Genomic DNA, 57,671 nt, shown 5'->3' with positions numbered 1-57,671 from the left:
CCTTTGGTAGCATGTTGTTCCAGTTTGAGTTTGTTTTTAACACCATACATTCCGGCGGCTAAACAGGCAGAAAGTGCCAAATATGGATTGGTATCAGATCCTACTATTCGTGTTTCTAAACGTGAAGCTTTTTACTTCCAGGCAATGCGCGCAATGCCGTAGTGCGGTTGTCGATTCCCCAGGTTACGGTGGTTGGTGCCCATGCGCCCTCAACCAAACGTTTATAACTGTTTATGGTAGGGGCAATCATTGGCAAAAGGTGCGGTAGACAATACAGCTGACCAGCGATATAACTTTTCATCGTTTCGCTCATTTTATCCGGATCTTTTTCCTCGTAAAAGAGATTGGTTTTGTTGTTGCTGTCCCATAAGCTTTGATGCACATGTCCGCTGCAACCAGGTAAGTTTTCGCTTATTTTAGCCATAAAAGTGGCCAGGATCCCATGTTTGTAGGCAATTTCCTTTACGGCTGTTTTAAATAAAATTGCTTGATCGGCAGCTTGTAAAGCCGGAGCATATTTGATGGCAGCTTCGTAAACCCCTGGTCCGGTTTCGGTATGCAAGCCTTCAATAGGGATGTCGAATTTATTCAGCAGTTCGAACAGGTCGCTCATAAATGCATTCCGGTAAGTGCTCCTTAAAATGGAATAGCCAAACATGCCCGGACTTAAGGGTTTTAAGTTGGTAAAACCTTTCTCATGGGCGGTTTCTGGCGTTTCCGAAAAATTGAACCATTCAAATTCCTGAGCAAAAAGTGGTGAGAAGCCTTCATTTTTACATTCAGTGATCAGTTTTTTAGCAGCTGCCTCGGGCAAACAAAATTTGGTCGATCCTGGTCATCAATAAAATCTCCCAAAAAGAATGGCACCTCATTTTCCCATGGGATTTTTCGAAAGGTGTTTAGGTCGATTTTCACCTGAGCATCCGGGTAACCGGTATGCCAACCCGTATATTTTCCATTTTCGTAAGCCAGATCACCTGCATCCCAGCCGAAAGTAACATCGCAGAAAGCCAGTCTGCCTTCAACCAGTGAAGTAAACTTTTCAGCAGCGACATATTTCCCTCTGAGAATGCCGTCGATATCAGCAACAGCTAGTTTTACTTTTCCAGAAGGATGATGTTTTACGTAATCCAGAATCTCTTTGCTAGTACTCATTAATCTGCCTTTTTAAAGATTTTATATAGAAGAAATATGCCTAAAACAATGCCCGAATAAATTAAACCCAATTTAAGATTATAAATCAGCATTGCGATAAAAGAAACACAGGAAATGATCAATGCAATGATGGGAAATAATGGATAAACCGGTGTTTTAAAAGGCCTCGCCATTTCCGGACTGTTTTTTCTGAGCACCATTACCGAAATCATCGAAATGATATACAATGTCAATGCGCCAAATACCGAAATGATAATAATCTCGGCAGTTTTACCAGATAAAAGAGCGATGATGCCAATTACCATATTACCGATCAATGCATTCGCCGGCGTTTGAAATTTTGGTGAGATTTTTCCCAATATTGCAGGGATACTTTTTACCCTGCCCATTTCATAAGTAGACCTGCCCGCCGCTAAAACTAAACCATGAAAGGAGGCTACCAGTCCAAATAAACCAACCGTAATCAGTAAGTGGTACATTAAATGATTATCGCCGGTTATTATCGAAAGGGCTAATGGTAGAGGTGAATCGGAAGTCTCGCCCGATTTTCCGTTTTTATATACAATGGCTTCCCAGCCATCAATGCCAATGGTGGAGATAAAAATCAGTACGCATAATACAACCAGGGTAAATATGCCCCAGCCAAAACCTTTACTGATATCGCGCTGTGGGTTCTTGGTTTCCTCGGCTACATTGGCAACACCTTCGATACCGAGGAAAAACCAGATGGCAAAAGGGATTGCTGCGAAAACACCGCTCCAGCCATTAGGAAAGTTATTATGTGCCAGGTTTCCAGGATGAAATTTAGATAAGGTAATGCCTGAAAACAGCAACAGTTCTCCAACTGCCAAAATGGTAATAATGACTTCGAATGAAGCTGCAGCCTTTACACCATAAACATTTAAAGCTGTAAAAATGAAATACACCGCAATTGCACTCGTAAGAATGTGTACCTGCGGGAAAAATGCATTAAAATAAGCACCAATGGCAAATGCAATGGCAGGCGGGGCAAATATAAATTCGACCATTTGGGCAATACCCGCAATAAAACCGAGGTTTTTACCCAGCGCAGTATTGGCATAATCGAAAACACCGCCAGCTTTTGGTATGGCGCAGGCCAGTTCGGCATAACTGAAACTAAAGGTAATATACATCACCATGATGGCAACCGTAGCAATGGCCATACCCAGGGTGCCACCTTTTTCGAGACCCAAATTCCAGCCGAAATACATTCCCGAAATTACATAACCCACGCCAAGCCCCCAGAGCATAAAGGGGGTAAGCGTTTTCCTTAAGCCATCTTTTTTGTTCCATGGGTAGGATTTATAAGATTTAAACAGGTTTATAAAATTTGCTCGAAAATGATAAACTATTAGCCTCGGTATCTGATGTTTAAAGTAGTAATTATTTTCGAATCATTTCACTGTCGCTCGCAATTGCTGCAATAATTTATTGTTAATTTTTTTAAAGCGCTTTTGGGCATTTATCCGTTTTGTTATCTTGCATGACCAAACAATATCTTTATGCACGAAAACGCTCTCCGGCCTTCTGAAAATTTTAAGAAGATGGCAGCCAAGTCTGTACAGGCGATTACCTTATTCATTGCCACCTATATAGTTTTAATAATATTTACATTGGCGCTAACCGCAATTTCCTGTTATTTAGGGATAATGCTCATGGAGTACATCAGCTCTTCTATTACTTTTATTCTGGGCATCGGTTTGATAGGTTTTGGCTTTATGATCCTGTTTTTTCTGGTCAAGTTTATGTTTAAGAGCAATAAGGTGGACAGGTCTCATTTAATGGAAATTACCAGGCCCGATCAGCCTAATATCTTTAAAATGATTGATGAAATTGTTTTAAGCGTACAAACAGATTTCCCGAAAAAAGTATACCTATCGAATGAGGTTAATGCTGCCGTTTTTTACGATTCGAACTTTTGGAGCATGTTTTTCCCCGTGCGCAAAAACCTGATAATCGGATTTGGTCTGATTAATACGACCACTGCTGATGAACTACGTGTAATATTGGCCCATGAGTTTGGCCACTTTTCGCAAAAGAGCATGAAGGTAGGTATTTATGTATATCAATTTAATAAGATTATTTACGATATGCTTTATGAAAATGAAAGTTATGATAAAGTAACGCGGGGCATAGCGAATGCAAGTTCTTATATTGGTGTTTTTGTGCTGATTTCTGATAAGATAATTGGTTTGATGCAACAAATTCTATTGCGTGTATATCAGGTTTTAAGTGAGAGTTACAGCAAACTTTCGCACGAAATGGAATTTCATGCCGATGCAGTTGCGGCAGTAGTTGTAGGTTCTAAACCCCTCGTTGATTCGTTATTGCGCATGCAGCTCGCAAGCCGTTCTGTAGATATTATCTATAATTATTACGAAAGAAAAATCGATGATTGTGTTATTTCGGCAAATATTTTTCCGCAACAGATTTTAGTAATGAATTTTTTGGCTCAAAGGAATAAACTGCCTTTCGAAAATGGATTCCCGCAGGTGAGTATTGATTATTATAACCGCTTTAACAAATCAAAAATATCCTTTTCCAATCAATATAGCTCACATCCTGAAACCGATGAGCGTATTAAAAGATTAAATGACCTTGGAATTCCTGTTGCAAAACCATACCATGATATGGCGAACACACTACTTGTTGATCAGGAAAAAATTGCTGAAAAATTTACAGCACAGATATTCCAGCGCGCAGTTTACCGAGAGCAACCATCGGTACAGCAGTTGAGTGACTTCGAAACTGATTTTTTGAAAGAAAATGATCAAAATTCTTATCCTGATATTTTTAATGGTTATTTCGATTATAGAAATCCCTATCATCAATTTAATATAGATTCATTTGATCTGCCAACTATTCCATCCGAATTGAGCGTTGAAGAGTTTTTTGATGACACCAACTTAAGCGTAATGTATGAGTTGAAGGCATTGGAAGCCGATCTGGCCACGATAGATAATATAGATTCGCAGGTGATTAATGTTAAAACATTTAATTACGATGGCAAAAAGTATTCGCTGGCAGATTGTAGGGCAATGATCGATTATCTGAAGGGTGAAATAAGCAAGAAAAATGGGCAATTGGCCCTGCTCGATGTAAAGGTTTTTGAATATTTCAGATTTTTGGCAAAAGAAAATCAAACTGAAGCAACATTTAAATCGCTTTCGATCAAATATAAGCAGGTTGCTGAAGAATTCACGGTTCAAGAGAATGCTTATTTAGATCTGGCCAATGCAACAAGATTTATGCATACATCAGCATCCAAGGAAATGATCAAAAGAAAGATGGTGGTCGTTAAAAAAGAAGAGCAGAAATTTAAGGATTATTTGATTGCAATCGTTAACGATGATGCGTATGCCAGTTTAATAACCGAAGAGGCAAAAACAGCCCTGGCAGATTACTTAAAACATGATTATAAGTATTTTGGGGCAGATCTTTATTTTGATGAAGAGCTTAAGGACTTATTTTTTGCGATGAGTTTTTTCGGAGGAGTAATTTATGAACGACATTTCCTTACTAAAAGAGAACTTCTGAACTTTGAAGCAAAGTTGATAAATCCGGTATTTAGTTAGCTTAAAAAAGCCAGTAATTAATCTTACTGGCTTTTATGCTTATTCCGAATCACGATTTTTATTTACGATCTGACTATCTCTCGTATTTTTCTGCACCGTAATGGCGCCGAAAAGTGAGAGTAAAAAGGCAAAGGCATAAAACCCTTTTTCACTGGGTAACAAAGTGGCATTCCACAAACCGATTACCAACAAAGTGATGGTGAGCAGTGTAGAAAACCAGCTAAGACCATAATAAATTTCGGTAACGGGAATTCCTTCCAGTTTATCGCGAACAGCTTTTTGTAAAGAGATTACGGCAAAAAGGCCAAACATCAATACCGTAAAATAATATCCTTTTTCGTTGAGAAGCATATCAGAACGCCACAGGCCTACAATAAAGCCGATCATTCCGATGCCTAATGCAATCCAGGCCGCAGCCACGAATGCATTCGATGGTTTTTGATTCATTTGTTTTGAGATTTAATTTAATTCAATAGGAAACGCTAAAGATTGGCAAAAGGTATAACAATTAAAAGCCGCTGCCTTAAATTATTTTTAAATCTGATGCATGAGAGGAAATGAAATGGATGTATGTGGCTATGAAAATCCGTCTTTATCTGTCAACATCTGTAGTTAAAAATGCTTAAATCAATAATGGCAATTGCGTTAATGGATAAAAAAACAAACAAAATTCAATCTTTCGCATTATAGCTTATAATCTTACCTTAGTTATATGCGAACGTTGCTTACTTCTGCCCAAATGCGCAGTGCCGATCAGTTTACCATTGCAAACAAACCCATTGCATCAATCGATCTAATGGAAAAGGCTGCCAGGGCTTTTGTTCAGTGCTTTTTGAGAGATGAGTTTGACGCCACTAAAAGTGTGGCCATTTTTTGTGGAAAGGGAAATAATGGTGGCGATGGATTAGCGATTGCCCATTTGTTAATGGCCAACGGTTATGAAAACATTAAAGTTTACATTGTTAACTTTAGTAAAAAGCAAAGCGACGATTTTACCATCAACCTACAACGGATAGACGAATCGCGCTGCAAAAAAGTAGTAATCAACCAACCTTCCGATCTGAAAAGCTTAAAAGCAGATTTAGTGATCGATGCCATTTTAGGTTCGGGCTTAAATAAAGCGTTGACAGGCGACTATGAAGAACTGGTTCAGTTTATTAATAAACAACATAAAAAGGTTTATGCGGTTGATGTACCTACAGGTTTTTTTCTGAAGGAAAATTACCTGAAGTGTATAACGGCATAAAAGCCTATAAAACGATCTCATTTCAACGTCCAAAGATTAACTTTTTCTTTCCCGAATCTGCCGCTGCAACTGAAAAATTTGAAGTGGTAGAAATTGAGCTCAATGAGCTATTTATCCAAAAACAGGAAGCCGATTTTTATTTAACAGATGAAAGCGATATTCAAAAAAACTACAGCCACGCAAGTTATTCAGTCATAAAGGTACTTATGGCCATGCATTGATTATAGCGGGTAATACCGATACCATGGGGGCGGCTTTACTCTCTTCAATGGCTTGTTTACATACAGGTGCGGGTTTAACTACCGCCTGCATCCCACAAAGTGGATTAATAGCTTTAAATACCAGCTTACCCGAAGTAATGGCACTGCCAAGAGACGAATATACGCGGATCGAAAACCCAAAGAAATACCAGGCTATAGCCATTGGACCGGGTTTGGGAACAAATCCTGAAAATGAAAAGCTATTGGAAAGTTTGATCTTAGCCAATCAACCCTTAGTGATTGATGCTGATGCCTTAAATATTTTGGGCGAAAGACCGGATCTAATTGATAAACTTGTTCCAAATACCATTTTAACCCCTCATGTAAAAGAGTTCGATCGCTTATTCGGTGAGCACGACAGCTGGTGGGACAGGGTACAGTCGGCCAAAGAAAAAGCCAAAAGATTAAAAATCGTTATCGTACTTAAAAACCAATATACCTTTATTTGTTTGCCAACAGGGAAAGTGCTGATCAACCTAACAGGTCATCCGGCAATGGCACAGGGGGATGGGCGACATCTTAACCGGGATTATTGCAGGTTTTGTGGCGCAACGGTATTCTGCAACAGATGCCGCTATTCTGGCTTGCTACATTCATGGAAAAGCAGGCGATTATTTAGCGCAGGAACAATTCGTAGTTACCGCGTCGCATCTTAGCGCAAGGATATCAAAAGAAATTAAAGCGCTCATCTCCATATAGTTTGTGATGTGCTTAGCCAGAATTGTGGAAAAAACTCCACTAACTTACTATGCTTCTAGTTTAGAATTTATAGTTTACAGGAATATTTAAATAACAGATATCTTAAAACGGAAAACAAAATTATTATGGCACAAAAAGAGTATACGCTGAACGAACTCATAAAGGAATCAGCAGAAAACCCGGCAGAAAACGATTTTTTTGAACTGGAAAAACCGGCCATGCTGGAGGTAAACTTAAAAAATCAAAAAATCCTGGCAAAGGCTGGTTCGATGGTGGCTTACATCGGAAACATCGATTTTAAAAGAGAAGGACTATTGAGCAAAGGTTTGGGCGGTTTGTTAAAAAAGCCATATCTGGTGAAGGCACCTCACTGATGCACGCAACAGGAACGGGCAAATTATATCTGGCCGACGAGGGTAAGAAAGTGAAAATCATCAAACTCCAAAACGAGTCAGTTTTTGTTAATGGTAATGATGTTTTGGCATTGGAAGAGAATATTAAAAATGAAATAAAGATGTTAAAAAGCATTGCTGGCATGATGAGTGGTGGTTTATTCCAGGTTAAATTATCGGGCAGCGGTTATATTGCCATAACCACACATGGCGAACCCATTTTATTAAGAGTAACGGGCAACCAACCGGTATACACCGATCCGAATGCTACGGTAGCCTGGTCGGAAAATTTAACGCCAAACATCAAAACCAATTTGACTTTCGGTTCTTTCATCGGAAGAGGAAGTGGCGAATCTTTCCAATTAGAGTTTTTTGGCGAGGGATGGGTATTGGTACAGCCTTACGAAGAGGTGAAGTACGCAGCAAAGTCTTAATATAGTAAAATCGTCATCTCGACCGCAGTGGAGAGATCTTTATGACAAGGTCTCTCTGCATGTGTTAATCAGGTATTGTGCTTCTTTCAGCAGAAATATTTATCCGCTTTTTTGGAAAGCACATGCAGAAGCCTTTAGGCAACGATAGTCCTGCCATTCACTTTACCTCTCTGCGTTCGGTGCTCGCTATTGTCAGGTTTAGGTGGCGCGGCCATTCATTCTATTTTAGGTGCAAGGAGCAAAAACCTTCAGTTTAAACAGTTTTCCTCATAATTTAACAGACCTAATAGGGGATCGGTATATTCTTGTGAAGAAATGAAATATGCAACTAAATCTTAAAATATGATATTCCTTTGCTAGTGGATACACAACTAAGGCGTTAAATCTTAATCGTCATCTCGACTGAAGCGCAGCGGAATGGAGAGATCTATTTAGACAGATTTAGCTTCGCTGAGCACTACGTGATTCTCGACTTCGTTTCACTTCACTCGAAATGACGATTCTTTAGTTAAAAAACAGAAAATCCCGGCATTTTACCAATGTCGGGATTTATTATGTTGATTAAATAATGTCTAATTAAACACCACCCATTACGGTTAATTTGTCCATGGTTGGATTAACACTTCCGCCTTTAGGTTCTAAGGTTACGGCAAACGCCTGTGCTTCCTGAATGGTTTGCATCTTTAACAGTGCCTCATTATTGGTTGAATCTGTTTTCCCAAAAACACCCAGGCTTACCGGTTTGCCATTTACCAAGGCCCATAACTGATATTGATGTTCGGCATCGGTTTTGGGTAAATCCATTGCCACATAGTTAATCAGCACACTTTTATCTTTTTTATTCCAGTAAACCTTCATTTTAGAAGCTGGACTAAATGCCTGCCCTGCCATACGGATGGTTGCCCATTCTTTACTATCGGCCATTTCAGCCATATTATCTAAGCCCTGGTTTTCGAACTCGAGCTTGCTCACTACGCCAGCAAATTTCTGTTTATCCAGGTTTAAGCTGGCAATTTGGTCGTGTGCAGCATTTAACTTATTATACGTAATAAACAATGCTACCGTACTTACTACCAATAAAGCTATACAAGCAACTAAGGCGTAACGTAAAGTTCTCACTTTAGCATCACTTCCATCCAAACGTATAATTCTTGGTTCTTCAGCATAAATTGGTTCGGGTTGAACATTCACATTCTCTTCAATCTCACTTAACCCCAACTTTTCGAATAATCTTGTTTCTACATCTGCAGATGGTTCTACAGCATTTTGCATAGCATATTGTTCCATAGCTTGCTCGATGGCCGCTATTTCATCTCTTACCTCAGGGTTTTGAGATGCCATTTCCTCCACCTGCAACGTTTCTTCAGGTGATAAATCACCTAAAACGTACAGCTCAAGTACTCCAGATTCGATATATGCTTTTAAATTTTCCACGCTCAATTAAAATTCCTTCTCAATTCAATAATAGCCAACCGGATCCGGGTTTTCACCGTACCTAATGGCAGATCTAACTTTTCTGCGGCTTCCACATGTGTGAAACCCTTGTAATAAACTAAATCAAGAACTGCTTGTAAATCCGGTTTAAGGTTTTCTACAAGTTGCTTAACACCAAGAACATCCGGGTTAAACGTAACCTTGTTTTGTTCATCAACGAAACTTACGTTATTTTCTATATCTTGGTTTTTGAGTGAATTCTTAAAATCTTTAGAACGGAGTTTATCGATCGATAAATTGCGGGCAATATTCATCATCCACGTAAACAAACGTCCTTTTGTATGATCATAGTGTGCTGCAGACTGCCAGATTTTTACGAAAGTTTCTTGTAATACATCTTCTGCAAGCTCTGTGTGGGTAATAATGCGTGAAATAACGCCGTAAAGCGCTGACGAATACATGCTGTACAGTGTTTTTAGTACCGCCGGATCTTTCGATTGCAGTGCTTGAACAAGTTCAGGCTCGGTTAGAGTTAATTTTTTTAATGCAGTCACTATTGGTCACTAAGATACAATACACAACACTAAAAGCAAAAAAATGTTTTAAAAATGCATTCCGCTTAAGAGTGCGATTTTTAAAACATTGCTAATCTATTCCTTAAAAAAGAATTATGCTATTCCTTCAATTGGAAAAAGGTGTTTTTCGGCGTGATAAGATGAACGTACCAGAGGACCGCTTTCTACATATTTTAGGCCTTTTGCCAAACCTGCTTCTTTGTACATTGCAAAGGTATCAGGATGGATCCAATCAACCACAGGATGGTGATTACGGGTTGGTTGTAAATATTGACCTAAGGTTAGTATGTGAACGCCATTGGCCACTAAATCGTCCATGGCTTCGAAAATATCTTCTTCAGTTTCGCCCAAACCAAGCATAATACCTGTTTTTGTTCTTAAGCCAAATTCCGAAATTCTTTTTAAAGCTTCTAAACTTCTATCGTACTTAGCCTGGATGCGCACCTGCCTCGTTAAGCGCTTAACGGTTTCCATATTGTGTGAAACCACTTCAGGGCGTTCTTCTAAAACGCGGTATAAATTATCCCACTGACCTTTAAAATCAGGGATTAAAGTTTCTAAGGTAGTAATCGGGCTTTCTCTGCGGATGGCCTGTAAGGTTTCGGCCCAGATGATTGAACCGCCATCTTTTAAATCATCACGATCTACAGAAGTAATTACGCAATGTTTAACGCCCATTAACCTTACCGAATCGGCAATACGGTTTGGTTCGTCAACATCAACAGCGAGTGGTCTGCCTGTAGCAACCGCACAGAAAGAGCAACTGCGGGTACAGATGTTTCCTAAAATCATGAAAGTTGCCGTACCTGCACCCCAGCATTCGCCCATATTAGGGCAGTTTCCACTTTCGCAGATGGTATGGAGCTTATGCGTGTCTACTAAACTGCGAACTTGTGCATATTCTTTACCAACGGGTAATTTTACACGTAACCAATCTGGTTTACGCTTTACTTCAGTCACAGCAGGTACTACCGGTAAATCAATCATGGTACAAAGTTAATGAATAGGATTGAAATGTTACAATGCCTAAATGTTTGAGGGTTGTAATAAAGTTGGGTTAACTGGTGAATTGTTTAACTGTGGGGCCAACTTGCGAAGTCTGGCTGTGCAGAGGCGGAGCTAGACTTCGCAAGTTTAGCAAGGGCCTGTGGTGTCAGATATTTCTATCTGACACTAAAAATTTAATCTAAATCAATTTCAAAAGCAATTTGCTGTTTATTCTCTTTAAAACCAATCCGTTCGTAAAATTGATGACTTTCCGTTCGTTTGGTGTTGCACCTCACCTTTAATTTTTTTACTTGATGCTGTTCTGCCCAAAGTTTTATGCGTTCAATTAACTGTTTTCCGATTTTTAGGTTGCGGTAAGCAGCATCGACAACCAATCCTCCAATTTCGACAAAAGAATCTGACTCAATTCTTAAGGTATAAAAACCGTGGATCCAGCCAACCACCTTATTTTCGAAAATAGCAACATAAGCACAATTCCCGTTACTGTTGTTAATCTGTCTGATCCTAAACAGTGTTTGTTCGATGTTATTCTCGTAACCCAATTGTGTGGACAGCCCTGCCACACTTTCTGCATCTTTTTCGGTTATTGCTCTGATTTTGACCATTTATACTAATGATTTAAGAAGTAAAACTAAAGTTAAAGTTTAAATTCGATTCAACCGTCAGATGGTAACAGCTGACGGCACGGATGTCTAGTGCTGGCCAACTTACGAAGTCGACGGGCCGGCGCTAAGGCCAACTACGATTCAAAATGCACCAGGCCTTGCCACCTAAACCCTATTGAAGCGGCAGCCTGAGCCCCTTCGGGCCGATAAGCACTACAGCACCTTTCCAAATAACAATCTAGCAATACAACAATCTAGCAATGGAAACAATATAAGTTAATCATTCTGCCCGGTAGATAAATGTTAGCTAAAAATCATAAGCTTAACAATCCAATTTTAAACGTTTTAACTTTCTAACTAAATCTTACATTTGCAGTATGGATACTGGCTTACAGCTTTATAATACGCTTTCACGCAAAAAAGAACTTTTTCAACCCTTAAATGCACCCAATGTTGGGATGTATGTTTGCGGTCCTACTGTTTACAGCGATGTTCATTTGGGCAATTGTCGCACTTTTATTTCTTTCGATTTAATTTTCAGGTATCTTAAATATGCTGGTTATAAGGTGCGTTATGTGCGTAACATTACCGATGCAGGCCATTTGGAAGGCGATAGGGATGAGGGTGATGATAAGTTTGCAAAGCGTGCGAAATTGGAACAACTTGAGCCAATGGAAATTGTACAGAAATATACTTTGGGTTTCCATGATGTATTGCGCATGTTCAATACACAGCCGCCAAGTATCGAACCTACTGCTACAGGTCATATTATCGAACAGATTGAAATGATTAAGGTAATTATTGCCAATGGTTATGGTTACGAAGTGGATGGCAATGTATATTTTGATGTAGAAAAATATAGTAAGGAATACAATTATACGATTTTAACCAACCGCAACCTCGAAGACATGCTGAACAATACCCGCGAACTGGGTGGACAGGATGAGAAACGCGGAAGGTTAGATTTTGCGCTCTGGATAAAAGCAAAACCGGAAACTTTAATGCAATGGCAATCGCCATGGGGCATTGGCTTTCCAGGATGGCATATTGAATGTTCGGCCATGAGCGCCAAATATTTGGGTGCAGAGTTTGATATCCATGGGGGTGGAATGGATTTAGCGGCTACGCACCATACCAATGAAATTGCACAATCGGAAGCTTGCAGCCATAAACAGCCTGCGCGCTATTGGATGCATACCAATATGCTTACCGTAAATGGCACACGCATGTCTAAATCTGCAGGTAATGGTTTCCTTCCTTTAGAATTGTTTACTGGTGACCACCCTCTACTGAAAAAAGGTTATAACCCAATGACGGTAAAGTTTTTTATGTTGCAGGCGCATTACCGCAGTACTTTGGATTTCTCTAACGATGCCTTGGATGCTTCGGAAAAAGGATTCCGCCGTTTAATGTCAGCAATTGGTCTGCTGGATAAATTATCGGTTTCTGAACAGAATGATTTCGATATTGATGCATTGAAAGAAAAATGCATTAATGCGATGAATGACGACTTTAACAGTCCGATTTTGGTTGCCGAGTTATTTGAAGCCGTTCGTATTATCAATACCGTTTACGATGGTAAAGGAAAAATTTCTGCCGATGCTTTAGAAAAGTTAAAGCAATTGATTAATGATTTCGTATTCGGTATTTTAGGTTTGAAAGATGAGGATGCTGGTGGAAATGACTTAAATGGCGTTTTAGAGATGGTGATTAACTTACGGACTGAAGCAAAAGCGAATAAAGATTATGCAACATCTGACCGGATCCGCATAGGCTTACAGGAATTGGGTATCCAGCTTAAAGATGGCAAAGAGGGTACAACCTGGAGTAAGGCCTAGTTAGTTCTGAGAATGATCATCTCCTCAAGGGCGATGGATTAATCGCGAAAAAATACATTCTGGGCATTTTGAATTCATCAAGGAGTCTGTCCCCTTTGAAGGGGGCAGGAGGATTAAACATAGATGGAATAAGCTTATGAACAACTATAACCCTAAACTAAAAACTTTTGCCAGAGCTCATCGAAATGATAGTACCAAAGCGGAGATAAGAATGTGGTGCGAATTGTTGAGGAATAAGAAACTGTTGGGATATCCTTTTTTAAGATAGCGGCCGATTGCGAATTATATAGCCGATTTTTTCTCAAAGGATTTAAAGTTGGTCATCGAGGTTGATGGACTTTCGCATGAATGAGAAGGTCAATTTCAAAAGGATCAGATACGAGAAAAGGTTTTTAGGATGTTGGGCTTTAATATCCTACGGTTTACTGATGATGAAGTAATGCAAGATATTGAAAATGTAGATAGGACGATTAAACATTATATTGGAGTGTGGGAGAAGGAGCATCCTCGTACTAAATAAGAAGTCAATGCATCCATCCCCTTGCCCCTTTCCAAGGGGGACGAGCTATCTCGGGAAAATCTGTCCCATTCTTAGGGAACGGGGAAATACAAAACCAGCGCATGCAAAATCGTCGGAATTAAAAAATAGAATATTAGCATGGACAATTACCACTACAATCGTAAACTTTTTGCCAGAGCTCATCGGAATGACATTAGAAATATAGCAACCAATCGGGAAGTGCTTTAGGAGCCATTTAAAGAGAAAATAAGGAATTTAATGTGTAATTGTTAATTACTTTTAAGGTCGTGCATTAAAGAAAATTTTATATTCGCTAAACATATTATCTTAATTAATAATGAAACAATTATTTTCAACTGCAATAGCTTCACTTTTAGCCTTAAGTGCTTTTGCTCAAAAAAGCGACGGAACAACCAAATCTTTAATAAATGCTGAAAAGGATTTTGCTAAGTCAATTGCCAAAAATGGAGATAAAGAAGCCTACATAGACTATTCAACCACAGGTACTTTAGTATTCAGGCCCAATCCTGTTAACGCTAAAACTTTTTATGCGGGTAAGGCAAATGCTGAAAAAGAGATATCATGGACGCCAAATTTGGCAAAGGTATCGCGTAGTGGCGATTTAGGTTTCACTACCGGGCCGTATGAAATCGGAACTTCAGAAAAGAAATACGGTCAATACTTATCGATCTGGAAGCCGGAAAACGGCAGATGGAAATTAGTTGTTGATTTAGGAACGGAAAGCAATAAACCTTTAGCTAAATCTAGCCCACAGTTTATTGAACCTAAAGATCATTTTGCTCCAAAGTTCTTAAATGAAAAAGAAATTAAGGCTGGGAAGGATATTATCTTAACTACCGAAAAAACATTAAATACTTTGTTAAAAACACATGGAATTGCAGCATTTGGCGGCTTTTTAACCAACGATGCACGTTTACTTTTCCCAGGTAACGAAGCCATTGATGGAAAAGGAAAAATTATTGCTTTTTATAATGGAATGATCAGCAAAATTAACCTGAAAACAACAGGGGTAGATAAAGCAATCGGTAGTGATTTGGCTTATACCTATGGTGTTGCTACTATTGATTACAAAGCCGATTTACGTGAAAGTTTTAACTACGTTTTCGTTTACGAAAAAGCAGCCGATGCCAGCTGGAACTTAATTGTACAGGCTTTTGTACCTGCAGAAAGATAAATACAAATGTGAATTAAAGAAGGGCTATCTATAAAAAGAGGCCCTTTTTTCATTTTAGCATTTTACCTTCACCTGTAGTTAGGATCAGATTTAGCTTAATATTATACCCTATTTTGAGCGTTTACAACTTCCATTTATGTTGGTTATTAAAGTTGTCAACTCACTAATAAAATGGCGCATTTTACGTTTAAAGATCATGCATAAAAATTTACTTCTATTCTCCGTTCTCGTTTTATTTTGTTTTAACGTTTCGGCACAAAAGAAAAGGTTCGATTTACAGGGCAAAGCCGGCGCACGTGGCATTATGCCCGAAAACACCATCGAAGGTATGCTAAAAGCATTAGATTTAGGCGTTACCACTTTAGAAATGGACGCCGTGATTTCGAAAGATAAACAGGTGGTACTTTCGCAGGAGCCTTATTTTAACAACGAAATTTCGCTTCAGCCCAATGGGAAAGCCATCACCTTAAAAGACCAGAAGAATTTCAATATCTACAAAATGGACTATGAGCAGGTTAAAAAGTTCGATGTAGGCAGTAAGGTGCACAACCGTTTTCCGGGACAGATGAAATTTAAGGCTTACAAACCCCTGCTCTCTGCAACCATAGATGCTGCAGAGGCTTATGTGAAAGAACACAAACTGGCTAAACCGATGTACAGTATTGAAACAAAAACGATTAAAAACGGCGATAACGAATTCCACCCTGAGCCTGCAGAGTTTGTAGACCTTATTATGGAGGTAATCAATGCCAGGAAATTAAGCAAAAGAGTCATTATCGAATCGTTTGATATGAGAACGCTTCAATATCTGCATGAGAAATACCCTAAAATACAAACTTCATTATTGATTGATGAAAAAGAACCCTTTGAAGATTATATTGATAAATTAGGATTTAAACCGACTATTTATAGTCCCTATTCCGTTCTGGTTGGTAAAGGTCTGGTAGACCGCTGTCATGCGATGGGCATCAAAATTATTCCCTGGACTGTAAATACGGTAAAGGAGCTTAAATATTTTATGGATTTAGGTGTCGATGGTGTGCTTACCGATTACCCTAATATTATGAGACAGTTGAATAACTAACCTAACATTTGGTATCTCACTGACAGAATAAATAGTAACTAAGCTGATTGGTGTGACACCAACCAATAGAGAGGGCGGGATAGATCAAACAAAAAAAGCGCAGATTTTAGCGCTTTTTTTGATCTTTACTAATGCCTAGTGGTGCGATTCAGGAGCTTCCGTGTGGTGTGCTTCAGTTTTCTCATGTGAAGAAGTTTCTTCATCATGGTGGAAAATTGGTCTTGTGAAAGCCACTAGCAGGATTAAAACAATAATCCAAGCCGTTAATGGTAATGCCCAAATGCCTTTAGTTTGCTGAACTGGCGCGTGTGAATCGTGAGCTGACATATCGAATATTTTTGATTTAAGAATTTATGCTTTGTAATTGTGTGGTAAAGATAATAACAAAATTAAAATAAAAAGATAAAATGGCGATTTGTATGTAAAAGCATAAGGGATAAAAGGCCTGGCCTTTTATCCCTGTAAATCGTAAACCATTTTTTTGGTGCTGTTCATTTTGCTTTTGATGCGGTTCTGATGCTCAAGTAAAGCACCATGTTCATCCTGAACGGCATTAAACAGTTCTGCTTTTTTAAATAGTTGGCTGCCTCTGTAAAATTTTGCTGTTGTTCTGCATGCAAACCTAAACTTTCATAAATGTGGGCTTCGCAAACACCTGCAACGCTTAAAGCTTTATCGGCAATCTGTTTAACCAGCTTATGCATTTTTAGCGTAATCACCAGCTTTAAGTAAGGCTCGTAAACCTCAGGAAAATCGGCGTCGAGTTCGGTGCAGCGTTTGTAATAATAACCAGCGGTTTTGTAATCCTTAAAACGTTCATGATAAATATCTCCCAATTGAAAATAACCCCTGGCGTAATCAGGATCAAAGGCAATAAGTTCATTAAAATATTGAAGTGCTTTAGGCAGCTCGCCCCAGTGCAATTCTTCAATAGCCTGTAGATATTTTTCTTCTACAGTGGTATAAATGTCCATAACGGATATAATTAATTTTGTTAAGCGGTATTTTGCTTAACAAATGGATAATAAATGATTTTTAAATTTGGATTTTATTGTGTTGAACAGTAAAACCGAGCTAAGGGTTGGGAAGGAAATTTAAGTCAATACCCAAGCCCTTTATGCCACAAGACGGGCTAAAGCTTAACTGTTGGATATGTAGTTGACGTAGCATTTCTGTAAATTTGATGCAAAGATATTTATTTTCAGTGAATTGCAAATTATTTTTTCGATTGATCAGCTCTTCATCCTGATAAGTGCATTTTTAATCTGCCTCCTATGCCTTAAAATATGAACAATGGCATGCTCTAGCATCTGTTCTACATCGTATTGTTGCCCCCACCTTGTGTTGATCTTTTTTGATTGATCGAACTCTTCCATGGTGATGTCGGGATTTCTGGCGAAAAAGTCCTCGTTATATTTGAGCGCTTCCCGGAGCCTTGAAATATAGGCTGCCACCTGATCAAATTGCAATCGTTCCGGCCTGGTAGTTTCTAATCCGATGGAGTTTTCGATATAAACGGCATAACTGAACATTGAGGCAGTTACATGCGTTAAAATAGTTTGGATGGAAATACAATCTGTATTTGAACTTTCTGGCTCAATGGTTTTCAGTAGTTGCTGTTGGCTGATTAGTTCAATTACTTCAATCAGCTCATCAACTGCTTTTTTATATTCATCCATTAGTGCAGCAATTGCACCGGTAAGGTTATTGGCTTCCATCGTTAAACAAATATAATTGTTTGCAGTGAGTTGATTTAGTAAATAACTCCCTTTAATTCCCGTCATTTGGAGCGGAGAGCAAAGCAGCGGGTAACGAGATGACGACTTTTCTATCCAAATCTGTTTTGAGAAATTTAGCTTAACATCTTTCCTGCAAAGTATGCGCTGATCCCAATATTAAAATCAGGGCGGTTAACGCCACGACTAAAGTTTTACAATAAATCTTTAATAATTTTCTCGATTGATAAACCTTCAGCTTCCGCACGATAGTTACGCACAATACGGTGACGTAAAATAGGCTCTGCTACAGCTTTCACATCTTCAATATCAGGAGAATATTTTCCGGTTACTGCGGCATGGCATTTTGCGCCTAATACTAAAAACTGTGAAGCACGCGGACCTGCACCCCAGCTAATGTATTTATTAACGGCATCGGTAGCAAACTCACTGTTTGGACGGGTTTTAGCAGCCAGCTTAACAGCATATTCCAAAACGTTATCGGTAATGGGAATATCGCGGATCAGTTTCTGGAAATATTGTATATCATCTGCATGGATAACTTTCTGCAGTTGGGTGGTTTTATTACTGGTGGTGTTTTTTACGATGTTCAACTCATCTGCAAAGGCAGGATAATTTAATTGAATGTTGAACATGAAACGATCTAATTGGGCTTCAGGCAGGGGATAAGTTCCTTCTTGTTCAATAGGGTTTTGTGTGGCCAAAACGAAAAATGGTTTTGGTAGAATATGGGTCTGTCCAGCTGCGGTAACCGATTTCTCCTGCATGGCTTCTAACAAAGCTGCCTGGGTTTTCGGTGGTGTACGGTTAATCTCATCAGCAAGGATAATATTGGAAAAAACAGGCCCTTTTATAAATTTAAAGTGCCTGTCTTCTCCTAAAATCTCTGCGCCAATAATATCGCTTGGCATTAGATCGGGTGTAAACTGAATCCGGTTAAAATCGAGGTCTAAAACGGAAGCAACGGTTTGTACAAGTAAAGTTTTAGCCAAGCCTGGTACGCCAACCAACAAACAGTGTCCGTTGCTAAAAATGGCGATTAAAACAGATTTGATGATGTCATCTTGTCCAACTACTACTTTGCTTATTTCGGCTTTTATATTGTTGAAAGATTGATGAAGTGCATCAACAGCTTCTACTTCGTTCTTATACTGCATTGGTATTATTTTGCGGCTGTGGTTTTAGTCCAGATTTTTAATTCATCACAGGTATTAAATTCATCGTCGATTTTAATGTAGGTGCTCTCGCGACGTTTTTCAAACCATTCGCTTAAAGTACGATTAATTTTATCACTTTGTGCGGCATCTCTGATTTTTGGGAAATCTTGAGCTAAGTTTGCTTTGTGTGGTGGAATTTTAGATTTTAAATACAAAATACGGTACCCTTGTTTTCCATCAGCTGCAGTAAATAAATCAGGTTTGGAAATGCCACCAATTTTCATAGTATCGATTACCAAAAATACCGATGGATCTAATTTATCAACAGGAATAAAAGTACTTCTGGCCTGAACATTTTCAGCATTAAGCATCATACCGCCATTGTATTTACTCTCTTTATTGTCTGAATAAAGGTTTGCCGCAGCAGCGAAACTTAATTTTTTACCGATAATGTTATTGTAAATACTATCTGCATGTAATTTTAAGCGTGTTAAACTTTCTGGTGTGGTTTTAGGTGTAATTAAAATATGTCTAACGTGTACCTGCTCACCTCTACGCTCTAAAACCTGTAAAAAGTGGAAACCGTAATCTGTTTCGAATACTGGCGAAATTTCTCCGGCTTTTAATTTAAACGCCCAGGCTGTAAATTCTTTAACCATGGTATTCCTGTCGATAAAACCATAATCACCCCCATCTGAAGCAGAACCTGGATCTTCAGAATAGGTTTTAGCTAAAACGCCCATATCTTCGCCACTTTTAACCCTTAATCGAAGGGCTTCAATTTTATCGCGGAATTTCTGTTTTTCCGCTCTGGTTAACTGTGGATTTAAAATTACTTCACCAACCTCAACCTCGGTATTAAATTCTGGAATACTATCGCCTAAAGATTTGAAATATTTTTCAACCTCCATTGGCGTAACGTTAATGTTTTCGGTAATTTTTTGCTGCATTTTCTGTGCAATCAATTCATCTTTTACTGATGGTCTGATTTCATCCTTGTACTGTAAAACCGATTTGTTCAGGAATTGCTCCAAACGCTCTTGCCCACCTGCACGTTGCATGCTGTAACGCATACGCTTATTTACTTCATCATCAACCGCACCATCCTCAACCATTACCGAATCGATCTCAGCCTGTTGTTTAAGTAACTTTTGGGTTAAGGTTTGTTGTAATATCTTACATTTAATATCATTGTTCGGTTGGTTTCCCTGATAAAGATATTGAGTGTATTGTTGGTTTAAATCTGACAGTAGGATAATATTATTTCCTACAACAGCAGCAACTTTATCTACCGTGTGCTTTTGAGCGAAACTGTTTAAAAACAGGCAAATTAAAGCGGTTGCTACTAAAAAAACTTTCTTCATTCTATTTATTATATTTTGCAAATTTAATACTTATGGTAAAAAGATCAGGTCGGTTATAATTTGGCAAGCTTTTTCAACTCGTTTTCATTAATTTTGATCTGATATTTTTGTTTCAGGCTTTTTAGCCATTTTTCTTCTAAACTAAGTTGGTAATCAGCAATTACCTCTCCTCTAACTTCGTTTATAGGTTTATTATAATTTTGTTGGTTTTTGATGTAAAATTCATTTATCGCCTGCTCGTCTTCCTGTGCCCTGTTCCATATTTTTTGTTCCGAAACATTAAACATTAAAACACCTTCGCGGTATTCATTCAACAAGAAATCATGATCTTTGCTACTGACTCCAGCTTTTTTATGTGTAGCCAATGCATCCTCATAAGTTTTAACTTCTTCCTGGTAACCAGCGTTTTTATCCAATCCCATTTCGCGGGCATCTAAAACCTTAAGCTTAAAATTTATATACAAGTTTAAATAAGCCTGTAAAGTATCATACGCAGCACTAACGTTTCCATTATGGCTTTTTTTGTATGCCCACATAAATTCTTTAGCACTTATTGATTTACCATTTACCACAGCCACGTTTTGTGCAAACGAAATGCTATAAATAAAGCTAAAAACAAATAGGCAGTAAGCTTTCTTCACGCAGAACACTCTATAAATTTTAAGGGATAAAAGTAACAATTAGCGACGCTATTATAAGATATTTAACTAATTTTAACAGAAATTATTATCCGACAAAAATACAAATGGAAAACCAGGTTACCAACAATGCGAATGCTTTACGTTTATTTTTTACTGAAGAAGTTTTTTTGGTAAAGGATGAAAGCATAGAAATTCTGCCTTTACGTGACCCTGAGCCAGTTTTGGCTGTCGAAACGGTTTCTGTTAAGGCGGCAGAAGAAGCTGTTTTAAAGCCAGAAACGACGCAAATTCCTGGGATTAATCCTACAAATCCCCCTAAAGTTTATCCGCAAGGCCCTGAAATTCCGCATATTGTGGCCGAACCAGTGCCTGAAAAAACGTTTAAATTTTTAGGTGGAAATAAAAAATCAGTACTCATTTTAGTCAATGATTGTGAACATGATGTAAGTACCGAACAAGGCAGAGAACTGTTGCGGAAAATTGTTAAAGCTGTAGATTTAGGTACGCCCGATTTTGCCATTCTAAATTATTCGAATTATAAGGGAACAGATTTCGTAGAATTAAAACGGTTTTTTAAACCTGCCATTATGTTGTCTTTCGGAGTAGAGTTTGCCGAATTGCGGCTGAACCTTACCTGGCAGAATGAAATCATCGTCCACGAAACCACCAGAATTATCTTTGCTCCAAACCTCCATCATCTTGATAGTGATTTAACCGCTAAAAAGACACTTTGGGGGCATCTGCAGAAAATTAAATAAGTCGGTAACAAAGACACGGTTAATCTTTCAAACCCTACACCCTACACCCTACACCATTTACCTTTTCCTAAAATGAAAAAACTTGTATTTGCTACCAATAACCAACATAAAACTGAAGAAATACGCGCTGCACTTGAAGATAAATATGAAGTGTTAAATCTGGAAGATATTGGTTGTTTGGTTGATATTCCTGAAACTGCTGATACTTTTGAAGGCAATGCAACTTTAAAAAGCAGTTATGTGGTTGAACATTTTAATTTGGATTGTTTTGCCGACGATAGCGGTTTGGAGGTTGAAGCTTTAAATAACGAACCTGGCGTTTACTCTGCCCGATATTCTGGCAGCCGCGATAGCTTAGAAAATATTCAAATGGTTTTGGCCAGGCTTGAGGGGAATTCCAATAGAAAAGCAAGGTTTAAAACGGTGATCTCCTTAATGCAGGATGGTAAAAATCATATTTTTGAAGGTACAATAGCGGGTACAATCAGAACAGCAGTATCAGGTTCGAAGGGTTTCGGTTATGATCCTGTTTTTCAGCCGGATGGTTACGATATTACCTTTGCTGAGATGGATATGGCAGAAAAGAATAAAATCAGCCACAGGGCTCTCGCACTAAAAAAGATGCTGGATTTTTTGAGGGGATAGAACTATAGACTTTACTGAATATTAAAATATGATGGGTCGTCATTTCGACCGTAGTGGAGAAATCTTTGAACTTTTTATCAAAAGATTTCTCCATTCCGCTGCGCTCCAGTCGAAATGACGATCACACTTATTACATTTTATCAACCACCTTTTTTACCTGAACAGAATCTTTTTTTATCTGAACTGAGTCCTTTTTTGGTAGGATAGGTTTAATGCCAAAATTGGTTGTCGGCCGGTTTAACCTGAAGCGATTTCTTATCTACATTTAAGCTGTCTTTTCCCAAAGTGCTTTTTGGTTTAACAACAGGTGTCGTTATTGATGGTTTACCTGCCGGGCTTGCCGCTTTCGCACCTGCTGCAGTTTTACCCACAACCGTTTTGGCCTTTGCTTTGGGCTTGGGTTTTCCTGATGAGCCTATCGCATCTTTCTTTGATTTCGGACGTTCTGTGGGTTTCCATGAAAACCCTTTTAATACATGATCCTTTGCAATCGTATTTTCGGGATTCAAAGCCCCTTCTATCCCCTTGATATAAACAATTTCCTCAATGGCATTTTCCTTATCCTTAAAGATGAACTTTATCCTGCTGCTTAGGGTTTGGTTCATTTCTTTATAAACTTTTGTGCTATCGTCCTGGGTATAATAAATGCTCTCCGCATTACCATCTACATACAGGTTTTTGAATTTTCCGTTGGAAAAGAAACCCGTCATCAACCTACCTTTTATTTGGTTAAACCTTAACGAATCTTTTGGCGTATTTACTAAAAATGCATTTCTAAATGCCTGTAAATTATTGAGTTTCTTATTCTTGAACTGTACAAATATGGTGTCGCCAACCTGCTGAGAACCTTCCGACCAGATGATCGGGTTGCTGTAGCAACGTAAAGTAGAATCGGCACTGGTGTAGAACAGACTATCGGTTTTGGCCTGTATGTTCGTTTTAAAAATCTTAACGCCATGGTAGGCCTTAATAATACGCGTTTGAATAGTATCGGCTGGGTTAAGTTTGGTCGTATCTGTTTTTAATGCTCCGGCTTTTAAATTTCCCAGAACTTTTGCTAAGCTATCTTTGGCGCCAGATTTTGTTATCTTATTTTGAAGGCTATCGACTTTCGTTTTTGAAATTTCCTTCATAATTGGAGAAGCTTTGCCGGTAATCTTTTTTTGCAAACTATCGATTTTGGTTTTCGATACATTCTTTGTAATCGAATTAGTTTTGTTTACTAGTTTTTCAAGACTATCTGTTTTGAGTTTAGGCAGGTTTTTGATAATAGAATCGGCTTTTCCCTTTAAAAGGTTACTTTTTTGCAAACTATCTGGATTAAGCTTGGGAAGTCCTTTGCTAAGTGAGTCTACTTTCGATTTTAAACTATCGACGTTTTTATCCTTCAGGTTAAGCAGGTCCTCTGCTTCGGCATCGCCTTTGTTCTTCTTCTTTTTGTCAGCCTTGCTATTTCTGGCATTACGTTTATTTTTGTCTTCTTTTTGGGTTGATTCAGCTTCTGGTTTAAATTTTGGCTCACCTTTTCCTTTCTTTTCGCCGGTATCTTCATCGTCTTCGCCAACCTGATTATCGGCTTTGATTGAAATTTTAGGGATTAACTTTAAGGTTTTTTGCAGTACCATTTGCGTTTCCAGTGTATCTGCACCCATCCATAAACTATCAGGCCTTTTTTTATTCTTCACCATGATCGAATCTTCAGTGCCTATTCCCAGGTAGGCATTTCGTGTTACCAATGTGCGTTGATCCAGTTTGTAGTAATAGCCTAAATCACCGAACATTTTCATCTTATCTTTCGTATCAGAGAAAACAATGTTTTTAACCGCTTTACCAACACCTTTCTTACCATAATAGTACAAACTATCTCCTTTTAACGATCTGGTACCCTGTGTATATAGATTTTTCTTTCCGAAAAAAGCATCCTCAGTCATCGTATTATACTGACCATTTTCGGTGTAAAGATTATCGTCTTTTCCCTTGATGTTGGTTGGGCCATAAAAGTAGGTCCATTTATCCTGGGTATTATAGCTCATCGTATCCGATTTTATGACCGATTGAGGCGTAACGACTACCACATCGTATTTAAAGTAGGCTACGTTTCTTTCACTAAAATAATAGCCGTTTTTACTCGTTAACGTTACTTCTTTGTTTACAATTTTGCCGCCACTGGTATAGGTTCCTATTTTGGTGAGGGTATTGTAATCTAAAATATTAGTGGTTAGAGTTGAGGTTAGATCCCTCATTACTACATTTCCGGTTAAATGCGCCTGCTTTTTATTTCCATCGTATTCAAGCTGATCGGAATAGATATCTGTATTTTCTTGATGGATATGAACGCTTCTGTAAGCCTCGAAATAGTTTCTTTCGCTATAAAAAATAGCGCTATCGCAAGTTAAGGTCGCATTGTCTTGTTGGAAAACCGGATTCCGTAAATAGCTGACCTTATTTTTAACATCCCCGGTTATTTTAGAAAACGAAACGATTTTAATCTTCGAAGCAGGTTGCTGGCCGAATAAAAATACTGGACTGATTAGAAAGAGTAAAAAGACAAATAGTTTTTGCACACTACAAAGTTAGTTTTTTGTTCCGAACGTTCGGAATACCAGTTAAAATTAAATATTTTTGAAGGATGTTACCCCTAAGCCAATTTCAGGATTTTATTGAACAGCAAAAATTATTTGATCAGGGTAATCGTATTCTTTTGGCTGTAAGTGGGGGAAGGATTCGGTATTAATGCTGCATTTGTTTAAAGCAATAGGCGTTGATGTTGGTGTGGCTCATTGTAATTTTAATTTACGGGCTAATGAAGCACAACGCGATGAAAGTTTTGTTGCATTATTGGCCAAAAATTTTGGATTACCTTTTTATGTAACGCATTTTGATACCAAAAAATATGCGGCCGAAAATAAAGTTTCTACCCAGATGGCCGCACGCGATCTGCGTTATAACTGGTTTGAAGAAATTAGGCGTACAGAAGGATACGATTACATCGCATTGGCACAACACCAGAACGATGCGGTAGAAACCGTACTCATCAACCTTACCCGTGGCACAGGCATAAGTGGATTGCACGGTATCTTACCTAAACGTGATTTACTGATCAGACCCTTGCTTTTTTAAACCAGCAGCAAATTGATGAGTTGGTAAGGGTTAATAACTTAGATTTTGTAGAGGATAGTTCGAATGCAAGTACAAAATATGTCAGGAATAAAATCAGATTACAGGTAGTACCGCATTTGCAGGAAATCAACCCTAATCTCGAAAAAACATTTTCCGAAAATATTGCGCGCTTTGCGGAATTAGAGACTTTGTTAAATATTCAGGTTCAGAAACTTGCTGTTGAAATTCTAAATAAAAGAAATGATGGCATTTATATTTCCCTGGATGAAATTTCTAAATTAAACCCCCAAAAACTATTGCTTTACGAGTTGCTTAAACCTTTTAATTTTGATGAAAATGTAATACAGGAAATTCTAGACAGCTTAAAGGCTCTGAGTGGTACGCATTTTTTTAGCACTACACATCAGGCGATTATCGACAGAAACGACCTGGTTATTGTTGAAAAGAACACAACGGTTACCGCTAACCAATTTATCCATCCAACAACAGAAAGCATTGCTTTTGCCAATGATGAAGTTTTATTGACGTTTACTGAAGAGGTGAAATTCGAAGTGAATTTGAACAAAGCTTTTGTTAATGCTGATAAATTAATTTTTCCGTTAGTATTGAGAAATTGGCAAAATGGAGATAAATTTATTCCACTGGGTATGCGTAATCTTAAAAAAGTTAGTGATTATTTTATCGACGAGAAGGTTCCGCTACATTTAAAAAGTGTTACCCCGATTCTGGTTAACGGGAACGGTGAAATTGTTTGGATTGCAGGTATGCGTCAGGACAACCGATATAAATTAACTTCAGCAACAAAAAAGTTGCTATATTCGAACTCAAAATTAAATAAGTGGAAAGCAAATACGCCTACATCGAAAAACAATACATCGGCCGTGATTATGTGCGCATTTTTATCAGGTTAATTATGGCTGCTTTCTGTTTTGCCGCCTATGTTTACGAGCGCGATCGTGACAATACCCAAGATCTTTTCCTTGTAGTAGGCTTCGGAATCATAGGTGTTTCAATGCTTTTGCTTTTCCTTATTCAGTATAAAATTGTGGTAGATAATGGTAGCATGATCCTGGATGGCCTTTGGACAACCAAGAGGGTTAAGATTGACCTAAATAGCATTGTTGATGTACGTAAAGCTACTTACAGCCGTTATTTTTTAATAATCCGGTTTACAACCTGCATACAAAAGGTACGATTCGTTTTTATTCATCAGGTAAGGATGCAGTGGTTTTAACCGATAGGGATGGCTTAGAATATTTTATTGGTACCCAGAGGCCAAATGAACTATTCCTTGTTTTAAAAGAAGAAATGCGCGGCCTTAAATAATTTAATTTTTCATTCTCCATCTACTCCATTTTCGATTACTGTTTCTGGTTTTAGCCCTGGCCTGGTAGCTATCTGATGAAGTCGCATTGCGAAGGGAAATTAATAATCGCATGTTATTACATTATTGCAATAAACCGACACGCATTATAGATTAAAATCGGCTACATTTGCGGTAACAACAATACATTTACGATGAAGATAGGAATTGTTTGCTACCCCACTTTTGGCGGTAGTGGAGTAGTTGCAACAGAACTTGGTAAAGCACTTGCTAACGAGGGACACCAGGTGCACTTTATTACTTATAGTCAGCCCGCGAGGCTCGATTTCTTTTCTTCCAATCTGTTTTATCACGAGGTATCAGTAAGGGATTATCCGCTTTTCGATTATGCTCCATACGAATCCGCGCTGGCCAGCAAACTGGTAGATGTTGTTCGATTTGAACAATTGGATGTGTTACACGTTCATTATGCCATTCCCCATGCATCAGCAGCCTTTATGGCAAAGCAGATTTTGGCGAGTTATGGCCTTCATATTCCGGTAGTAACCACTTTGCACGGTACCGATATTACTTTAGTGGGTAAAGATCCAACCTATAAACCTGTTGTTACTTTTTCTATCAACCAAAGCGATGGTGTAACTACGGTGTCAGAAGATTTGAAAGAAGATACCTATAACCATTTCGAGATTACAAAAGAAATTAAGGTAATACCAAATTTTATAGATTTTTCGCGATTCAGTTTACAGGCAAAAGGACACTTTAAAAAAGCGATTGCACCAAATAATGAACGCATTTTAATCCATACCAGTAATTTCAGAAAAGTGAAACGTACGGCTGATGTGATCAGGATTTTCGAAAAAGTACAAACAGTTATTCCATCAAAACTATTAATGGTAGGGGATGGACCTGAACGTGCTTACAATGAGCAGCTTTGCAGATCGTTGAATATTTGTGAAAATGTAAGGTTTTTAGGCAAGCAAGATGCCGTAGAAGAAATTCTATCGGTCTCAGATCTTTTCTTGATGCCTTCAGAATCTGAAAGTTTTGGTTTGGCCGCATTAGAAGCAATGGCTTGTAAAGTACCGGCAATTACCACAAATGCTGGCGGTTTACCCGAACTTAATATTGACGGCTTCTGTGGTTACATGAGCAATGTCGGTGATGTAGAATCGATGGCCGCCCATGCCATTGAAATTTTAAAAGATGATGAAACGCTTAACCGTTTTAAAGAAAATGCGTTTAAAAGAGCACAGGATTTTGACCTGAAAAAGATCCTGCCAATTTATGTTAGCTATTATAAGGAAGTAATCGAAAACTCTTTGCAAGCTAAATATTAACAATATAAGTCTTACGTTATCTTTTAACCACGACCAGTCCCAGTTTCGGAAGATAAAAAGGATGCATAGAAATGATAAATCCTTGTTTATCTGTATGCATCTGTGGTTAAAAAATTTAAGTATTTTATAGAGAATTCCCTGGTTGATGATTAGTGTCAGCAATATTAAACAAATTAAACTTTCTCAAAATCAAATGATTATAAATTGTATCTTTGCAGCTTGAAACGGTTTGGAAGGTAAAAAAACCTAAATCATTTCGACAAAAATAAAAAGAGGTTATCCCAAATGAAGAAAATAGTTGATTACAGAAAGCTTTTGAGTGTAGATAAAAATGCTGAATTAAAAGAGCTTAAATCTGTGTACCGTACATTGATGAAAGATTGTCACCCTGATAAATTTCAGCAGGAAGAAGAGAAATTAGATGCAGAAGCCAGAAGTAAAGAAATTATCGAAGCTTATCATTTTCTGGTAAGTATTGCGCCAGAAACTCGCGAACAGAATATCGAAACGTACACGCAAACTACAACATTATCGAATATTCAGGATTTTGAATACAAACAACAGGTTTTAAATATCCAGTTTTTTGATGGAAGTGCTTACGAATATTTCGATGTGCCAAAAGCAATTTACGTGAAATTGGTTAACGCCGATTCTCCTGGTCGTTTTGCCCGTAGACATATTTTTAATGAATTCCCGTATCGTAATGTGGCCAGGGTTGCAGAACCAGTATAATAAACGATATTTATAATATTTAAGTGGTCCCAATGAAAATCGGGGCCATTTTTGTTTTACGATCTTTGATGCTGAACTTGTTTATCTATCAAGGTATTAAGATCCTGAATCAAATTTGTTAATTATTCAAAATCAAGGTATTCAGACCATTGCAATTCTTTTGGTAGTAGTTGATTGCTAAATTCTAAATGGATTACCCTTCTTTTTTGATTGTTTGTGGTTCTGCTTGAACTGTGCAGAAGCAATGGTTTCATGATCATGATGCCTCCCCGCGATACATTACAGCTAACTTCTTTTTCGATGCTCCAGTCGATTGTTTCTGGACGGTAAATGCCTTTACTGTGCGAATTCGGAATTACTTTTAGCGCGCCATTCTCTTCATTGGTATCATCAAGGTGGATGCGGATGGTAAAGTTACTTTCAAGGATATTTAACGGTGGCTGTACGGCGAACTGATCATGTTTCCTGGTGTAGGGTTCAAATCCTGGAATTTCTATTTTCTGGTCAACAGAAATAGTCAAATCCTGATGATAGGAAACAAACCAATTCGAAGTTTCGGGTTTGTCGAAATAGATTGATTTAACAAGGAAATAATCTCTCCCAAAAATTTCCCGTTTGATGGATTTTAGTTTTTTATTGAAAATTAGGTCTATAGCATCCGGAACTTCTTTTAAAAATCTGCGTATCGCAAAAAGATCGTCTGATTTCCTAAAGGACTCTTTTGTAGTATCTGCCCTGCTAATAGCCAACAAAATATCTTCAATTTCCTGATCGGTAAATACGCTATCAATCACGGAAAATCCTGATTCCTGAATTTCTCTTTCTTTAACCGTTACATCCATTACCTCAATTATTCAACATGGGTTTAAAGCGGTTATCTTTATTTCTTAAGTCTAATCCCCCTTCATAAACCGATTTTAGATTAATGAGGTAAAAACTCCAGCCATTGTGGCAACCCAACCGAATATTTCGCTTTGAATTGTCGTCTGCAGGAATGTTTTTTGAGTCAATTCTACAATGGTATATTCAAATTTTTCATGGAGTTTGATTTCAACCAGGCAATCTCCTGCAAAAGTAAACTGAAAATAATCTGTGCCATTTGCCTCGGTTACCGTTCCGTTTTCGATATCATCATACAGGTACCAGATCCATTTATACCGATCGCCTTTAAGTGCATTCTGCGTTTTATTGAGCAGAACTTTATTCTCGTCAGTAAATAATGCATCACTTAAAAACCATTTTTCAATTTCGCTGGCCTTTGTCCAGGAATTGTAGATGTCTTCAAGTTTTGCTTTAACGGCGATCCTGATGGTGAATTTGGTCCAATCGAAGTTTTCCACTGGCTAAATTTTGGCAGATTAATTAAAAACTAAACAAACCGGAGCACCAACATCGATTCTTTTACCACTATCGGTTAATTTACCCGTTATTTTGTTGCGGTTAAAAATAACAATGTCATTGGTATACTGATGTCCGATCAATAAGAATTTTCCGCTTGGATCAATCGTAAAATTTCTTGGTCCTTTTCCCAGGGTACTTACCGTTTCAATAAATTTCAATTTTCCGTTAGGTAAGATAGAGAATGCAGAAATGCTATTGGCATCACCACGGTTGGTTTCGTATAGGAATTTTCCATCGTCAGAAACGTGGATGTCTGCCCCGTCAACCTTGCCGGTAAAATCTTTTGGGGTTGTGCCGATCTCCTGAATTTTGGTCAAACTTCCATCTGCATAAGCAAAAACAGTTATACCGCCGTTAAATTCGTGTGCTAAATAAGCAAATTTTCCATTCGGACTAAAAGTAATGTGTCTTGGGCCAGTGCCTGCATTGGTTTTAAGCACCGATTTTACCGTTAATATTTTTTCTTTCGAGGTTGGATTATAATTGTAAATATAAGTTTGATCTTCGCCCAGGTCGTTAACAATTAAGTATTTATGGTCTGGTGTAAATTTTGTCATGTGCACATGAGCGCTTTCCTGTCTGCCTTTAGGATCGATGCTTTTTCCGGTATGTTTAATTATCTGTAAGGCTTCTGTTAAAGATCCATCAACTTTTCGTGAAAATACCGCTAAACTGCCACCGCTATAATTGGCTACAATTACGTTTTTAGCATCAACTGTAATAAAGCAGGGATCGGCACCATGACTGTCAACTTTGTTTAAAAAAGTTAAATCGCCTGTTTTGGCATCATATTTAAATGCGCTTACTGTACTGGTAGCTCCGGTTTCGTTAACGGCATAAACAAATTTGTTATCAGGTGAAATGGTTATGTAACTTGGATTAGCGGTGTTTTTTGCAATACTTTTTATGCTTGTAGCTGCTGTTAAGGCATTAAAGTTGTAAGTATAAATCCCTTCACTCTTTCCTGGTGCAGTATAGGTGCCGACAATGAGATTATAGTTGGTTTTTTGAGCGAAACTAAGGGTCGATAATATAGAAAGTATCAGCAATGGACTAAGTTTTTTCATGAAACGATGATATTGATTTTAACAAATATAAAGAAAGTTGGTCACGGAGGCATATAAAACACGGAAGATGTTTCTTAATTATTAGAGACTATTCAATGGATGCCTGCGCTGTGACCTTCGTACTTTTTCTCTGTGTACCTGGTGGTAAAAAACAATAAACAAAAAAGGCAGCCAATCGGCTGCCTTATGTATTATTTTATTAAATGTTTAATCTGAATCAGTTCATGTTCTTCAAGATAGCGCCATCTGCCACGTGGCAGGTCTTTCTTTGTTAAATTGCCATAAACTACACGGTCTAATTTTTCTACATTATAACCTAAGTGTTCGAAAATACGGCGAACAATCCTGTTTTTACCACTGTGGATCTGGATACCGATTTCTTTCTTGGTTCCACCTGCAACGTAAGAAATGTTATCAGGTTTAATCAAACCATCTTCTAACTCTAAACCAAAGGCAATCTTGTTTAAATCGCCTTGTGATAAAGATTTATCCAGTTCGACATTGTAAATTTTAGTGATACCGTTTTTAGGGTGTGATAATTTATCGGCTAAATCACCATCGTTTGTCATTAACAACAAGCCTGTGGTATTGCGATCTAAACGTCCAACCGGGTAAATACGCTCACGACTGGCTTTATCAACCAATTGCATTACCGTACGGCGTTCCTGTGGATCGTCGGTAGTGGTGATGTAATCTTTTGGTTTGTTTAATAAAACGTAAACTTTTTTCTCGCGTTTTAATAATTCGCCGTTATAACGAACCAAATCCTTTGCAGGGTCAACTTTATGTCCCAGTTCGGTAACCGCTTCGCCGTTTACGGTAATAATACCTGCAATAATTAACTCATCGGCTTTACGACGAGAGCAGATGCCTGCATTTGAAATATATCTGTTTAGGCGGATTAAGCCTTTATCTTCGTTTGTTTTACGGCCCTGGGTAATAACAGTGCGCTCCGGGCGGTTAAATTCTGTATCTCTTGGCTGTGCCTCCTCACGTTTTCTAAACGGACGGGTATCACCTTCCTTTGGTTCTCTGGGCTTTACATCTCTTGAACTTCCAGCACTTGGCTTGAAATCATCTGATTTGCCTCTTGATTTGTAATCTTTATAGCCACCCTCTCTTGGTTTGTAATCTCTTGATCCACCATCCCTCGATTTAAAGTCGCGGTCGCCAGTTCTCGGTTTAAAATCTCTCGAATCTCCATCCTTAGATTTGAAATCACGCTCTCCTGTTCTTGGCTTATAATCTCTTGCACCACCTTCTCTTGGTTTAAAATCCCTGTCTCCTGTTCTTGGTTTGTAATCTCTAGATCCACCTTCTCTCGATTTGAAATCGCGGTCGCCGGTTCTTGGCTTGTAATCTCTTGATTTACCTTCTCTTGGTTTAAAACCACGGTCTTCTGCTCCTGAATCTTTAGATTTAAACTCACGATCGCCGAATTTAAAACTCTGTGGCTCCGAATCTTTTGATTTGAAATCACGTCCGCCTGATCTTGATTTGAAATCTTTTTTGTCTCCGAAAGATTTTGATTTGAAATCTTTACCGTCTGCGCTTCTGGGTCTGAAGCCTTCTTTTGAATCGGATGATTTTTTGAATTTGCTGTCTTTGTCGTCTGATCTTTTTCTGTCAGACCCGGCCGAACTACTTCTGCCTTCTGTTCTCCGACTGCCTGGTTTGGACTTGTCATCCCGACTGTTCCTGTTGTTTTTATTTATCATGATACGCTTTTAACGCATTAAAAATGCGGGCTGCAAATTTATGAAAAAATGATGAACATAACAATTTTAGCAGCTGAAAAATTAGATAAAAAAATAGCCTCTAATATAGGGAAATTTGCCTGAAAATCAAAAATTAAAACCCACGTTTAAAGCACTTTAAAGGCTGATTTTTGGGCTTATTCCTGTAACTGTTTGATAATGTGCTTATTATTTTTTACCTTTGCCAACGTTTTTATATAAGTTCACCAAAAAAAGGAGGAAAATGTTAAAGAAACACATCGTACCATTTGCGGTAGTGGCAACACTATTTATCTTGGCAAAAGTGTTCGCTTACCAAATGCCCTTAGCACAAAAAAGTCTTTTAAAAGAAGAAAAATTAAACACTACAATACCCAAATCTGATAGCCTGAAAGTAGAAAACGAGGAAGCCCCTCAATCTTTAATGGCACAGTTGAATTTCGCGGAAGAAACCCTGCCATTAGGCGATAAAAAAGGTAGAACGCAAAATGAAAAAAATTCTTGCAGCACACACTTACGGAAATACCCAAACCAACCGCCTGCACGCAAAAGCAGCAAAATGGTTTCCTGTAATTGAACCCATTCTCGCTGCTTACGGAATCCCGAACGATTTTAAGTATTTGGCATTGGTCGAATCTGGAATGGCGGAAGGGGTTTCTCCAAAAGGTGCAGCCGGAATCTGGCAGTTTATGCCTGGCACAGCCCGTACCTATGGATTAAGAGTAAATGGAAATGTTGATGAGCGCTATAACCTGCGCAAATCGACCATTGCAGCCTGTAAATACATTAAAGAAATGTATAAAGGTTTAGAAAGCTGGACATTGGTAGCTGCGGCTTACAATGTTGGCGACGGACGCTTACGCAAGCAGATCAATAATCAAAATCAGGATAATTACTACAAAATGAGGCTTAACCGCGAAACCGGTGGCTATGTTTATAAAGTAATTTCTATGAAACAGATTATGGAACATCCGAAACGTTACGGTTACGCAAAACCGAGAGTGTTATTGGCCTATAACGGCGGATAATATAATTAAGATAAAGACAAGCATTTGGTAAGGCGTCCCGGTTTTCAATCGGGACGCTTTTTATTTAGGGTGATTTCACAGATCGTTGGATTACACAGGTTTGTTTTGCTGATAGATGTTTTCTTTATCGCAAAGCCACGAGTAGTTTTTCTCACCACGATAACCAATGAACAGTTTACAGTTGGCAATTTGCAATCACAATGAAACGATTGAACAGTTTACAATTGGCAATTACTAATGAACAAATGACTCATGAACTATTGAACAGTTCTTCAGTTGGGAATTTGCAGTTACCAATTAACAAATGACCAATGAACCAATGAACAGTTTTCGGTTGGCAATTTGCAGTTACCAATGAACAAATGACCAATGAACTATTGAACTAATAAACCAATTTCCTTTCTTTGTATCATGTTCAAACTGCGCATTAATAAAATCATCAATCAGCCCGGCGATAATATTACTTTTCAATTTGAAGAGGTAGATCAATACCCAAAATATTTGGCAGGACAGTTTTTATCGTTGGTTTTTCAGGGGAAACATAAAGAGGTGAGAAGATCGTATTCTTTTAATAGTTCTCCAGATGTAAATGAACCTTTGGCTATTACGGTAAAGCGGGTAGAGAATGGAGAAATTTCAAGGTTTTTGCATCATAAAACTTCAGTAAATGATATTCTTTTGGCTCAGGAACCGCAGGGTTTGTTTAGTTATTTGCCTGAAGAAAATTTAGAGCGTGATCTTTTTCTTTTTGCTGCGGGAGTCGGCATTACACCTTTGTTCTCGATTATGAAAACGGCATTGGTACGCGAAAAGAAATCTTTGATCACATTAATATATAGTAACCGGTCGAAAGAAGAAACTTTGTTTTATGATGAACTGATCGAATGGCAACAGCAATACCCCGATAGGTTAAAAATTGTCTGGATTTTTAGCAACAGCAAAAACTTAATGACTGCCAGGCTGAACAAGTTCTATATCGAGAAATTAATCAAAGAACATTTACATTTCGATCGGGATAATGCGCTGTTTTATAGTTGCGGACCAATAATCTACATGGATTTATGCCGGATCACCTTATTGGGTATGGGTTTCGATATCAAACAGATCAAAAGGGAGACTTTTGTGCTGCCGGAAGATGAGGTTGATGAGGACGATAGTTCTGAAAAAATAGTCGATAAAAATACGTATTCGGTTGTTTTAAATTTTAAAGGGGAATCATATAATCTTGAAGTGCCCTGGCCAAAGCGGATTTTAGATGTAGCACTCGAAAATAAAATTAAACTTCCTTACAGTTGCCGTGGCGGCGTATGCAGCACCTGCGTGGCCAATTGTACCAAAGGTGGGGTAAGGATGGATTACAACGAAGTGCTTACCGATGATGAACTGGAAAGAGGAAGAGTGCTGGTTTGTACGGGTCACCCAACTGAAAATGGAACGACGATAGAGTGGTAGGTTAGTTCACTGGTTCAATCGTTCATTGGTCATTCGTTTACAGCTTCATTGCTTAACGTGGCGTTCATCGTTGCATCGTCATCTCGAGCGGAGAGTAACGGAGCCGAGAGATCTTTTGGATGTGCTTAATTATTGAAATCTAACCTAATTCTCCGGTGAGGTGGAAACTAACTGTTGATCTGTAATCTTCGTGATTTTTTAAGTTTTGTATCATTTGATTAGCGATTGTTATTTTCTCTAAAAATACAAAACCGTTGTCTCATTATCAGCGTTTATCTGATATGACGAAAACTTTTTTACGCTTATCATCTGCTTCATCTGTTTACAATCCTTTGCTCAGGATTCAATAGCAATAAAAAGAGAATTTGCCAATAAAGAATATATTCATCTATACAAAGAAAATGCTGATTTAGCCTATACGGCGCCGGGTGGCGAATTGGGCGCACCTTCAAAATATGTAATCAACGGTCGGCTCACCACCACTTATATGCTTTTTGGTAGTTATAAATCGCCCATTGCTTTTGCAATTATCCCTGATTTTACGGTACGGGTGCGGACAGAATTTTCGGCTGCTGTACGAACGCCGAGTTACCGTTTGGGCGGAGCACTTTATGCCAGGTTAAATCCCGATCCCGAACATTATAAATATGCTGAATTGGCTTTTACCCACCATTCAAACGGTCAGGATCAGTCTGCCTTTAATCCTGATGGAACAATTAACACCCGCACCGGAAATTTTAATGCAAATTATTTAACGCTTTCTTATCGCTTTGGAGATTTTACACCTGTTAATACCGATCAAAGCTATTATTCTTTCAATCATCGCGTCGGTTTGCAATGGTATAAGTTTTTCAGGTATGAGCCTGCGCTAAATGAAGGTTTCGGATTTACAAGAGTGCTGTACGGATTCTCCTGGCGCAGGTATGATGAAACCGAAAAAAATGCCCGGAATAAGCAAAAAGTAAAAACCGAAAAAGAAACCTGGCGTTTAAATACCGAGTTATCTTATGCCGTAAATAAAATTCCATCGAAAAATTTTGACAATATTCAGAAGAGGCTTAATGCTGAAATCAATTTTAATTACAGTTTTCCGTTTATGAACAATGTGTTTCTAATGGCGGCGGTAGGCTATTATGGCGAAGATAATTACAATATCTATTTTCAGGATCATTATGGTTATGTGCGCTTTGGCTTATCATCTGGTTTCCTTAGAAATAGAAGCCGACATTATGACAATTAATAGGTAATACAGATTGGTTTTGACTTTCTTTTTGATAAAATTTTTAGCATTTTTGCGGATTAAAATCCGGTCTTTTTAAAGGCCTGGTTTTGGCCCCAACTTTAAATGAAATATGAGCAATAAATCTATCGACCTCGGCGAGCAAAAAGATGTAGAAGTATATGGTGCGAGGGTACATAATTTAAAGAATATAGATGTTAGTTTTCCGCGCAACGAGCTTGTGGTAATCACGGGTTTAAGTGGCAGCGGTAAATCATCATTGGCTTTCGATACCATTTATGCCGAAGGTCAGCGCCGTTATATGGAAACATTTAGCGCTTACAGCCGCCAGTTTATGGGAGGCATGGAGCGCCCGGATGTAGATAAAGTATCAGGATTAAGTCCGGTTATTGCCATTGAGCAGAAAACCACCAGCAAAAATCCGCGCTCAACCGTGGGTACCATTACCGAAATTTACGATTTTATGCGTTTGCTTTATGCGCGTGTTGCCGATGCTTACTCGTACAATACCGGTGAGAAAATGGAGCGTATGAGCGAAGACCAGATCCTGCAGAACATCTTCAATAAATTTGATGGTTTAGCTGTAAATATCCTTGCTCCGGTAGTTAAAGGCAGAAAGGGGCATTACCGTGAACTTTTTGAGCAGATCCGTAAGCAGGGTTATGTAAAAGTGCGTGTAGATGGAGAAATAAAAGATATTACTGCTAAAATGCAGGTAGATCGTTATAAAATCCACGATATTGAAGTGGTGATCGATCGCCTGATCATTGACGTGAAAGATAAAAAACGCCTGCTCGATTCATTGCAGATTGCAATGAAAATGGGTAAAGGAGTAATCAAAATCAGCGATAAAGATAATAACGTAGCGCACTTTAGTAAGTTTTTGATGTGCCCAACCACGGGTATTTCTTATGACGAACCTCAACCCAATAGTTTTTCGTTCAACTCGCCTTATGGCGCCTGCGAACGTTGTGATGGTTTGGGTTATATTTTTGTAGTCGATAAAGATTCGGTTATCCCTAACCCCAAACTCAGTATTTTAAACGGTGGTTTGGCTCCATTGGGCGAATACCGCGACATCTGGATGTTTCAGGTATTAAAAGCGCTGGCCAAAAAATACAGTTTCTCACTTTCTACGCCCATTGAAAAATTAAACGATGAAGTGATCAATATCATTTTAAACGGTTCACCCGATTTGATCAAGGTTGAGGTTGAATACAATAAATGGAACGTTCAGAATTATAACATCACATTTGATGGGATAATTAAAATGCTCGAAGAGCAGAACGAAAAAGAGGAGCGAATCAGCATCCGACGATATGGACGAGTTCAGGAAACTGAAAACCTGTCCGGAATGCCATGGTGCACGCTTGAAAAAGAAAGCCTGCATTTTAAAGTTGATGGCAAAAACATTTTCGAACTTTCATCGATGGATATCAATAATCTTCATCAGTGGTTCGAAAAAGTTGATGAACGTTTGTCTGACCGCCAGAATATTATCGCCAAAGAAATTTTAAAAGAGATTAAAGCCAGGATCGGTTTTTTAACTGATGTAGGTTTAACTTATTTAACCTTAGACCGGACGGCCCGTACACTTTCAGGTGGTGAGGCGCAGCGTATCCGTTTGGCCACACAGATTGGTTCGCAGCTGATGAACGTCATGTACATCCTCGATGAGCCCAGTATCGGTCTGCACCAGCGTGATAATGAACGTTTGATTAATGCACTAAAAAATCTCCGCGACCTGGGAAATACCGTTTTAGTGGTAGAGCACGATAAGGATATGATTTTGGAAGCCGACTGGGTAATTGATGTGGGCCCTGGTGCCGGTATCCATGGAGGTACTGTTGTAGCCGAAGGAACAGCTGCGCAGATCCTGAAATCGAACACCTTAACTGCCGATTATTTGAATGGCAAAAGGCAGATTGAAACACCAAAATTCCGCAGGAAAGGCAACGGACATAAACTATCGCTTATTAAAGCAACCGGACATAACCTGAAAGAGGTTTCAGTAGATTTTCCTTTGGGTAAATTTATTGCCGTAACCGGAGTTTCAGGAAGTGGTAAATCGAGTTTAATTACCGAAACTTTATATCCTATTTTAAACCATCATTTCTTTAGGGCCAAAAAAACGCCTTTGCCTTACGAAAAAATCAATGGCTTAAAAGAAATTGATAAGGTAATCGAGATTGATCAGGCACCGATTGGCAGAACACCACGTTCTAATCCTTCTACCTATACCGGGGTTTTCTCTGATATCAGGAATCTGTTTGTTCAATTGCCTGAAGCGAAAATTCGTGGTTACAAACCCGGCCGTTTCTCTTTCAATGTTAAAGGTGGGCGCTGCGAAACCTGTCAGGGAGCCGGCTTGAAGGTGATCGAAATGAATTTTTTACCTGATGTGCAGGTGCCTTGCGAAGAGTGCGGTGGAAGAAGATACAACAGGGAAACTTTAGAGGTACGTTTCCGTGGAAAATCGATCAGTGATGTATTGGATATGAGTATCGAAGATGCCTGTACTTTCTTTGAAAATATTCCGATCATCTATAGAAAGATCAAAACCTTAAAAGATGTTGGTTTAGGTTATATTACTTTGGGCCAATCGTCGGTTACTTTATCCGGAGGGGAGGCGCAACGTGTAAAACTAGCGACGGAGCTTTCGAAAAAAGATACCGGAAAGACCTTTTATATTTTAGATGAGCCTACAACAGGACTTCACTTTGAAGATATTAACGTGCTTTTGGGCGTATTGCAGGAGCTGGTTGATAAAGGAAATACCATTTTGGTGATCGAACATAATTTAGATGTGGTTAAAGTTGCCGATTGGGTGATTGATTTAGGCGAAGAAGGAGGTGCTGGCGGTGGAAGGATTTTGTTTGAAGGTACACCAGAAGGTTTGATCCAGAACCCGATTAGTTTAACCGGAAAATTTTTGAAAAAGGAAATGGAATGGATGCCGCAGAACGGAAAGTCCGAAGGCGGAAGTCCGGAGTCCAAAGTCAAAGCACCGAAAAAAAGCAAGGCCGAAAAAGAAATAGAACTCCTCTTATGTAAAGTATCAAGAGCAGCAATCCATCTTGATACTTAATTCTAAATACTTGATACTATAACATAACATGCTTTTTACCGATACCCATACCCATTTATATTACGAGCAGGATGCCGAGAAACAGGCGCAGCTAATGGAACGTTGTTTTGAAAGCGATGTAAACCGTTTGTTTTTACCCAATGTTGACGTGAAATCGATCACGATGATTGATGACCTGGTGGCAAAATACCCTGAAAATTGTTTTGCAATGGCCGGCCTGCATCCTTGTGATGTAAAGGAAGATTATCAGGCGCTATTGGATGAAATATATACAAGTATTGCCGGGCGGAAAATTTATGCCATTGGCGAAATCGGGATCGATTTATATTGGGATAAAACTACTCTAACTATCCAGCAAGATGCCTTCCGCAAACAGATTGGCTGGGCAAAAGAGTTAGAGCTGCCGATTGTAATCCATTGCAGAGAAGCTTTTGATGAAGTTTTTGAAGTATTGGAAAGTGAACGTGATGAAAAATTGCGAGGTATATTCCATTGTTTCACCGGTAATTTGGCTCAGGCAAAACAAGCCATTGACCTTAATTTTTATTTAGGCATTGGTGGTGTGGTCACTTATAAAAAAGCGGGTTTGGACCTGGTATTGGCAGATATTCCTTTGACTGATCTGGTTTTAGAAACCGATTCTCCCTACCTGGCACCGGTTCCTTTCCGTGGTAAACCTAACGAGAGCAGTTACCTGGTTTATATCGCACAAAAACTGGCTGATATTTATGGCGTTTCTATTGAAGAAATAGCGGATGTAACTACAGAAAATTCGAAAAAGATTTTTGGAGTCTAGGATTGAGTCCTCAGTCGGGTTTAGGTCGGTCGTCATTTCGACTGGAGCGTAGCGTAATGGAGAAATCTGCTGAGGTATCTCTAATGCAGGATAATGATATTATTTATTTCTTATATTTCAGAATATTGACTATAATTTTATTATTTTGGTAAAAAATTAATGTTTTTTAGCTTTTTTATTGCTAATTTAAAAATATCGCCGAATCATTTATAAATTTTTAGTTTCTTTGCGCTGAGCAACCTTCACTAAACCAAATGACCAAAATACTTATAATTTATACCGGTGGTACCATCGGTATGGTTAACGATCCTACAAACGGGATGTTGATTCCGTTTGATTTCCAGCAGATAAAAGAAAACGTTCCGGAACTGGGCCGTTTAGATTACCAGTTAGATGTACACTCTTTCAATCCGGTTTTAGATTCATCAAACATGGACCCTGAAATATGGAAAACATTGGCCGAACTGGTTTACAATAAATATGATCAGTACGATGGTTTTGTGATTTTGCACGGTTCTGATACCATGGCTTTTACCGCTTCGGCACTGAGTTTCATGCTCGAAAACCTGGATAAACCTGTTGTTTTAACCGGTTCGCAATTGCCTATTGGCGAAATCAGGACTGATGCCAAAGAAAATTTAATTACTGCTTTAGAGATAGCTGCTACCAAAGAAGATGGTAAAGCATTATTTCCGGAGGTTTGCATTTATTTTGATGCACAATTGTTCAGGGGCAACCGTTCTATTAAATACAATAGCGAGAAGTTTGAAGCCTTCCGTTCGCCAAATTACCCGGTACTTGCAGAAGCTGGAATACATTTACAGTTTCACAGAAATTATATTTTAAAAGCTACCGGCGGTGAATTAAAATTGCATACCAGTTTTAATTCGAATATTGGTGTGCTTAAATTATATCCGGGAATTACACCACAAGCCGTTCAGGCCATCACAGATTCTAAGGTTGATGCCATCATTTTAGAAACTTTTGGATCAGGTAATACCTCCACTGCACAATGGTTTTTAGATAGTTTGCGCCAGGCCATTTTAAATGGAAAAATCATTATCGATATCTCTCAGTGTAAAAAAGGATCGGTGCAGCTTGGTCGCTATGAAACCAGTAGGGAATTGTTAAAAATGGGCATTGTAAGCGGTTACGATTTAACTTTTGAAGCTACCGTAACCAAACTGATGTTCGTAATGGGCTTGGGTTTATCAGTTGAAGAAAGCCGGAAATTGATGGATGAATCGTTGCGGGGAGAGCTAACAAAGGAATAATGTTTCCAGCGTTTATAATATTTTTTTTAAGGAAATGAGCAGTTCCGCTCTTTTGGAGGTTTTTAGTCCCGCTCACGTTTCTGCCGATGAAGAATCGGCATCTCGCTTCGATCGGGTTTAGAGACAAAGGATAAGTACAATTGGCTAAACCTAGCAAAGTGCAGTATTTGGCATGATGTAAGGAACAGGCCTTTCGGTTATAAACCTGACAGTAGCGGCAGCTCCCGATTTTTTATCGGGACTAAAGCGAATGGCAGGGCTTCACTGGCCAAGATCAACAAAAACGTTCGTTTTCAAATAAAAAGGATTAAGATTTAGCATTACTAAATTTAATATCTAGATAAGCTGTATCATGCACTACAATAAGTAAAACTTCTGCAATTATGACCAACATCATTTCGGTTATAAGTATTTAGCCCTATTTTTGCTGTGAAAAGGGTGTAAGGCGAAAGGTTTAAGGCGTAAGGTTGTGTCTTGATACTCACTTCTCCATACTTGATACTCAACACCCCGATACTTATTAAACATGAAAATAGAACAGATATATACAGGTTGCCTGGCAGAAGCCGCTTATTACATAGAAAGTGATGGCGAAGCTGCAATTATTGATCCTTTAAGAGAAGTTGCGACGTATTTAAAGAAAGCAGAAAAAGCTGGTGCCACCATTAAATATATTTTCGAAACGCATTTTCATGCCGATTTTGTTTCCGGTCACGTAGATTTGGCAGAAAAATCGGGAGCTGAAATTATCTACGGTCCAACTGCCAAAACTGAATTTAAATCGCATATCGCCAAAGATGGCGAACAATTTAGAATCGGTAAGTTAACCATAACTGCATTACATACCCCTGGGCATACCTTAGAATCGACTACTTATCTCTTAACTGATGAAAATGGTAAAGACCATTGTATTTTTAGTGGTGATACTTTGTTTATCGGTGATGTAGGCCGTCCGGATTTAGCGCAAAAAGGAAATTTAACAATGGATGATTTGGCCGGAATGCTTTACGATTCGTTAAATGAAAAGATAAAACCCTTAGCTGATGATGTAATTGTTTACCCGGCTCACGGCGCTGGTTCGGCCTGTGGTAAGAGCATGAGTAAAGAAACGTTTGACACTTTAGGCCATCAGAAACAGGTTAATTATGCTTTAAAGGCGGAAACGAAAGAACAGTTTATTGCCGAAGTAACGGATGGTATTATGCCACCTCCTCAATATTTTGCTAAAAATGCCGCGATTAATAAAGGTGGGGTTGAAAGCATTGATGATGTTTACGAAAAAGGACTAAATGCCTTAACTCCTCAACAATTTGAAGATCTGGCCAACCAAACTGGTGCAATTATGCTCGATACCCGCGATCCGCAGCTTTTCGCAAAAGGTTTTATCCCAAATTCGATCAATATTGGTTTAAACGGTCAGTTTGCACCATGGGTTGGGGCTTTGATTACCGATTTACAACAACCGATTTTATTAATTGCCGACCAGGGCAAAGAAGAAGAAACGATTACCCGTTTAACCCGTGTAGGGTATGATAGTACCATTGGTTATTTGGATGGCGGTTTCGAAAACTGGACAGCTACCGGCAAAGAAATCGATACCATTGAATCTATTTCGGCAGAAGCTTTTGAGCAGGCGGCATCAAATGATGAAATTACGGCGCTTGATGTGCGTAAACCAGGTGAATATGAATCAGAACATTTAGAATTTACGCTTAGCCGTCCATTGGATTTTATTAACGAATGGACTGGTGAGATTAATCCGAAAGCGACCTATTATATTCATTGTGCAGGTGGTTATCGCTCCATGATTGCGGCTTCTATTTTAAAATCGCGTGGAGTAGAAAATGTAATTGATATAGCTGGGGGTTATGGTGCGATAAAAAATACCGGTTTAAAAAGAACCGATTTCGCCTGCCCAAGTAAAGCAATGAAAGTATAAAATTAAAAGAGATCGTCATTTCGAGCGGAACGCAGTGCAGCCGAGGAATCTATTTAAACGGATCTCTCCATTCCGCGATGCTCCATCCGATAGCTATTGGATCGAGATGACGACCACTCTTAAAAGCGAATTAAAAAATTTGGATGTCAGACAATCAAAATCATTACGACGTATTAATTATAGGTGCCGGCCCGATAGGGATGGCCTGTGCAATTGAAGCCAAAAAAGCAAACCTAAGCTATGTCATTATAGAAAAAGGTGCTTTGGTGAACAGTTTGTTCAACTATCCGGTATTTATGACATTCTTTTCTACTTCGCAAAAGTTAGAAATAGGGGGCGTGCCTTTTGTAACTATCAATCCTAAACCTAACCGTAACGAAGCCGTAGAATATTACCGCCGTGTTGCCGAAAAATTTGATTTAGAGATCAATCTTTTCGAGCGGGTGCAACAGGTGATTAAAAATGATAATAATCTTTTCGAAATCAAGACTTCTAAAACAGATTATACGGCTGGAAATGTAATTGTGGCTACAGGTTTTTATGATGTGCCTTTATTAATGAATGTGCAAGGTGAAGACTTGCCAAAAGTGACCCATTATTATAAAGATCCACATTTATACGCCTTTCAGAATGTAGTGGTGGTTGGTGCCAATAACTCGGGTGTTGATGCCGCTTTAGAAACCTACCGCAAGGGTGCAAAGGTAACCATGGTGGTGAGGAGTGGTGAACTTGGTCCTCATGTTAAATATTGGGTTCTCCCGGATATACAGAACAGGATTAAAGAAGGTGAAGTTACTGCCCTTTTCGATTCTGAACTTGTTGAAATAAGGGAAGGCGAAGTGGATATTAAAACACCAGAAGGGATTAAAACGATTCCAAACGATTTCGTAATTGCGATGACGGGTTACCAGCCAGATTTTTCGATGTTGAGAAAATTCGGAATCGATCTGCCCGAAACACTTTGCCCAGCCTATAACGAAGAAACAATGGAAACCAACGTAAAGGGCTTATACCTCGCCGGAGTGGTTTGCGGTGGATTAGATACCCACAAACTGTTTATCGAAAACTCAAGGGTACATGCCGAAATGATTGTGAAGAATATTTTGGGTTAGTGTCTTACGAAGTTTAGCTAGGGATTAGATTAATATTTAGTAGGCATTGCAGCGTATCGTCCTTTCGAGCGGAGTGCAACGCGGTCGAGAACCCGAAGGCTCTGCGCAGCAAAATCTGTTTAGATAGATCTCTCCATTTCGGCTGCGCTACAGTCGAGATGACGAACCACTCTTTTAGAATTATAAATCATTATCAATAAACAGGAACCTTCAGTCTACTCTCTACAAAACTTTCAATAGCTTTTTCCACTCCTGGCAAATCCTTCGAAGTAATATAAGATCCCATTACATGGTTACCTGCATTGGGTATTGCTACTTTTCTCTTTAAATTATTAGGAGTACCCAATTCATCAAACATTTTCAGCATGGCATCTACCCGTACTACAGGATCCTGTTCCAGCTCATTTTTATAATAATAAAGCAGTAAAACAGGTTGTTTTACCTTTTTAAAGGTTGGTTTGAGCATGCTGCTTTCTATAAATTCTTCCAGTTCTACCAGCGATTCGAGTCGATAATTGGTGTACCAGTATTTTTTGTACTCGTCGGTGCGGTCGTCTACTTTACGTTCATCGCCGCCCACTACTTTACGGGCAATCTGTAATCCCCAGGGATTATTCAGTAGCCAGGCATTTTTATCGTTGATGGCCACATTTGGCGACATTAAAATCAAGCTGTTAATTTCAGGATAGGTTGCCGCTAATTTTAAAGCCACCGTTCCGCCGGTAGAGGTACCCACTAAAATTACTTTTTTGCCCAGTTTTTTACCAATGGCATAAGCCTGTTTACTGGTTTCCCAAAGGCGGTCAGCCGTGAAATATTGCATAGGCGCCAGGGTATCGATACCGTGATCAGCCAGGCGGGCAAGGTATAAATTGGCATGCAGCGCTTTAGCTAAGTTTAGGTGTACCGGGTTGCCTTCTGTTTTTGATGCCGAAAAACCATGTAAATATACAATGGCATATTCTGTCTGCTGGTGGAGGTTATCAGCCCATACAATTTCAGCTTCGTTGCCGGGTTTTATTTTATGCATGGATTCGATACTGGCTACATAGTTGTCCAGGTCTTCCAGATCGGGCACTTTGGTCAGCTCCTCACTAAATACCGGTTTTTTGGGTTTTGGCCCTAACAAATAACCAGCAATAATAAATGCAGAAAGGCCTATAATTACTTTGTAGCGTTTTTTCATGCCATTAAATATTGGTTTAAATGTAAAATTTGAATTTAAATAAAGCTAATTTTAGGGGAATTAATTATCACTTTGAGGGGCCTTTTTACCTGCACTGCCCCATCATGTTAAACCTGATAGCGCCAAATAGCCCACAGCCCGAAGCATGAGGGCGAGGACTATGGGCAATAGCAGGAGCAAAGATGTTAAAGATTGCCGTGCCTTGCTTTTCAAATCCTTAATAATAAGATTTCTGATTACCTTTTTATGGGAAATTAGCTTAAGTTTGCAATCAAAATTTTTCGACTTAATGCCGGGAATCGAACAGATAAAAACACCTATAGCTGCTGATATTAAAGCGTTTGAAAAAACCTTTAAGGAATCTATGCATAGCGACGCACCGTTGCTGGATAGGATTACCCATTATATTGTAAAGCAAAAAGGCAAACAAATGCGACCGATGTTTGTGTTTTTTGCGGCTAAACTGTGCGGCGGAATTACAGAATCAACCCATCGCGGAGCTGCTTTGGTAGAGCTTTTACATACGGCCACTTTGGTACATGATGATGTGGTAGACAATGCTTACGAACGCCGTGGCTTTTTCTCTATCAACGCTTTATGGAAAAATAAAATTGCCGTTTTGGTAGGCGATTACCTGCTGGCAAAAGGATTACTGCTTTCGGTAAACAATAATGAGCACCGTTTGTTACAGATTGTATCGGAAGCGGTAAAACAGATGAGTGAAGGTGAACTGCTGCAGGTAGAAAAGGTACGGAGAATGGACATTTCGGAAGATTTATATTTTGATGTGATCCGCCAGAAAACGGCTTCGTTAATTGCTTCCTGCTGTGCTGCGGGTGCTGCTTCAGCTGGTGCTGATGATGCTACGATAGAAAAAATGCGCCTTTTTGGTGAAAAAGTTGGGATTGCCTTTCAGATTAAAGACGACACCTTCGATTTTGGAACCGATGATGTTGGAAAGCCTTTGGGTATTGATATTAAAGAAAAGAAAGTAACCTTGCCTTTAATTTATGCCTTAAATAAAGCGGAGAAGACAGAGCGTAAAAAAATGATCAACCTGGTCAAAAACCATCAGGACGATCCGGTTAAAATACAACAGATTATTGATTTTGTAAATGCCCACCAAGGTGTGTATTATGCAAATGAGAAAATGTTGGAGTACCAGCAATCAGCATTTAATATTCTGCACAGTTTTGATGCAGGTGAAGCCAGGACAGGTTTAGAACAGCTTGTACTGTATACCACTGAACGTAAAAAATAATGGGTAACGAATTACTTTTTAGCTTAGGTTTTCTTCTTTTTATTGTACTGATTCTTGCTTTGGATCTTGGTCTTTTTAGCAGGAAAGAGCATATAGTGAGTTTAAAACAAGCCGGGATAATGAGCTTGATTATGGTGGCCCTGGCCATCGGCTTTTATTTTATCTTGTTAACTGAAGGCCACCAGCTACATGGAATTAAGGATTTTGCCCACCTGCAAGAGATTGTAACCAAACACCAGCATCATATTAAACTTATTCCGGGCGATTTTGAAGGGAGTTTGGCGGTTTATAAGCAAAACCTCGGACTGGAGTTTTTAACAGGCTACGTAATTGAGTATGCACTTTCGGTAGATAATATCTTTGTTATCGTACTTATTTTTTCTGCATTTGCAGTTGAAGAAAAATATTATCACCGGGTATTGTTCTGGGGCATATTGGGTGCGATCATTATGCGTTTCATCTTCATTTTTGTGGGGGCTGCATTAATTACCAAATTTGCCTGGATACTTTATGTCTTTGGTGCTTTCCTGGTATTTACTGGCGTGAAGATGTTTTTCAGCAAGGAGGAAGATGATAAAATTGACCCGGAAAACCATCCGGTGGTAAAATGGGCTTCGAAAATATTTTCCATCCACCCAAAATACGAGGGTAAAAACTTCTTTGTAAAAATAGACCATAAAAGAATGGTTACACCATTGTTTTTGGTACTGTTGATTGTAGAGTTTACCGATCTGTTATTTGCAGTTGATTCTATTCCGGCTATTTTTGCGGTAACGAAAGATCCTTATATTGTATTTTTTTCTAATATTTTTGCTATCATGGGCTTGAGGTCTATGTTCTTTTTACTGGTAAATATTATTCACAAATTCCATTATTTAAAAACCGGATTAGCATTTTTACTGGCTTTTATTGGTGTAAAAATGTTAGGGCATACTTACCTGGAAAAATGGGGATTTACCACTGAGCATTCACTGATTGTGATTTTAAGCATCCTGGTGATTAGCATTGTGGCTTCATTGGTTTTTCCGAAGAAAAAGGTACATGTAAAGCATTAGTTTAAGTTTTGTCATTCTGAGCGCAGCGAAGAATCTTTGACTGCAATCGGAAGGTGTTTCGTAGGTTGCAGATGCTTCGTGCCGACAGTAAACAGAATCATTAGCACGATCGTCATTCTCGCGTAGGCGGGAATCTTAAAGCGGTTGCATTACGATTATTCATAAGTTTCCCTTATTTCAAAGGCATTCATGAGCACTCCGTGGTTCCCAATCGAGTTGGGAATGACGATTTCTCTCAGCCATTACCTGTTTAAAAAAACTGTATTGAATTTTATATCATAAATTTTCTCCAGCATAGTTATAGGTTATCCAAAAGCAAAATAAACGTTACAGCTGGCAATCTCTACCGAAAATTTGTATTTTCAGCAGATATAACTAAACCTAATGAAATACCTTTTCTCTACAGCCCTTCTCTGTACCACTTTATTTGCCAATGCACAGGATAAATTTGGTGATGTTTTTGCCAAAATCAATACGGATGTACAGCAAAACTCAAAGGCTTACAAAACTCTTAAATACGAAACCGAAACCATCGGTCACCGTTTAACAGGCTCTGCAAATGGAGCAAAGGCAGAGCAATTTGCTTTCGATTTATTAAAATCTTATGGCTGCGAGGTAAAATTTCAACCTTTTGAGGTGGAAAGCTGGGCCAGAAAAACGATCAATGTAGAAATTGGGGCTGATAAAAATAGCCTTGTTAAAATGAAAGCCGTTACGTTGGCGCATTCGCCAGTAAGTGCGGATATTACAGGTGAAATTGTTGACGCTGGTAATGGATTGGAAGCAAATTATCAGGCCAGTCCTGAAAAGTTTAAAGGTAAAATTGCTTTGATTTATCTTGGGGTATTACCAGGCTCTAAGGCCGGAACAAAATCATTACACCGTTCAGAAAAAACTGCTATTGCCACAAAATATGGTGCCATTGGTGTAATTATCATCAATACGGTAAAGGATGGTGTGCTTTTAACAGGAACGGCATCGGTAACGGGAAAATTAATTCCAATCCCTGCGGTTTGTATTGGTTTGGAGGATGGTATGACTTTGAAAGATCAAGTTAAATCGCAGCCACAAAAAGCGCACATTGCCATGACGAATTTCTCTGGTATGATTAAAGCCCGAAACGTAGTGGCTACTTTTAAAGGAACAGAATTACCAAAAGATAAAATTGTTGTCGGCGGACATTTAGACAGCTGGGATTTAGCCACGGGCGCTATTGACAACGGAATCGGTTCTTTCGCCATTATGGATATGGCACGGACGTTTAAAAAACTGAATTTAAAAACCAAACGTACAGTAGAATTTGTCTTATTTATGGGTGAGGAGCAAGGTTTGTTGGGCTCTAAAGCTTATATCGACCAGGCTAAAAAAGACGGAACCTTAAACAAGGTGAAATTTATGCTGAACTACGATATGACCAACGATCCGAAAGGTTTCTCTACTTCACGTGCTGAAATGAAAGACCTTTTTACATCTTGGGGAGCTGATATTGTAAAGATTGATACAGGCTTTAAAAACCTGTTTAATGCAGGAGCAGGTTTGCATAGCGATCATCAGCCGTTTATGTTGGAAGGTATTCCTACAGGAGGTGGTTTCGGAGGTAAATTGCCAAATAATTCCGGACCATTTTACCATTCTGATGGCGATAGCTTTAAACTGGTTGATGAGCAGGAACTTAAAAATACGGTACGCTACAGTGCCATGTTAACTTATGCATTAGCCAATACACCGAAAATCCCGGTAGGTGTTCAGGGCGAAGAAGAGTTGAGGGCTTTCTTAGAATCGCAGAACTTGAAAGAACCTTTAAGCATTGCGGGCGAGTGGAGATGGAAGTAATGATTTGGCAGATTCGCTTCGCGGGTGATTACACAGAATAAGAGATTGCACAGATTTAAGATCAATCCGTCGTTCGGCGGGTCGTCATTTAGACCGTAGCGGAGAAATCTATTTGATTTAGTTCTGTTAGCTAAGGCTAATCTAATGTTAATAAACAAACCTTTTTTATGAACAAGAACCCAAATGCCAACAAAATAAATTAAATAGCTAATTAATAGGAGCGTGCATGGAACAACAATTACCCGCTAATATAACTTTCCAATTGCGAAATGGTCTGTTTTTGATCCGCAATGATAAATTTTACCACATCGCCGATGGATACCATACCTTTTACCTCACCGCTTTCTACGATTGGTAAATGGCGGATGTGTTTATCGGTCATCAATTCCATACAATGATCAATACTGTCGCTAAACTTGATGGTAATGGGTTTAGCGGTCATGGCTTCTTTAATCAGGGTATCTTTTGATGATTTGCCTTGCAGGATGATTTTTCGGGCATAATCGCGTTCAGTAAAAATGCCACGAAGTTGTTCATCTTCCATGACTAATACGGCGCTGATATTTTTTTCTGTCATCACTTTTAAGGCGTCCAGAACGGAAATGTTTTCTGATACGGAGATAATGACGGCCTGTTTGGTATCGAGTAAGTGTTTTACGCTTTTCATAAGTTTAATTTGGTTATAACAATTTAAGAAATAATTAGCTGGATATCAAAGTTTTGTTTTGATGTTTGGAGATTTTAAAAGAAGTCAGGTTTTTAATAGGCACCTTGCCATGTCAAACTTGACTTCTTTAGGAGCGAAAACCGTAGGACCTGATTAATCTAAACCTGACAGGAATGGCAGCCTCCGATTCTCCATCGGAGCTATAATGTATGGCAGGCCTCAAGCTGAGCTAAGAACTACCATACTTGTTTTCCAAAAAAATAAGATAAGACATGAAGTTTTCGAACTTAGGTATAAAAAATCGCAGCACTATTTTACAATCCTCCAACTCACCCACCCTTTAATTATTTGGCTTTCACAAAGGGATGCCGTAACTTTGCATCACATTTAAAAACAAATAATTATGTCATCAGTAGAGACAACTTATATTCCTTACAAAGTTAAGGACATTTCACTGGCAGAATGGGGCCGTAAAGAAATCGAATTAGCCGAAGCAGAGATGCCAGGTTTAATGAGTTTACGTAAAGAATTCGGTCCAACACAACCGTTAAAAGGTGCGCGTATTGCAGGCTGTCTGCACATGACCATCCAAACGGCTGTATTAATCGAAACATTAGTGGCCCTTGGTGCTGAAGTTACCTGGTCATCTTGCAATATTTTCTCTACACAAGATCACGCTGCGGCTGCAATCGCCGCTGCAGGTATTCAGGTTTATGCCTGGAAAGGTTTAAACGAAGAAGAATTCGACTGGTGTATTGAGCAAACTTTACACTTCGGTCCGGATCAACAGCCATTAAACATGATTTTGGATGATGGTGGCGATTTAACCAATATGGTTTTCGACCGTTTCCCTGAACTGATCGCGAATATTAAAGGTTTATCAGAAGAAACTACAACCGGTGTTCACCGTTTGTACGAAAGAATGAAAAACGGAACATTGCACTTACCTGCAATTAACGTTAACGATTCGGTTACCAAATCTAAATTCGATAACAAATACGGATGTCGTGAGTCATTGGTTGATGCGATCCGTCGTGCTACTGATGTAATGATGGCTGGTAAAGTGGCTGTTGTTTGTGGTTATGGCGATGTGGGTAAAGGTTCTGCAGAATCTTTAAGCTCACAGGGTGTACGTGTTATTGTAACTGAAATTGATCCAATCTGTGCATTACAAGCTGCAATGGAAGGTTACGAAGTTAAAAAATTAGCTACTGCTATTAAAGAAGCTGATATCGTGGTAACCACGACTGGTAACTGTGATATCGTTCGCGAGCAACATTTCAGGGCATTAAAAGATAAAGCGATTGTTTGTAACATCGGTCACTTCGATAACGAAATCGATATGGCTTGGTTAAACGGTGCTTATGGCGATACCAAAGTGGAGATTAAACCTCAGGTTGATAAATATACCATCGATGGTAAAGACGTAATCGTTCTTGCTGAAGGTCGTTTGGTTAATTTAGGTTGCGCAACTGGTCACCCAAGTTTTGTAATGAGTAACTCATTTACCAATCAAACTTTAGCTCAATTAGAGCTTTGGACCAATACTGGTGCTTACGAAAACAAAGTATATACTTTACCTAAGCATTTAGATGAAAAAGTTGCCCGTTTACACTTAGAAAAAATCGGTGTAGAATTAGATGTTTTGGATCAACACCAGGCTGATTATATCGGCGTACCGGTTGAAGGTCCTTTTAAAGCAGATACATACAGATACTAGTTCAGTTTACAGTTTTTAGTTAGCAGTTAACTAAATGCCATAATATCTAAGGGATATGCAATATGCATGTCCCTTTTTTATTCCCCTCTTCTAGAGGGTGCCTGTAAGGCGGGGTGTCTTTAGGTGTTTTTTGAAAAAGTACGTTCAGTGCTTTTCGGAGGCATCAGTCCTGCTATTCATTCCAATCTTTTTGTTGTTCTTCGATTACGCTCAGAATGACAACAAAAAGGATTTCCATTTCTATCAGGTTTATTTTACAAAGTGTGTGGTTCTTTTAACGCTGAAATCCTAAATTTGATAAAAACTCAAATAATGAAAAAAATAATATTCGCCCTTGTACTTGGTGTGTTTTCAGTTGCTGTAAATGCCCAAACCAGTCCTCAAAAACTTGCAACTGCAAAAGTAGTAACCAAACAGGTGGTCGATATTGCCTGTGGCGAATGTCAGTTTAAAATGAAAGGTAAAGATTGTGAGTTAGCAGTTAAAATTGACGGTAAACCTTATTTTGTCGATGGCAAAGGCATTGATGACTTTGGCGATGCCCACGGTAAACATGGTTTTTGCAATGCGGTAAGTAAAGCAGAAGTTACCGGCGAAATCGTAAACAACCGCTTTAAAGCAAAAGAAATAAAGTTATTACCGGTTAAGAAGTAGTTTTACCGCAAAGGAAGCAAAGCTTTTCGCAAAGAGCCGCTAAGTCTGATTTAAAAACGGTCTGAACCCAACTTTGTGATCTTTGTGCCTTTGTGGTAAATTTATTGTGCGATCTTTGTGAACTCTGCGCCTTTCTTAGCGTCCTCTGCGGTTAAAAACGCGATAAATTATTCAAATTCTTTCTCTAAACCCTCTCTTAAATCGAAAAGCAACCATTGTTTGTTTTTCACATCAGCTTGTTTCGTTTTTAGCAACTGGATAAAATCTTTCACCCCAATTTCTTCGTTCCCGTTACCATGAATCAGCACAATGCTGCCCGCGTTAGGTTGCTGTCCTTTGGCTAACCAGGCATCGCTTCCAACAGGGATTAATCCGTAAGCTTCAATTTTTTCAACAATCGCCTCATCCGATACCAATCCTGGAAACCGGAAAAATACCGATGGGATTAAACCGTTTTTTAACATCATTTTTTCATTTTCTAATACCTCTACGTCTAAGTTGGTTCCCGGAGCCAGCAGGAAATTTTCAGCCAATGGCAGTTTATTGACTTCATGGTTATAAGTATGGTTTACCCAGGTAATATTCAATTTCTTTTTCTCTACCAAACCTTTCAACCAATTCAGATCATCCTGGTGTTTTAACATCCATTTACCTGAAACGGAAACCGCAAGTGGGGCGGGCTGCTCTGTCTTTTTAAATTCGTCGAAAACTGATTGGAAAATAATCCGGTCTAAAGCCTTGTGCGAAGGACAAAGATCGATCGTTAAAGTAATGCCCTTTTCATTCGGAATGGCGTGATCAATCCCTGCGTTTTGCAGCTGCAGATCTTTAGCAGTTGCGGCTTCTATTGATTTTATATAAGCCGTGTTTTTAAAAATCGCCAATACATTTTGGAACTGTAAGCTGCTTGTGGCATAATTACTGGACAAATCTACCCTGGTATCTAATGTTTCAGGATTTACCAGCAATAAATATTTTTGGTTATTTGCCGAAAAACTTCTGACCGCAATCAACTTCTCATTAGCACCACTTGCGAGGGCAAAACTTACCTTATAGCGTTTAATATCTTCAAAATTTTGTGCAAAAATTTCAGCGCAGAATAAGCAGGTGAAAAACATGCTGAGCAGTATGGATTTAGATAATTTCATATTTCCTTATTTAAAATCTTTCTAATTTAATGCAAATCCGTTACCTTTACAAACATCGCCATGAACAAAGAAAAAGCAAAATTATGGTTTAAGCGGGTGGGGCTGGTTGGGTTTTTATTCTTCCTGATTAAAGGATTAATATGGCTTGTTGTGTTCTATTTTATTGGCAAAAACGTTACTTAAATAGTTCATTCGTTCAGTAGTCATTAGCTCATTAGTCCGCGCGAATTGCATAAAATTTTGAACCGACCGTCATCCTGAACTTGTTTCCGGATCTATTTCGAAAGTATTTTACCTAAAAGTAAACAGCATATTCGCCAGAAAATTCCACACAAAAACAATCACAATCGCGAAGAATTTGGCTACATAAAAATTGGTGCCATTTTTCCGCTGGTGAAAAAGATAAATGATGAAGGTGTTTAAACCTAAGCCGATTAAACTCACTACTAAAAATTTGCTGAATTCAGTTGCCCAATGGGTGTTGGTACTTTCAAATGTCCATATCCGATTAATGAGATAATTATTGGTTACGGCTAAAGTAAAACCAATGGCATTAGCAATGTACTTATTGATTTTGATTTTCTCCTTGCACAGCCATGTTGCGCCGAAATCTATCGCCATCCCGAGAAAACCTGTTAATCCAAATTTTAAGATGCGGAAGAATAAATCCATGTTAATGTATTTTAACCAGATAAAAATGTTCTAAAACCTGGGGGCGTGTTTTCACGTTTAAAAATTTACCCGTCAGTTTCGTGGTATGAAAGTATTCAAACGATTTTAGAATTTCAGCATGGTATTCGCTTTTTAGTTTTGCCAATTCCTGTTCTGGAATGTAAATAACTAAGTCTTTTAGATGCTTTGACTTGTCGAGATCACTATAATTATGCAGATATTTTACTTCTCCCGGAGCATAAAAATCAAAAGAAAATGCATCGATATAATTTAATACCGCAGGTTTAGCGGTAGGATAATTTTGCTTTAACCAATTACCTGCCTGCATACCTGATTGATATTTTAAAATAGCCGGGTAGAAAAAACAAATAGAAATATCATTAATCCAACAGATAAAAATGCACTTCTGGCCATGATGGTTTCCAATAAAATGCCTTTAAATAGTAAGAAAGAGATGGCGAGAACAACAAGCATAATCCCAATAATTAAATATGGGTTTTCAAATCCAAAGAAAAAGGCTAAGACAGAAAGTAAGGCAATAACCAGAATGAAAATGATGTTCTGTATAATAAAGAAGGTTTTTAAACCTTTGCTGCTAAGCTTTCTCAGGTACAAGGCTGTGATGATCGAAAACTGGGGAAAGATGATCAGGATGTAGTGCGGTAACTGAAATTTAGAAAGAGAAAAGATCAGAAAAGTAACCGCTGCACTTGCCCAGATCATAATGCTTTCAGGGGCTAAAGCAATTCTATTTTTCTTTTTAAACAGATTTATAACGGCTGTATAAAATAATACAGACCAGGGAAGGAATGCCCAAAGGGTAGTGTGCAGAAAAAACGAAATATCCCCTTTGCCTTTAATTGGCCCATTGTTAAAAAAACGGCCAAACTGACTGTCCCAAAAGAAAAATTTTAGGCCTGAAACGCCAGTTCTTTCAAAAACAATTTTTTCGGGATGCAGATCGAATTGTGTGTAAAGCGAATACAGCTCAGGGGTAATAAAAACAAAAATCAAAAGGATAGCGATATACCATTTCGGTTTTAAAAGCTGATGGTATTGTTTTGTAAGCAACCAGTAGATAATAAAGCCTGCAAATACAGGAATCAATACAAAAATTCCCTTGATCAATATCGCACAGGCCGCAAAAAATGAACCTGCTACAACGTGCCAGAAGGAATTTTGATGTGCCTTATAGTAATGGTAAATAGATGCTAATGTGAACGTTGTAATGTAAATTTCGGCCCTGACATCAAAAGTAGAGGTGATGATATGTAAGGCACTGAGAAAAATTACCGCACTGATTAATCCGGTTTTTTCATCGTATATATCTTTAGCTAATTTGTATAAATACCCTGCGCCCAGTAAACCAAATAGAAATGAGGGTAACTTATAGGCAAAAGACGACATTCCGAAAATTTTAAAAGATGCTGCAGAAATCCAAAAAGTGAGGTGAGGTTTATCCAGCCAGTCGGCCCCACGGCCGTAAAGATTAAACCAATCTTTAAACAGGATAATGTTTTTAGACATGGAAGCATACAATGCGCCATCTGGCTCCATTACGCCGCCAAAAAGTGCTGGTATACTCGCAATTGCAAGTAAAACGATCAGGAATTTATATAGGGTTGTATCTTTTAAGTTCATTTACAGGAAGCAAATATGAGCAAAAAAAGTCAAATTTTTTTAAGGTTTAAGATTAACAGGGGCAAAGCCTTATCTTTGCTTCATGACAAAGTTATCGGTTAATATCAATAAAATTGCTACACTTCGCAACAGTCGCGGAGGTAATAATCCTGATCTGGTTAAGGTTGCATTAGATTGCGAACGTTTCGGTGCACAGGGAATTACAGTGCACCCACGACCTGATGAACGCCATATCCGCTATCAGGATGTATACGATTTAAAGGCTGTTATTGCGACAGAATTTAATATTGAAGGAAATTGCAAAGAAGATAAATTTGTTGATCTGGTTTTGGCCAACAAGCCTGCCCAGGTTACTTTGGTACCCGATGCGGAGGGTCAGATTACTTCGAACCATGGTTGGGATACCATCAAACATAAAGATTACCTGAAAGAAATGGTAGCTGTTTTTCAAAAGGAAGGCATCCGCGTTTCTATTTTTGTTGATCCGGTTGTAGAAATGGTTGAAGGAGCGGTAGAAACCGGAACAGACCGTATCGAATTATATACCGAAGCCTATGCGCATAATTATTTTGCCGATCGCGAAAAGGCAATTGTAAATTATATCGCGGCTGCCCATCATGCCAATACTTTAGGTTTGGGCATCAATGCCGGTCACGATCTGGATCTGCATAACCTGCATTATTTTGCACAAAGCATTCCAGGTTTGCTGGAAGTTTCTATCGGTCATGCTTTAATTAGCGATGCACTTTATTTAGGTTTAGAAACAACCGTTCATAAATATTTACAACAACTGGTTTAGTTTTTTAACCGCAAAGACTGCAAAGAAAAATGACGCAAAGAAACGCG

General features: G+C 38.7%; 52 protein-coding genes and 4 pseudogenes (1 of these 56 cut by a window edge). 31 read left to right on the top strand and 25 right to left on the bottom strand.

The features are described 5' to 3' along the window. From ACQ86H_RS25140 to eat, 3 genes and pseudogenes are all read right to left on the bottom strand, one after another. Window positions 1–814: pseudogene (locus ACQ86H_RS25140) on the bottom strand (glutamine synthetase family protein); it reaches 115 nt to the left of the window's first position. Beyond that, window positions 787–1,155: a hypothetical protein gene (locus ACQ86H_RS25135; protein ID WP_431292870.1), complete on the bottom strand. Its 369-nt coding sequence runs from the start codon at window positions 1,153–1,155 to the stop codon at window positions 787–789. The pseudogene ACQ86H_RS25140 and the gene ACQ86H_RS25135 overlap by 28 nt, the downstream one beginning before the upstream one ends. Continuing rightward, window positions 1,155–2,426, bottom strand: a complete 1,272-nt coding sequence (gene eat, locus ACQ86H_RS25130) for an ethanolamine permease (RefSeq protein ID WP_431292869.1) — start codon at window positions 2,424–2,426, stop codon at window positions 1,155–1,157. The genes ACQ86H_RS25135 and eat overlap by 1 nt, the downstream gene beginning before the upstream one ends. A 252-nt stretch (window positions 2,427–2,678) precedes the next feature. Here eat and ACQ86H_RS25125 point away from each other — a divergent pair, with 252 nt between their 5' ends. Beyond that, the gene (locus tag ACQ86H_RS25125; protein WP_431292868.1) at window positions 2,679–4,751 is read left to right on the top strand and encodes a M48 family metalloprotease; all 2,073 of its coding nucleotides are present in this window, start codon (window positions 2,679–2,681) and stop codon (window positions 4,749–4,751) included. A gap of 39 nt (window positions 4,752–4,790) precedes the next feature. Here the strand turns inward: ACQ86H_RS25125 and yiaA are convergent, their stop codons facing one another. After that, entirely contained in the window at window positions 4,791–5,198 is a 408-nt protein-coding gene (gene yiaA, locus ACQ86H_RS25120; protein ID WP_113950314.1) for an inner membrane protein YiaA, read from the bottom strand. Window positions 5,199–5,463: 265 nt separating this feature from the next. Here yiaA and ACQ86H_RS25115 point away from each other — a divergent pair, with 265 nt between their 5' ends. From ACQ86H_RS25115 to ACQ86H_RS25100, 4 genes and pseudogenes are all read left to right on the top strand, one after another. Then, entirely contained in the window at window positions 5,464–5,997 is a 534-nt protein-coding gene (locus tag ACQ86H_RS25115; protein ID WP_431292867.1) for an NAD(P)H-hydrate epimerase, read from the top strand. Beyond that, complete coding sequence (locus ACQ86H_RS25110; protein ID WP_431292866.1) at window positions 5,982–6,218, top strand: hypothetical protein; 237 nt, start codon at window positions 5,982–5,984, stop codon at window positions 6,216–6,218. Before ACQ86H_RS25115 ends, ACQ86H_RS25110 begins: the two co-directional genes overlap by 16 nt. Then, a pseudogene (locus ACQ86H_RS25105) lies at window positions 6,215–6,956 on the top strand (NAD(P)H-hydrate dehydratase). The gene ACQ86H_RS25110 and the pseudogene ACQ86H_RS25105 overlap by 4 nt, the downstream one beginning before the upstream one ends. Before the next feature lie 125 nt (window positions 6,957–7,081). Continuing rightward, window positions 7,082–7,782, top strand: a pseudogene (locus ACQ86H_RS25100) (AIM24 family protein). Window positions 7,783–8,358: 576 nt separating this feature from the next. Here the strand turns inward: ACQ86H_RS25100 and ACQ86H_RS25095 are convergent. The 4 genes from ACQ86H_RS25095 to ACQ86H_RS25080 form a co-directional block, all read right to left on the bottom strand. Continuing rightward, window positions 8,359–9,216: an anti-sigma factor gene (locus ACQ86H_RS25095; protein ID WP_138819931.1), complete on the bottom strand. Its 858-nt coding sequence runs from the start codon at window positions 9,214–9,216 to the stop codon at window positions 8,359–8,361. 2 nt (window positions 9,217–9,218) lie between these two features. Next, window positions 9,219–9,770 (bottom strand): RNA polymerase sigma factor, encoded by a 552-nt coding sequence (locus tag ACQ86H_RS25090; RefSeq protein WP_138819933.1) that lies wholly within the window; start codon window positions 9,768–9,770, stop codon window positions 9,219–9,221. Window positions 9,771–9,884: 114 nt separating this feature from the next. Next, window positions 9,885–10,778 (bottom strand): lipoyl synthase, encoded by an 894-nt coding sequence (gene lipA, locus ACQ86H_RS25085; protein WP_025144173.1) that lies wholly within the window; start codon window positions 10,776–10,778, stop codon window positions 9,885–9,887. 194 nt (window positions 10,779–10,972) lie between these two features. Further along, window positions 10,973–11,404 carry a GNAT family N-acetyltransferase gene (locus ACQ86H_RS25080; protein ID WP_431292865.1) on the bottom strand — a complete coding sequence of 144 codons (432 nt, stop codon included), beginning with the start codon at window positions 11,402–11,404 and terminating at the stop codon, window positions 10,973–10,975. Between the two features lie 377 nt (window positions 11,405–11,781). On the opposite strand from ACQ86H_RS25080, the gene cysS reads away from it, so the two are divergent. From cysS to ACQ86H_RS25060, 4 genes and pseudogenes are all read left to right on the top strand, one after another. Beyond that, window positions 11,782–13,242, top strand: a complete 1,461-nt coding sequence (gene cysS, locus ACQ86H_RS25075; RefSeq protein WP_431292864.1) for a cysteine--tRNA ligase — start codon at window positions 11,782–11,784, stop codon at window positions 13,240–13,242. 316 nt (window positions 13,243–13,558) lie between these two features. Further along, a pseudogene (locus ACQ86H_RS25070) lies at window positions 13,559–13,762 on the top strand (endonuclease domain-containing protein). A 337-nt stretch (window positions 13,763–14,099) separates the two neighbouring features. After that, a complete protein-coding gene (locus ACQ86H_RS25065) occupies window positions 14,100–14,957 on the top strand; it encodes a DUF4440 domain-containing protein (RefSeq protein WP_138819939.1) in 858 nt (285 codons plus the stop codon). Between the two features lie 196 nt (window positions 14,958–15,153). Beyond that, a complete protein-coding gene (locus tag ACQ86H_RS25060; RefSeq protein WP_431292863.1) occupies window positions 15,154–16,041 on the top strand; it encodes a glycerophosphodiester phosphodiesterase family protein in 888 nt (295 codons plus the stop codon). A 135-nt stretch (window positions 16,042–16,176) separates the two neighbouring features. Here the strand turns inward: ACQ86H_RS25060 and ACQ86H_RS25055 are convergent, their stop codons facing one another. The 6 genes from ACQ86H_RS25055 to ACQ86H_RS25030 form a co-directional block, all read right to left on the bottom strand. Further along, a complete protein-coding gene (locus tag ACQ86H_RS25055; protein WP_431292862.1) occupies window positions 16,177–16,368 on the bottom strand; it encodes a hypothetical protein in 192 nt (63 codons plus the stop codon). Between the two features lie 164 nt (window positions 16,369–16,532). Continuing rightward, entirely contained in the window at window positions 16,533–17,015 is a 483-nt protein-coding gene (locus ACQ86H_RS25050) for a tetratricopeptide repeat protein (protein ID WP_431292861.1), read from the bottom strand. Between the two features lie 258 nt (window positions 17,016–17,273). Further along, window positions 17,274–17,759 carry a DinB family protein gene (locus ACQ86H_RS25045; protein WP_431292860.1) on the bottom strand — a complete coding sequence of 162 codons (486 nt, stop codon included), beginning with the start codon at window positions 17,757–17,759 and terminating at the stop codon, window positions 17,274–17,276. 212 nt (window positions 17,760–17,971) lie between these two features. Continuing rightward, entirely contained in the window at window positions 17,972–18,934 is a 963-nt protein-coding gene (locus tag ACQ86H_RS25040; RefSeq protein WP_138819943.1) for an AAA family ATPase, read from the bottom strand. Between the two features lie 5 nt (window positions 18,935–18,939). After that, window positions 18,940–20,298, bottom strand: coding sequence for a peptidylprolyl isomerase (locus ACQ86H_RS25035; RefSeq protein ID WP_138819945.1), 1,359 nt, complete (start codon window positions 20,296–20,298; stop codon window positions 18,940–18,942). Window positions 20,299–20,351: 53 nt separating this feature from the next. Then, window positions 20,352–20,939 (bottom strand): hypothetical protein, encoded by a 588-nt coding sequence (locus tag ACQ86H_RS25030; protein WP_246862700.1) that lies wholly within the window; start codon window positions 20,937–20,939, stop codon window positions 20,352–20,354. A 104-nt stretch (window positions 20,940–21,043) separates the two neighbouring features. Here ACQ86H_RS25030 and ACQ86H_RS25025 point away from each other — a divergent pair, with 104 nt between their 5' ends. After that, on the top strand, window positions 21,044–21,697 hold the full coding sequence (locus ACQ86H_RS25025; RefSeq protein WP_431292859.1) for a hypothetical protein: 654 nt from the start codon (window positions 21,044–21,046) through the stop codon (window positions 21,695–21,697). 72 nt (window positions 21,698–21,769) lie between these two features. Beyond that, window positions 21,770–22,342, top strand: a complete 573-nt coding sequence (locus ACQ86H_RS25020; RefSeq protein WP_431292858.1) for a non-canonical purine NTP diphosphatase — start codon at window positions 21,770–21,772, stop codon at window positions 22,340–22,342. 209 nt (window positions 22,343–22,551) lie between these two features. Here the strand turns inward: ACQ86H_RS25020 and ACQ86H_RS25015 are convergent, their stop codons facing one another. Continuing rightward, window positions 22,552–24,906 (bottom strand): OstA-like protein, encoded by a 2,355-nt coding sequence (locus tag ACQ86H_RS25015; RefSeq protein ID WP_431292857.1) that lies wholly within the window; start codon window positions 24,904–24,906, stop codon window positions 22,552–22,554. Between the two features lie 178 nt (window positions 24,907–25,084). Between ACQ86H_RS25015 and tilS (ACQ86H_RS25010) the strand changes: the two genes are divergently transcribed. The 5 genes from tilS (ACQ86H_RS25010) to ACQ86H_RS24990 all read left to right on the top strand — a co-directional run bounded on the left by tilS (ACQ86H_RS25010) (window position 25,085) and on the right by ACQ86H_RS24990 (window position 28,855). Continuing rightward, window positions 25,085–25,462 (top strand): tRNA lysidine(34) synthetase TilS, encoded by a 378-nt coding sequence (gene tilS, locus ACQ86H_RS25010; RefSeq protein WP_431292856.1) that lies wholly within the window; start codon window positions 25,085–25,087, stop codon window positions 25,460–25,462. A 20-nt stretch (window positions 25,463–25,482) separates the two neighbouring features. Further along, the gene (tilS, locus tag ACQ86H_RS25005) at window positions 25,483–26,373 is read left to right on the top strand and encodes a tRNA lysidine(34) synthetase TilS (RefSeq protein WP_431292855.1); all 891 of its coding nucleotides are present in this window, start codon (window positions 25,483–25,485) and stop codon (window positions 26,371–26,373) included. Next, entirely contained in the window at window positions 26,301–26,696 is a 396-nt protein-coding gene (locus tag ACQ86H_RS25000; protein ID WP_431292854.1) for a hypothetical protein, read from the top strand. Before tilS (ACQ86H_RS25005) ends, ACQ86H_RS25000 begins: the two co-directional genes overlap by 73 nt. A 284-nt stretch (window positions 26,697–26,980) precedes the next feature. Beyond that, the gene (gene bshA / locus ACQ86H_RS24995; protein ID WP_138819959.1) at window positions 26,981–28,123 is read left to right on the top strand and encodes an N-acetyl-alpha-D-glucosaminyl L-malate synthase BshA; all 1,143 of its coding nucleotides are present in this window, start codon (window positions 26,981–26,983) and stop codon (window positions 28,121–28,123) included. A 285-nt stretch (window positions 28,124–28,408) separates the two neighbouring features. Further along, complete coding sequence (locus tag ACQ86H_RS24990; RefSeq protein WP_138819961.1) at window positions 28,409–28,855, top strand: KTSC domain-containing protein; 447 nt, start codon at window positions 28,409–28,411, stop codon at window positions 28,853–28,855. A 122-nt stretch (window positions 28,856–28,977) separates the two neighbouring features. Here ACQ86H_RS24990 and ACQ86H_RS24985 read toward each other — a convergent pair whose 3' ends face one another. From ACQ86H_RS24985 to ACQ86H_RS24970, 4 genes are all read right to left on the bottom strand, one after another. Continuing rightward, on the bottom strand, window positions 28,978–29,697 hold the full coding sequence (locus ACQ86H_RS24985) for a phytanoyl-CoA dioxygenase family protein (protein ID WP_431292853.1): 720 nt from the start codon (window positions 29,695–29,697) through the stop codon (window positions 28,978–28,980). Window positions 29,698–29,772: 75 nt separating this feature from the next. Next, window positions 29,773–30,195 carry a hypothetical protein gene (locus tag ACQ86H_RS24980; protein WP_431292852.1) on the bottom strand — a complete coding sequence of 141 codons (423 nt, stop codon included), beginning with the start codon at window positions 30,193–30,195 and terminating at the stop codon, window positions 29,773–29,775. Between the two features lie 18 nt (window positions 30,196–30,213). Continuing rightward, on the bottom strand, window positions 30,214–31,323 hold the full coding sequence (locus ACQ86H_RS24975; protein ID WP_431292851.1) for a lactonase family protein: 1,110 nt from the start codon (window positions 31,321–31,323) through the stop codon (window positions 30,214–30,216). Between the two features lie 191 nt (window positions 31,324–31,514). Then, window positions 31,515–33,041, bottom strand: coding sequence for a pseudouridine synthase (locus ACQ86H_RS24970; protein WP_431292850.1), 1,527 nt, complete (start codon window positions 33,039–33,041; stop codon window positions 31,515–31,517). A 262-nt stretch (window positions 33,042–33,303) separates the two neighbouring features. Between ACQ86H_RS24970 and ACQ86H_RS24965 the strand changes: the two genes are divergently transcribed. The 9 genes from ACQ86H_RS24965 (at window position 33,304) to ACQ86H_RS24925 (ending at window position 44,988) form a co-directional block, all read left to right on the top strand. Further along, a complete protein-coding gene (locus tag ACQ86H_RS24965; protein WP_431292849.1) occupies window positions 33,304–33,636 on the top strand; it encodes a hypothetical protein in 333 nt (110 codons plus the stop codon). Then, a complete protein-coding gene (locus ACQ86H_RS24960; protein ID WP_431292848.1) occupies window positions 33,548–34,087 on the top strand; it encodes a lytic transglycosylase domain-containing protein in 540 nt (179 codons plus the stop codon). The genes ACQ86H_RS24965 and ACQ86H_RS24960 overlap by 89 nt, the downstream gene beginning before the upstream one ends. A 411-nt stretch (window positions 34,088–34,498) precedes the next feature. Next, window positions 34,499–35,539 carry a ferredoxin--NADP reductase gene (locus ACQ86H_RS24955; RefSeq protein ID WP_138819972.1) on the top strand — a complete coding sequence of 347 codons (1,041 nt, stop codon included), beginning with the start codon at window positions 34,499–34,501 and terminating at the stop codon, window positions 35,537–35,539. 487 nt (window positions 35,540–36,026) lie between these two features. After that, a complete protein-coding gene (locus ACQ86H_RS24950) occupies window positions 36,027–36,779 on the top strand; it encodes a hypothetical protein (RefSeq protein ID WP_431292847.1) in 753 nt (250 codons plus the stop codon). 112 nt (window positions 36,780–36,891) lie between these two features. Then, window positions 36,892–39,867: an excinuclease ABC subunit UvrA gene (gene uvrA, locus ACQ86H_RS24945; protein WP_431292846.1), complete on the top strand. Its 2,976-nt coding sequence runs from the start codon at window positions 36,892–36,894 to the stop codon at window positions 39,865–39,867. 28 nt (window positions 39,868–39,895) lie between these two features. Then, a complete protein-coding gene (locus tag ACQ86H_RS24940; RefSeq protein WP_431292845.1) occupies window positions 39,896–40,663 on the top strand; it encodes a TatD family hydrolase in 768 nt (255 codons plus the stop codon). A gap of 254 nt (window positions 40,664–40,917) precedes the next feature. Continuing rightward, on the top strand, window positions 40,918–41,937 hold the full coding sequence (locus ACQ86H_RS24935) for an asparaginase (protein WP_431292844.1): 1,020 nt from the start codon (window positions 40,918–40,920) through the stop codon (window positions 41,935–41,937). Between the two features lie 526 nt (window positions 41,938–42,463). Then, window positions 42,464–43,876, top strand: a complete 1,413-nt coding sequence (locus ACQ86H_RS24930; protein ID WP_431292843.1) for an MBL fold metallo-hydrolase — start codon at window positions 42,464–42,466, stop codon at window positions 43,874–43,876. 143 nt (window positions 43,877–44,019) lie between these two features. After that, window positions 44,020–44,988 (top strand): YpdA family putative bacillithiol disulfide reductase, encoded by a 969-nt coding sequence (locus ACQ86H_RS24925; RefSeq protein WP_431292842.1) that lies wholly within the window; start codon window positions 44,020–44,022, stop codon window positions 44,986–44,988. A gap of 193 nt (window positions 44,989–45,181) precedes the next feature. On the opposite strand, the gene ACQ86H_RS24920 is transcribed toward ACQ86H_RS24925, so the two are convergent. Further along, entirely contained in the window at window positions 45,182–46,174 is a 993-nt protein-coding gene (locus tag ACQ86H_RS24920; RefSeq protein ID WP_138819988.1) for an alpha/beta hydrolase, read from the bottom strand. 289 nt (window positions 46,175–46,463) lie between these two features. On the opposite strand from ACQ86H_RS24920, the gene ACQ86H_RS24915 reads away from it, so the two are divergent. The 3 genes from ACQ86H_RS24915 (at window position 46,464) to ACQ86H_RS24905 (ending at window position 50,323) form a co-directional block, all read left to right on the top strand. Then, a complete protein-coding gene (locus tag ACQ86H_RS24915; protein ID WP_138819990.1) occupies window positions 46,464–47,435 on the top strand; it encodes a polyprenyl synthetase family protein in 972 nt (323 codons plus the stop codon). After that, a complete protein-coding gene (locus ACQ86H_RS24910) occupies window positions 47,435–48,490 on the top strand; it encodes a TerC family protein (RefSeq protein ID WP_431292841.1) in 1,056 nt (351 codons plus the stop codon). The genes ACQ86H_RS24915 and ACQ86H_RS24910 overlap by 1 nt, the downstream gene beginning before the upstream one ends. A 384-nt stretch (window positions 48,491–48,874) precedes the next feature. Continuing rightward, window positions 48,875–50,323, top strand: coding sequence for a M20/M25/M40 family metallo-hydrolase (locus ACQ86H_RS24905; protein ID WP_431292840.1), 1,449 nt, complete (start codon window positions 48,875–48,877; stop codon window positions 50,321–50,323). A gap of 238 nt (window positions 50,324–50,561) precedes the next feature. On the opposite strand, the gene ACQ86H_RS24900 is transcribed toward ACQ86H_RS24905, so the two are convergent. Further along, window positions 50,562–50,990 carry a CBS domain-containing protein gene (locus ACQ86H_RS24900; protein WP_138819996.1) on the bottom strand — a complete coding sequence of 143 codons (429 nt, stop codon included), beginning with the start codon at window positions 50,988–50,990 and terminating at the stop codon, window positions 50,562–50,564. Window positions 50,991–51,393: 403 nt separating this feature from the next. Between ACQ86H_RS24900 and ahcY the strand changes: the two genes are divergently transcribed. Together ahcY and ACQ86H_RS24890 are read left to right on the top strand one after the other, a co-directional pair. Next, complete coding sequence (gene ahcY / locus ACQ86H_RS24895; protein WP_431292839.1) at window positions 51,394–52,710, top strand: adenosylhomocysteinase; 1,317 nt, start codon at window positions 51,394–51,396, stop codon at window positions 52,708–52,710. Between the two features lie 312 nt (window positions 52,711–53,022). After that, window positions 53,023–53,364 (top strand): DUF6370 family protein, encoded by a 342-nt coding sequence (locus ACQ86H_RS24890; RefSeq protein ID WP_138819999.1) that lies wholly within the window; start codon window positions 53,023–53,025, stop codon window positions 53,362–53,364. Window positions 53,365–53,531: 167 nt separating this feature from the next. On the opposite strand, the gene ACQ86H_RS24885 is transcribed toward ACQ86H_RS24890, so the two are convergent. The 4 genes from ACQ86H_RS24885 to ACQ86H_RS24870 all read right to left on the bottom strand — a co-directional run bounded on the left by ACQ86H_RS24885 (window position 53,532) and on the right by ACQ86H_RS24870 (window position 56,825). Beyond that, a complete protein-coding gene (locus tag ACQ86H_RS24885) occupies window positions 53,532–54,512 on the bottom strand; it encodes a polysaccharide deacetylase family protein (protein WP_431292838.1) in 981 nt (326 codons plus the stop codon). A 291-nt stretch (window positions 54,513–54,803) separates the two neighbouring features. After that, window positions 54,804–55,184 (bottom strand): GtrA family protein, encoded by a 381-nt coding sequence (locus ACQ86H_RS24880; protein ID WP_132404032.1) that lies wholly within the window; start codon window positions 55,182–55,184, stop codon window positions 54,804–54,806. Window position 55,185: 1 nt separating this feature from the next. Then, window positions 55,186–55,512 (bottom strand): hypothetical protein, encoded by a 327-nt coding sequence (locus ACQ86H_RS24875; protein WP_431292837.1) that lies wholly within the window; start codon window positions 55,510–55,512, stop codon window positions 55,186–55,188. A 14-nt stretch (window positions 55,513–55,526) separates the two neighbouring features. Then, complete coding sequence (locus ACQ86H_RS24870) at window positions 55,527–56,825, bottom strand: ArnT family glycosyltransferase (protein WP_431292836.1); 1,299 nt, start codon at window positions 56,823–56,825, stop codon at window positions 55,527–55,529. 82 nt (window positions 56,826–56,907) lie between these two features. Here ACQ86H_RS24870 and ACQ86H_RS24865 point away from each other — a divergent pair, with 82 nt between their 5' ends. Then, window positions 56,908–57,624: a pyridoxine 5'-phosphate synthase gene (locus ACQ86H_RS24865; RefSeq protein WP_431292835.1), complete on the top strand. Its 717-nt coding sequence runs from the start codon at window positions 56,908–56,910 to the stop codon at window positions 57,622–57,624. Window positions 57,625–57,671: the final 47 nt, after the last annotated feature.

Origin of the sequence: Pedobacter sp. P26, from assembly GCF_050632135.1 — a bacterium.
Taxonomy (GTDB): domain Bacteria; phylum Bacteroidota; class Bacteroidia; order Sphingobacteriales; family Sphingobacteriaceae; genus Pedobacter.
This window is presented reverse-complemented; position numbering and strand designations above follow the sequence as displayed.

Excerpts from the sequence above, each read along its gene's own strand:
- ACQ86H_RS25135 (WP_431292870.1), bottom strand. The coding sequence starts at position 1,155 with ATGAGTACTAGCAAAGAGATTCTGGATTACGTAAAACATCATCCTTCT.
- eat (WP_431292869.1), bottom strand. The coding sequence starts at position 2,426 with ATGCTCTGGGGGCTTGGCGTGGGTTATGTAATTTCGGGAATGTATTTC.
- ACQ86H_RS25125 (WP_431292868.1), top strand. The coding sequence starts at position 2,679 with ATGCACGAAAACGCTCTCCGGCCTTCTGAAAATTTTAAGAAGATGGCA.
- yiaA (WP_113950314.1), bottom strand. The coding sequence starts at position 5,198 with ATGAATCAAAAACCATCGAATGCATTCGTGGCTGCGGCCTGGATTGCA.
- ACQ86H_RS25115 (WP_431292867.1), top strand. The coding sequence starts at position 5,464 with ATGCGAACGTTGCTTACTTCTGCCCAAATGCGCAGTGCCGATCAGTTT.
- lipA (WP_025144173.1), bottom strand. The coding sequence starts at position 10,778 with ATGATTGATTTACCGGTAGTACCTGCTGTGACTGAAGTAAAGCGTAAA.
- ACQ86H_RS25080 (WP_431292865.1), bottom strand. The coding sequence starts at position 11,404 with ATGGTCAAAATCAGAGCAATAACCGAAAAAGATGCAGAAAGTGTGGCA.
- cysS (WP_431292864.1), top strand. The coding sequence starts at position 11,782 with ATGGATACTGGCTTACAGCTTTATAATACGCTTTCACGCAAAAAAGAA.
- ACQ86H_RS25065 (WP_138819939.1), top strand. The coding sequence starts at position 14,100 with ATGAAACAATTATTTTCAACTGCAATAGCTTCACTTTTAGCCTTAAGT.
- ACQ86H_RS25060 (WP_431292863.1), top strand. The coding sequence starts at position 15,154 with ATGCATAAAAATTTACTTCTATTCTCCGTTCTCGTTTTATTTTGTTTT.
- ACQ86H_RS25055 (WP_431292862.1), bottom strand. The coding sequence starts at position 16,368 with ATGTCAGCTCACGATTCACACGCGCCAGTTCAGCAAACTAAAGGCATT.
- ACQ86H_RS25050 (WP_431292861.1), bottom strand. The coding sequence starts at position 17,015 with ATGGACATTTATACCACTGTAGAAGAAAAATATCTACAGGCTATTGAA.
- ACQ86H_RS25045 (WP_431292860.1), bottom strand. The coding sequence starts at position 17,759 with ATGGAAGCCAATAACCTTACCGGTGCAATTGCTGCACTAATGGATGAA.
- ACQ86H_RS25040 (WP_138819943.1), bottom strand. The coding sequence starts at position 18,934 with ATGCAGTATAAGAACGAAGTAGAAGCTGTTGATGCACTTCATCAATCT.
- ACQ86H_RS25035 (WP_138819945.1), bottom strand. The coding sequence starts at position 20,298 with ATGAAGAAAGTTTTTTTAGTAGCAACCGCTTTAATTTGCCTGTTTTTA.
- ACQ86H_RS25025 (WP_431292859.1), top strand. The coding sequence starts at position 21,044 with ATGGAAAACCAGGTTACCAACAATGCGAATGCTTTACGTTTATTTTTT.
- ACQ86H_RS25020 (WP_431292858.1), top strand. The coding sequence starts at position 21,770 with ATGAAAAAACTTGTATTTGCTACCAATAACCAACATAAAACTGAAGAA.
- bshA (WP_138819959.1), top strand. The coding sequence starts at position 26,981 with ATGAAGATAGGAATTGTTTGCTACCCCACTTTTGGCGGTAGTGGAGTA.
- ACQ86H_RS24990 (WP_138819961.1), top strand. The coding sequence starts at position 28,409 with ATGAAGAAAATAGTTGATTACAGAAAGCTTTTGAGTGTAGATAAAAAT.
- ACQ86H_RS24985 (WP_431292853.1), bottom strand. The coding sequence starts at position 29,697 with ATGGATGTAACGGTTAAAGAAAGAGAAATTCAGGAATCAGGATTTTCC.
- ACQ86H_RS24975 (WP_431292851.1), bottom strand. The coding sequence starts at position 31,323 with ATGAAAAAACTTAGTCCATTGCTGATACTTTCTATATTATCGACCCTT.
- ACQ86H_RS24970 (WP_431292850.1), bottom strand. The coding sequence starts at position 33,041 with ATGATAAATAAAAACAACAGGAACAGTCGGGATGACAAGTCCAAACCA.
- ACQ86H_RS24965 (WP_431292849.1), top strand. The coding sequence starts at position 33,304 with ATGTTAAAGAAACACATCGTACCATTTGCGGTAGTGGCAACACTATTT.
- ACQ86H_RS24960 (WP_431292848.1), top strand. The coding sequence starts at position 33,548 with ATGAAAAAAATTCTTGCAGCACACACTTACGGAAATACCCAAACCAAC.
- ACQ86H_RS24955 (WP_138819972.1), top strand. The coding sequence starts at position 34,499 with ATGTTCAAACTGCGCATTAATAAAATCATCAATCAGCCCGGCGATAAT.
- ACQ86H_RS24950 (WP_431292847.1), top strand. The coding sequence starts at position 36,027 with ATGCTTTTTGGTAGTTATAAATCGCCCATTGCTTTTGCAATTATCCCT.
- uvrA (WP_431292846.1), top strand. The coding sequence starts at position 36,892 with ATGAGCAATAAATCTATCGACCTCGGCGAGCAAAAAGATGTAGAAGTA.
- ACQ86H_RS24940 (WP_431292845.1), top strand. The coding sequence starts at position 39,896 with ATGCTTTTTACCGATACCCATACCCATTTATATTACGAGCAGGATGCC.
- ACQ86H_RS24935 (WP_431292844.1), top strand. The coding sequence starts at position 40,918 with ATGACCAAAATACTTATAATTTATACCGGTGGTACCATCGGTATGGTT.
- ACQ86H_RS24930 (WP_431292843.1), top strand. The coding sequence starts at position 42,464 with ATGAAAATAGAACAGATATATACAGGTTGCCTGGCAGAAGCCGCTTAT.
- ACQ86H_RS24925 (WP_431292842.1), top strand. The coding sequence starts at position 44,020 with ATGTCAGACAATCAAAATCATTACGACGTATTAATTATAGGTGCCGGC.
- ACQ86H_RS24920 (WP_138819988.1), bottom strand. The coding sequence starts at position 46,174 with ATGAAAAAACGCTACAAAGTAATTATAGGCCTTTCTGCATTTATTATT.
- ACQ86H_RS24915 (WP_138819990.1), top strand. The coding sequence starts at position 46,464 with ATGCCGGGAATCGAACAGATAAAAACACCTATAGCTGCTGATATTAAA.
- ACQ86H_RS24910 (WP_431292841.1), top strand. The coding sequence starts at position 47,435 with ATGGGTAACGAATTACTTTTTAGCTTAGGTTTTCTTCTTTTTATTGTA.
- ACQ86H_RS24905 (WP_431292840.1), top strand. The coding sequence starts at position 48,875 with ATGAAATACCTTTTCTCTACAGCCCTTCTCTGTACCACTTTATTTGCC.
- ACQ86H_RS24900 (WP_138819996.1), bottom strand. The coding sequence starts at position 50,990 with ATGAAAAGCGTAAAACACTTACTCGATACCAAACAGGCCGTCATTATC.
- ahcY (WP_431292839.1), top strand. The coding sequence starts at position 51,394 with ATGTCATCAGTAGAGACAACTTATATTCCTTACAAAGTTAAGGACATT.
- ACQ86H_RS24890 (WP_138819999.1), top strand. The coding sequence starts at position 53,023 with ATGAAAAAAATAATATTCGCCCTTGTACTTGGTGTGTTTTCAGTTGCT.
- ACQ86H_RS24885 (WP_431292838.1), bottom strand. The coding sequence starts at position 54,512 with ATGAAATTATCTAAATCCATACTGCTCAGCATGTTTTTCACCTGCTTA.
- ACQ86H_RS24880 (WP_132404032.1), bottom strand. The coding sequence starts at position 55,184 with ATGGATTTATTCTTCCGCATCTTAAAATTTGGATTAACAGGTTTTCTC.
- ACQ86H_RS24875 (WP_431292837.1), bottom strand. The coding sequence starts at position 55,512 with ATGCAGGCAGGTAATTGGTTAAAGCAAAATTATCCTACCGCTAAACCT.
- ACQ86H_RS24870 (WP_431292836.1), bottom strand. The coding sequence starts at position 56,825 with ATGAACTTAAAAGATACAACCCTATATAAATTCCTGATCGTTTTACTT.
- ACQ86H_RS24865 (WP_431292835.1), top strand. The coding sequence starts at position 56,908 with ATGACAAAGTTATCGGTTAATATCAATAAAATTGCTACACTTCGCAAC.